The organism is Variovorax sp. MHTC-1 (assembly GCF_003984645.1).
GTDB lineage: Bacteria > Pseudomonadota > Gammaproteobacteria > Burkholderiales > Burkholderiaceae_C > Variovorax.
In genome coordinates, this window is the sequence record NZ_RWKI01000018.1 from 1 (window position 1) to 55,877 (window position 55,877).

At 66.3% G+C, this 55,877-nt stretch carries 53 protein-coding genes and 1 pseudogene (1 of these 54 running past the window's edge); 13 read left to right on the top strand and 41 right to left on the bottom strand.

Annotated elements, in window-relative coordinates:
- Positions 1–236, bottom strand: a 236-nt coding sequence (locus EJI01_RS22330) for a DUF4365 domain-containing protein (protein WP_126839321.1), incomplete at its 3' end; no start/stop codon positions are given.
- 997 nt (positions 237–1,233) lie between these two features.
- Positions 1,234–1,845: an XRE family transcriptional regulator gene (locus EJI01_RS22335; RefSeq protein ID WP_312846078.1), complete on the bottom strand. Its 612-nt coding sequence runs from the start codon at positions 1,843–1,845 to the stop codon at positions 1,234–1,236.
- Between the two features lie 294 nt (positions 1,846–2,139).
- Between EJI01_RS22335 and EJI01_RS22340 the strand changes: the two genes are divergently transcribed.
- A complete protein-coding gene (locus tag EJI01_RS22340; protein WP_126839323.1) occupies positions 2,140–2,403 on the top strand; it encodes a helix-turn-helix domain-containing protein in 264 nt (87 codons plus the stop codon).
- 120 nt (positions 2,404–2,523) lie between these two features.
- Here the strand turns inward: EJI01_RS22340 and EJI01_RS22345 are convergent, their stop codons facing one another.
- The 8 genes from EJI01_RS22345 to EJI01_RS22380 all read right to left on the bottom strand — a co-directional run bounded on the left by EJI01_RS22345 (position 2,524) and on the right by EJI01_RS22380 (position 11,572).
- Positions 2,524–3,144, bottom strand: coding sequence for a hypothetical protein (locus tag EJI01_RS22345; protein WP_126839325.1), 621 nt, complete (start codon positions 3,142–3,144; stop codon positions 2,524–2,526).
- Between the two features lie 130 nt (positions 3,145–3,274).
- Complete coding sequence (locus EJI01_RS22350; RefSeq protein ID WP_126839327.1) at positions 3,275–3,682, bottom strand: chorismate mutase family protein; 408 nt, start codon at positions 3,680–3,682, stop codon at positions 3,275–3,277.
- An 11-nt stretch (positions 3,683–3,693) separates the two neighbouring features.
- Complete coding sequence (locus EJI01_RS22355) at positions 3,694–4,743, bottom strand: Bug family tripartite tricarboxylate transporter substrate binding protein (RefSeq protein WP_126839406.1); 1,050 nt, start codon at positions 4,741–4,743, stop codon at positions 3,694–3,696.
- A 1,007-nt stretch (positions 4,744–5,750) separates the two neighbouring features.
- The gene (locus tag EJI01_RS22360; RefSeq protein ID WP_126839328.1) at positions 5,751–7,640 is read right to left on the bottom strand and encodes a phage integrase family protein; all 1,890 of its coding nucleotides are present in this window, start codon (positions 7,638–7,640) and stop codon (positions 5,751–5,753) included.
- Positions 7,637–7,924, bottom strand: coding sequence for a hypothetical protein (locus tag EJI01_RS22365; RefSeq protein ID WP_126839329.1), 288 nt, complete (start codon positions 7,922–7,924; stop codon positions 7,637–7,639). Before EJI01_RS22365 ends, EJI01_RS22360 begins: the two co-directional genes overlap by 4 nt.
- Positions 7,921–8,361 carry a hypothetical protein gene (locus tag EJI01_RS22370; protein ID WP_185879019.1) on the bottom strand — a complete coding sequence of 147 codons (441 nt, stop codon included), beginning with the start codon at positions 8,359–8,361 and terminating at the stop codon, positions 7,921–7,923. Before EJI01_RS22370 ends, EJI01_RS22365 begins: the two co-directional genes overlap by 4 nt.
- 643 nt (positions 8,362–9,004) lie before the next feature.
- Positions 9,005–10,087, bottom strand: coding sequence for a ParB/RepB/Spo0J family partition protein (locus tag EJI01_RS22375; RefSeq protein WP_126839332.1), 1,083 nt, complete (start codon positions 10,085–10,087; stop codon positions 9,005–9,007).
- Between the two features lie 330 nt (positions 10,088–10,417).
- The gene (locus EJI01_RS22380) at positions 10,418–11,572 is read right to left on the bottom strand and encodes an AAA family ATPase (RefSeq protein WP_260602595.1); all 1,155 of its coding nucleotides are present in this window, start codon (positions 11,570–11,572) and stop codon (positions 10,418–10,420) included.
- A gap of 636 nt (positions 11,573–12,208) precedes the next feature.
- Here EJI01_RS22380 and EJI01_RS22385 point away from each other — a divergent pair.
- The gene (locus EJI01_RS22385) at positions 12,209–13,582 is read left to right on the top strand and encodes a replication initiation protein (RefSeq protein ID WP_126839335.1); all 1,374 of its coding nucleotides are present in this window, start codon (positions 12,209–12,211) and stop codon (positions 13,580–13,582) included.
- 460 nt (positions 13,583–14,042) lie between these two features.
- A complete protein-coding gene (locus EJI01_RS22390) occupies positions 14,043–14,444 on the top strand; it encodes an FHA domain-containing protein (protein ID WP_185879020.1) in 402 nt (133 codons plus the stop codon).
- Between the two features lie 272 nt (positions 14,445–14,716).
- Here EJI01_RS22390 and EJI01_RS22395 read toward each other — a convergent pair whose 3' ends face one another.
- The 3 genes from EJI01_RS22395 to EJI01_RS22405 form a co-directional block, all read right to left on the bottom strand.
- Complete coding sequence (locus EJI01_RS22395; RefSeq protein ID WP_126839337.1) at positions 14,717–14,932, bottom strand: hypothetical protein; 216 nt, start codon at positions 14,930–14,932, stop codon at positions 14,717–14,719.
- A 9-nt stretch (positions 14,933–14,941) separates the two neighbouring features.
- Positions 14,942–15,133 (bottom strand): hypothetical protein, encoded by a 192-nt coding sequence (locus tag EJI01_RS22400; RefSeq protein WP_126839338.1) that lies wholly within the window; start codon positions 15,131–15,133, stop codon positions 14,942–14,944.
- 611 nt (positions 15,134–15,744) lie between these two features.
- The gene (locus tag EJI01_RS22405) at positions 15,745–16,248 is read right to left on the bottom strand and encodes an Lrp/AsnC family transcriptional regulator (protein WP_126839339.1); all 504 of its coding nucleotides are present in this window, start codon (positions 16,246–16,248) and stop codon (positions 15,745–15,747) included.
- A gap of 91 nt (positions 16,249–16,339) precedes the next feature.
- Between EJI01_RS22405 and EJI01_RS22410 the strand changes: the two genes are divergently transcribed.
- The gene (locus EJI01_RS22410; protein ID WP_126839340.1) at positions 16,340–19,933 is read left to right on the top strand and encodes an indolepyruvate ferredoxin oxidoreductase family protein; all 3,594 of its coding nucleotides are present in this window, start codon (positions 16,340–16,342) and stop codon (positions 19,931–19,933) included.
- A gap of 111 nt (positions 19,934–20,044) precedes the next feature.
- On the opposite strand, the gene EJI01_RS22415 is transcribed toward EJI01_RS22410, so the two are convergent.
- Genes EJI01_RS22415 through atzF form a run of 15 tightly spaced genes read right to left on the bottom strand, consistent with a single transcriptional unit; the run spans position 20,045 to position 34,357 of the window.
- Positions 20,045–20,764 carry a GntR family transcriptional regulator gene (locus EJI01_RS22415; protein ID WP_126839341.1) on the bottom strand — a complete coding sequence of 240 codons (720 nt, stop codon included), beginning with the start codon at positions 20,762–20,764 and terminating at the stop codon, positions 20,045–20,047.
- Between the two features lie 10 nt (positions 20,765–20,774).
- Positions 20,775–21,437 carry a cysteine hydrolase family protein gene (locus EJI01_RS22420; RefSeq protein WP_126839407.1) on the bottom strand — a complete coding sequence of 221 codons (663 nt, stop codon included), beginning with the start codon at positions 21,435–21,437 and terminating at the stop codon, positions 20,775–20,777.
- 14 nt (positions 21,438–21,451) lie between these two features.
- Positions 21,452–23,050, bottom strand: a complete 1,599-nt coding sequence (locus tag EJI01_RS22425; RefSeq protein ID WP_126839342.1) for an ABC transporter ATP-binding protein — start codon at positions 23,048–23,050, stop codon at positions 21,452–21,454.
- Positions 23,051–23,058: 8 nt separating this feature from the next.
- Complete coding sequence (locus EJI01_RS22430) at positions 23,059–23,757, bottom strand: cysteine hydrolase family protein (RefSeq protein ID WP_126839343.1); 699 nt, start codon at positions 23,755–23,757, stop codon at positions 23,059–23,061.
- A complete protein-coding gene (locus tag EJI01_RS22435; RefSeq protein ID WP_126839344.1) occupies positions 23,754–24,758 on the bottom strand; it encodes a formamidase in 1,005 nt (334 codons plus the stop codon). The genes EJI01_RS22430 and EJI01_RS22435 overlap by 4 nt, the downstream gene beginning before the upstream one ends.
- Positions 24,759–24,773: 15 nt before the next feature.
- Entirely contained in the window at positions 24,774–25,694 is a 921-nt protein-coding gene (locus tag EJI01_RS22440; protein WP_126839345.1) for an ABC transporter permease, read from the bottom strand.
- Complete coding sequence (locus EJI01_RS22445) at positions 25,691–26,770, bottom strand: ABC transporter permease (protein ID WP_126839346.1); 1,080 nt, start codon at positions 26,768–26,770, stop codon at positions 25,691–25,693. The genes EJI01_RS22440 and EJI01_RS22445 overlap by 4 nt, the downstream gene beginning before the upstream one ends.
- 22 nt (positions 26,771–26,792) lie before the next feature.
- Complete coding sequence (locus EJI01_RS22450; protein ID WP_126839347.1) at positions 26,793–27,908, bottom strand: BMP family ABC transporter substrate-binding protein; 1,116 nt, start codon at positions 27,906–27,908, stop codon at positions 26,793–26,795.
- A 39-nt stretch (positions 27,909–27,947) separates the two neighbouring features.
- On the bottom strand, positions 27,948–28,328 hold the full coding sequence (gene hpxZ / locus EJI01_RS22455; protein ID WP_126839348.1) for an oxalurate catabolism protein HpxZ: 381 nt from the start codon (positions 28,326–28,328) through the stop codon (positions 27,948–27,950).
- A gap of 13 nt (positions 28,329–28,341) precedes the next feature.
- Positions 28,342–29,769 (bottom strand): AtzE family amidohydrolase, encoded by a 1,428-nt coding sequence (locus EJI01_RS22460; protein ID WP_126839349.1) that lies wholly within the window; start codon positions 29,767–29,769, stop codon positions 28,342–28,344.
- Positions 29,766–29,972: a DUF4089 domain-containing protein gene (locus EJI01_RS22465; protein ID WP_126839350.1), complete on the bottom strand. Its 207-nt coding sequence runs from the start codon at positions 29,970–29,972 to the stop codon at positions 29,766–29,768. The genes EJI01_RS22460 and EJI01_RS22465 overlap by 4 nt, the downstream gene beginning before the upstream one ends.
- On the bottom strand, positions 29,969–30,802 hold the full coding sequence (locus tag EJI01_RS22470) for an ABC transporter ATP-binding protein (protein ID WP_185879021.1): 834 nt from the start codon (positions 30,800–30,802) through the stop codon (positions 29,969–29,971). The genes EJI01_RS22465 and EJI01_RS22470 overlap by 4 nt, the downstream gene beginning before the upstream one ends.
- On the bottom strand, positions 30,799–31,620 hold the full coding sequence (locus tag EJI01_RS22475) for an ABC transporter permease (protein WP_126839351.1): 822 nt from the start codon (positions 31,618–31,620) through the stop codon (positions 30,799–30,801). The genes EJI01_RS22470 and EJI01_RS22475 overlap by 4 nt, the downstream gene beginning before the upstream one ends.
- Before the next feature lie 2 nt (positions 31,621–31,622).
- On the bottom strand, positions 31,623–32,624 hold the full coding sequence (locus EJI01_RS22480) for an ABC transporter substrate-binding protein (RefSeq protein WP_126839352.1): 1,002 nt from the start codon (positions 32,622–32,624) through the stop codon (positions 31,623–31,625).
- A complete protein-coding gene (atzF, locus tag EJI01_RS22485; RefSeq protein WP_409513976.1) occupies positions 32,621–34,357 on the bottom strand; it encodes an allophanate hydrolase in 1,737 nt (578 codons plus the stop codon). Before atzF ends, EJI01_RS22480 begins: the two co-directional genes overlap by 4 nt.
- Before the next feature lie 958 nt (positions 34,358–35,315).
- Between atzF and EJI01_RS29710 the strand changes: the two are divergent.
- The 3 genes and pseudogenes from EJI01_RS29710 to EJI01_RS22495 all read left to right on the top strand — a co-directional run.
- A pseudogene (locus EJI01_RS29710) lies at positions 35,316–35,489 on the top strand (JAB domain-containing protein); the annotation flags it as partial.
- A gap of 58 nt (positions 35,490–35,547) precedes the next feature.
- Positions 35,548–35,679: a JAB domain-containing protein gene (locus EJI01_RS29715; protein ID WP_409513977.1), complete on the top strand. Its 132-nt coding sequence runs from the start codon at positions 35,548–35,550 to the stop codon at positions 35,677–35,679.
- A gap of 572 nt (positions 35,680–36,251) precedes the next feature.
- Complete coding sequence (locus tag EJI01_RS22495) at positions 36,252–37,214, top strand: ArdC family protein (protein WP_260602597.1); 963 nt, start codon at positions 36,252–36,254, stop codon at positions 37,212–37,214.
- A gap of 164 nt (positions 37,215–37,378) precedes the next feature.
- Here EJI01_RS22495 and EJI01_RS22500 read toward each other — a convergent pair whose 3' ends face one another.
- Positions 37,379–37,885 carry an H-NS family nucleoid-associated regulatory protein gene (locus tag EJI01_RS22500; protein ID WP_185879022.1) on the bottom strand — a complete coding sequence of 169 codons (507 nt, stop codon included), beginning with the start codon at positions 37,883–37,885 and terminating at the stop codon, positions 37,379–37,381.
- A gap of 257 nt (positions 37,886–38,142) precedes the next feature.
- Here EJI01_RS22500 and EJI01_RS22505 point away from each other — a divergent pair, with 257 nt between their 5' ends.
- Positions 38,143–38,370: a hypothetical protein gene (locus EJI01_RS22505; RefSeq protein WP_126839355.1), complete on the top strand. Its 228-nt coding sequence runs from the start codon at positions 38,143–38,145 to the stop codon at positions 38,368–38,370.
- Positions 38,371–38,661: 291 nt separating this feature from the next.
- Here the strand turns inward: EJI01_RS22505 and EJI01_RS22510 are convergent, their stop codons facing one another.
- Entirely contained in the window at positions 38,662–39,801 is a 1,140-nt protein-coding gene (locus EJI01_RS22510) for a YhcG family protein (protein ID WP_126839356.1), read from the bottom strand.
- 97 nt (positions 39,802–39,898) lie between these two features.
- Between EJI01_RS22510 and EJI01_RS29420 the strand changes: the two genes are divergently transcribed.
- The 5 genes from EJI01_RS29420 to EJI01_RS22530 all read left to right on the top strand — a co-directional run bounded on the left by EJI01_RS29420 (position 39,899) and on the right by EJI01_RS22530 (position 43,850).
- Entirely contained in the window at positions 39,899–40,033 is a 135-nt protein-coding gene (locus tag EJI01_RS29420) for a hypothetical protein (RefSeq protein WP_260602598.1), read from the top strand.
- 274 nt (positions 40,034–40,307) lie between these two features.
- Positions 40,308–40,886: a hypothetical protein gene (locus EJI01_RS29425; RefSeq protein WP_260602600.1), complete on the top strand. Its 579-nt coding sequence runs from the start codon at positions 40,308–40,310 to the stop codon at positions 40,884–40,886.
- Positions 40,887–40,941: 55 nt separating this feature from the next.
- A complete protein-coding gene (locus EJI01_RS22520; RefSeq protein ID WP_260602601.1) occupies positions 40,942–41,955 on the top strand; it encodes a relaxase/mobilization nuclease domain-containing protein in 1,014 nt (337 codons plus the stop codon).
- Positions 41,956–42,182: 227 nt separating this feature from the next.
- Positions 42,183–42,503 (top strand): helix-turn-helix domain-containing protein, encoded by a 321-nt coding sequence (locus EJI01_RS29615; protein WP_126839357.1) that lies wholly within the window; start codon positions 42,183–42,185, stop codon positions 42,501–42,503.
- A 6-nt stretch (positions 42,504–42,509) separates the two neighbouring features.
- A complete protein-coding gene (locus tag EJI01_RS22530) occupies positions 42,510–43,850 on the top strand; it encodes a type II toxin-antitoxin system HipA family toxin (protein WP_126839358.1) in 1,341 nt (446 codons plus the stop codon).
- On the opposite strand, the gene EJI01_RS22535 is transcribed toward EJI01_RS22530, so the two are convergent.
- From EJI01_RS22535 to EJI01_RS22585, 11 genes are all read right to left on the bottom strand, one after another.
- Positions 43,847–44,137, bottom strand: a complete 291-nt coding sequence (locus tag EJI01_RS22535) for a YciI family protein (protein WP_126839359.1) — start codon at positions 44,135–44,137, stop codon at positions 43,847–43,849. The two genes, EJI01_RS22530 and EJI01_RS22535, sit on opposite strands and share 4 nt — an antisense overlap.
- A 210-nt stretch (positions 44,138–44,347) precedes the next feature.
- Positions 44,348–45,058: a TraX family protein gene (locus EJI01_RS22540; protein WP_126839360.1), complete on the bottom strand. Its 711-nt coding sequence runs from the start codon at positions 45,056–45,058 to the stop codon at positions 44,348–44,350.
- 14 nt (positions 45,059–45,072) lie between these two features.
- Positions 45,073–46,173: an LPD7 domain-containing protein gene (locus EJI01_RS22545; RefSeq protein WP_126839361.1), complete on the bottom strand. Its 1,101-nt coding sequence runs from the start codon at positions 46,171–46,173 to the stop codon at positions 45,073–45,075.
- Positions 46,174–46,193: 20 nt separating this feature from the next.
- Positions 46,194–48,131, bottom strand: a complete 1,938-nt coding sequence (locus tag EJI01_RS22550; RefSeq protein WP_126839362.1) for a type IV secretory system conjugative DNA transfer family protein — start codon at positions 48,129–48,131, stop codon at positions 46,194–46,196.
- Positions 48,097–49,218 (bottom strand): P-type DNA transfer ATPase VirB11, encoded by a 1,122-nt coding sequence (gene virB11 / locus EJI01_RS22555; RefSeq protein WP_126839363.1) that lies wholly within the window; start codon positions 49,216–49,218, stop codon positions 48,097–48,099. Before virB11 ends, EJI01_RS22550 begins: the two co-directional genes overlap by 35 nt.
- Complete coding sequence (gene virB10, locus EJI01_RS22560) at positions 49,187–50,533, bottom strand: type IV secretion system protein VirB10 (protein ID WP_126839364.1); 1,347 nt, start codon at positions 50,531–50,533, stop codon at positions 49,187–49,189. The genes virB11 and virB10 overlap by 32 nt, the downstream gene beginning before the upstream one ends.
- Positions 50,530–51,369: a P-type conjugative transfer protein VirB9 gene (gene virB9 / locus EJI01_RS22565; protein WP_126839365.1), complete on the bottom strand. Its 840-nt coding sequence runs from the start codon at positions 51,367–51,369 to the stop codon at positions 50,530–50,532. Before virB9 ends, virB10 begins: the two co-directional genes overlap by 4 nt.
- Positions 51,366–52,088 carry a virB8 family protein gene (locus EJI01_RS22570; protein ID WP_126839366.1) on the bottom strand — a complete coding sequence of 241 codons (723 nt, stop codon included), beginning with the start codon at positions 52,086–52,088 and terminating at the stop codon, positions 51,366–51,368. The genes virB9 and EJI01_RS22570 overlap by 4 nt, the downstream gene beginning before the upstream one ends.
- Positions 52,089–52,234: 146 nt before the next feature.
- Positions 52,235–53,290 (bottom strand): type IV secretion system protein, encoded by a 1,056-nt coding sequence (locus EJI01_RS22575; RefSeq protein ID WP_126839367.1) that lies wholly within the window; start codon positions 53,288–53,290, stop codon positions 52,235–52,237.
- Positions 53,291–53,560: 270 nt separating this feature from the next.
- The gene (locus EJI01_RS22580) at positions 53,561–54,295 is read right to left on the bottom strand and encodes a type IV secretion system protein (protein WP_126839368.1); all 735 of its coding nucleotides are present in this window, start codon (positions 54,293–54,295) and stop codon (positions 53,561–53,563) included.
- Positions 54,288–55,877: the 3' portion of a VirB4 family type IV secretion/conjugal transfer ATPase gene (locus tag EJI01_RS22585; RefSeq protein ID WP_126839369.1), read on the bottom strand. The gene runs 933 nt beyond the window's last position; 1,590 of the gene's 2,523 nt are visible here — the last part of the coding sequence; its start codon lies off the right edge, out of view — the gene reads right to left on this strand; the stop codon is at positions 54,288–54,290. Before EJI01_RS22585 ends, EJI01_RS22580 begins: the two co-directional genes overlap by 8 nt.

Below are 55,877 nucleotides of genomic sequence, written 5' to 3' on the forward strand. Positions count from 1 at the left end.
CCCCCCGCGCTCCTCGTTGGCGATCGAGTGCCTTTGAGCTGAACGCGGAAGATGTCGAGAATCTGTTGGTCGGCCTTCAGCTGTATTTGAAAGTCCAACCCGTAGTCGTCAGTGCCGTCGAGCCCTTTGATGATCCAGCTTCTCGGCCTGCCGCCTCTGAACGCATCTTCTGCGTCCTGACCGATCTCCTGCGCGTCTCCAGTCTGTGGGTTTCCCTCGGTGTCCGATATAGGCATTGTGGTTCGTCCCGGTCGTCCTAACAGCCTCGCGACGACGGCGCCTTTTCGACGCGCACGTTTGGCCTTAACGAACTACGTCAAGGCGGCCCCGCGGGCAACGTCAGCCATCTTAAGCGTTGAGCCGTCCGCCCGGCTTCGCCGACCGGCAGGGTTTGTTCAGGCCCGCTCCGGCGCCACTCAACCCACCCTGTCGTCAGCAGCGTGCGAAACGCTATTCATAGCAGCCATAGCCTTATCACGCGGCCGTTGCATCACCGTTTTCCTGCCGGCAAGGCAATGGCTACGGGAGGACCGGTACTACAGGTCCAGGCCGAGATCTCCACGCAGAGGATGTTTTTGGGTCACCGTTCGGTCATCGATTGCAGGTGCCTTGATCCTGCACAGGGCGCTGCCGTACTCGATCGGCTCGTACCTCATGGTGGCCGATCAGGCAAGTGTTCAGACCTCGAATTTGTCGATCACGTCGCAGACTATGAGGCCGTTGTCGTACTTGAAGTTGGCGCGGAGGACAGTGCTAGTCGCGCGATCAAACATGGCGTGTCGGATAGAGCCGTTTGCCTGCGCCCCACCGTCGTCCATGAACACGCTGACAGCGGCAGGATCGGCTTCCCTGGCGAGAAGTAGCCTGCAGCATGCGCAAGCGACTTCCGCTTCCGGCAAACGCAGTCGCTCATGGCCGAGACGATGAGTGACAGCAGTCTAAAGCGGCGCTCCGAGCGTTCTGCTCAAGTAAACCCAGAACCAGAGGCACCTGTTTTTCCTGAGCGCGGACCGTCTCCTTCGCAAATGGATCGCAACCCAGTTTTCTTTGTCAAAAATGACCACAACTCATTTCTATTGCAAATCTGGGGGTCCTTACAGGGAGAAAATGACCACAACTTTAGGAAACTAAGGAAAAAGCACCCTGGGCGTCGCAACTTACTCCACCGTCACGCTCTTCGCGAGATTCCGCGGATTGTCCACGTTCAGACCCATGGAGTCCTTTCAGAGGTGACTATCCGCGCAGCGTAAACACGACGGACAGGTATGACACCGGCTGAACCTCTACCGCCTCGATCCCATGCAGGGCCGTGGCGTCGAAGAGAAGTGAATCTCCCACCCTGAGTTGGACCACCTTTGTCCCATACCGATAGCTCACTTCGCCCGACAACAGGTACAAGAACTTATGACCCGGGTGCTGGAAAGTGACATAGGGCTCGGCGCCAGGCAGAAGGGTCACAAAGTAGGGTTCGACGAAGAGGTTTCCGGAAAGGATGTGGCCGATCAGTTCGTAGCGGTAGTTCGCAACGGCGCCGACGCGGTCCACCTGCACTCCCCTACCGGCCGGTACATGGGAAAAGTCAGTTCGTCCTGGCTGATCGCCAAAGAACCGCGAGATCGGCACGTTCAGCCCGCGCGCTATGCGGTAAAGGGTATCAACTGAGGGAGACACCAAGCCCCGCTCGATGCGAGACAGCATCGATGCAGAAATGCCGGAAGCGGCTGCGACCTTGCCAGCCGAGACCCCCGCCGCGAGACGCAGGGCGCGTACCTGAGCGCCGACCTCGCATGCAGCAGCGCCGCGCGTTGGTTCGGTTTCGAAAGCAGGACGGCTACGTGACGGCAAGACCGGGAGCTTTGGCGGGCGCGCCGTCGGAAAGGGAGATGCGACCTGTCTAAGACTCATACCAGTGCTCCAGTCCCCGGTCGCAGCGTCGCGACAAAGCAGACGGACCTTGCGGTGCGGCGCCCCGCCCTCCCCCATGGCGCCAAAGCTCAATGACGCCGACTCCTCGGATGAGCTTGTGCTTATGCGACCTAAAGGCGAGCCGGGGTAGGTCAAATAGGGTTGGGGTTTGCATTGGCGATGTTATCTATAGACACGTGTCTTTTGTCAACAGCCACGCCAAAGTCATGCGCAATGCGACCCAGCCGCAACGCGCTCCTTCTTGAAGCTCTTGGCCTCGTGCTCAAGGAGCGGAGGCTTGAACTCGGCCTTACACAGGAAGACGTTGCGGGGGAAGCCGAGATCGATCGCCCATTCGTGACGCTGATCGAGGTTGCGCGCAAGCAGCCCACTGTCAGCGTTTTTTGGAAGCTCGCTGGTGCGTTGCAAATTGCACCGGGCGACTTAGCCTCACGCGTAGATCAGCGTTATTCAAAGATTTCGAAGCGTTCAGGTTGAGCGCCAGGGCCGAACCGTGGCGCTTTTCGCTAGGTCAACCCGATAGCCGGGCCAGGCTCTGGAGCACACGGCTCTTCCCTGACGCCGAGACGGCCTTTCAGAGACCCAGGTCCTTTGGCTTCAACAGTCGCCAGGCTTAGACGACCAACCTGTTCGTTCCCGATACTGCCGAGCGACTGGGCTGTCCTTCCAGACCACGGCCCTCCCTTCGTCGACCGCTTCGCGTCCGTAGACGATCCACGCGTCGCAGATGGTGCCGATGGGCTCGATCACCTCAAAGCGCTCAGCGTGTGCCTCCGCGAAGGACGCGAACACGATGCCCGCGTCGAAGCGTCCTTCGGTCAGGCCGGCCTGAACCGCGAGCACCGTGGGTTCGTGCACAACGGTCGGCCAGGCGGAAAGGTCGGCATAGCTCTGCGTGGCAGGCTGCACGCCCACCTTGCTGGCGCCCTTCCCGCTTCCGATGGAGCGGACCAGTGCCATGGGACGGCTGGGGGAAATGAAGGCGTCGACCACCACCATGGACGTTCGATAGGTGCCCGTGATCTCGGCGGCCGCGGGATGAACGGCGCATTGCAGCAGATAGTCCGCCTCGCCTGCAATCAGCGCGCGAGCTCCGGCGTGGAAGTCGTCGAACAGCACAATGCGCGCGGCTTCCGCGATGCCATGCGCGCCGAGGTACTGCTGGAGAACGAAGTGGTGGTTGCTGCCCTCACGGCCCAGCGTCGAGAAAGTGAGCATGTGCTTCAGCAGTAGAGCATGGCTTCTGGGAGATGATCGACCTTGAACGCTGCCTTTTCGAGATTCTCGGCGCTCGCGCGCTGCTGGCGATGCCTCGACCGGCTCTTGTCCGAATGGAAGATGAGCGGCTTCATGCAGGCTTTGCGGGCACGCCGATGATCTCATCCTCCAGGCGGCAGGTCTCCGTGATGATTAGCTCGTAGAGGGCGCGCAGGAAGATCGGGCTCATGCCGTGCTCGGCTGCGAAGGCTGCCGCACGTTCCTGCACCACCCCGATGCGGTGGGGCTGCATCATCGGGATCGCATGGTCGCGCTTGTGGCGTCCGATCCGGCAGCAGCAGTCAAGCCTCTGCCGCAAGGTTTCGAGCAGCGTCCTGTCCAGGCCGTCGAGCTCGTCGCGCAGCGACTGCAGGGTCTGCTGGGCTTCCTCGCTGCTGCTGGCAGAGCCTGTGCTCCCGCTCTGCGGAGCCGAGATTGCGTCATTGGCCGCGGCGTGGGCTTCCTGGCGCCCACCCGGGCGCGGTTGTTCTGAATTCATGCTGAGTCTCCTTACTCGAGCTTGATGCCCTGGCTCGCGATGATCTGGGTGAGCGCTGCCGTGTCCGCCTTCATCCGCCGGACCAGCGCCTCGCCCGATATGCCGGCTGCCTCGTAGCCATGCTGGAAGAGCTTCTGCCGCACCTCGGGCGAGCGGATGACTTCCGAGAGGACCTGGGTCAGGCGCTGAACGATAGGGGCGGGCAGGCTGGCGGGGGCAGCCGCAGCGGTCCAGATCTCGAGCTCGAAATCCTTGAGTCCTGCTTCCTGCAAGCTCGGGTACTCGGGCACGAGTGTGGAGCGGCGCGCCGAGGTCACGCCGATCGCACGCAGCTTTCCGGCCTTGACCTGTACTTCGGCAAGACCTGGCGGAAGGAGCGCCAGTTGCAGCTGAGCACTGACCAGGCCGGTGATGACCTGCGGATTGCCCTGGTAAGGCACGTGCACAGCACCGATTCCGGTGCGGGCCTTGAGGAGCTCCATGCCGAGGTGGCCGATCGTGCCGATGCCGGGCGTGCCGTAGCTCCAGCTGCTGCCGGCGGCGCGCGCCGCGTCGAGAAAGCCGCGGGCCTGGGCCTTCGAGACCTCCGGCGTCGTGGCGAGCACCAGAGGTGCGGTGCAGATGATGCTGAGCGGCACCAGGTCCTTTTGCGGGTCGTAGGGGGTCGCCGGGTTGAGGACCTTGGCGATGGTCATGTTGCCGTTGATGAGGATGCCGACCGTGTGCTTGTCGGTGGACTTCGCGACGATGTCAGCCGCGATGTTGCCGCTCGCACCCGGATGGTTCTCAACCACCACCGGCTGCCCCAGCGCCCTTGCCATGGGCATGGCCAGGACGCGTGCCACGAAGTCCGGCGACGAACCGCCGCCGAAGCCGACGATCAGGCGCAGCGGTCGCGTCGGCCAGTTCAGGTCCGCGGGATGGGTGCTCGAGGTGCCCGGCTGACTTGGGTGGGTAAGACTCCCACCGGACGATTGCGCGAAGGCGACGCCGGCGCAAGCGAGCGCGCCGAAAATGCACAGTAGGCGCGTGGCAAGTGTTCGAAAAAATAGGAAGGACATGGCAAGAGAAGTTGGGAATCGGAAGCCAAGTCTTTCTTCGACAACGCGCCGAATCAACTCCTGCTTGGTGCGCAAGAAAGCTCCGCACCGGCTCGGCGACTCGCGGACCCGACTCGCGAGGAGCGGGTGCAGCCGGAACCTCGTCGCACTTGCTTGGCGTGCAAGATTGCTGTCGAGCACTGGTGGCGCGCTTGGGCACTGCAGCCGCGTCGCGGCACGCGCGTACGTCGATTTTTGCTGCGTCTTCGTGTCAGCTGCGGGCATCGCGGCGGTCACTGGTTTCAAGCGCGGACATGCGAATGTCGACTTCTGGAACCTGTGCGAAGTGGTCCGTTGGAAGGCGCCTGTCGTGCGCCTGCGGTGCACGCCGTCCAGCTGTTGAAAGACCGATCGCTGCCCGCGGCTGCGACGTTGCGGCGCTATGCAGCGACTGCACTGAAGACACGCACTTGAATGGACAGACGTATCACGAGCCCGGTCGATCAACGGGTTCGCGACCTTTGTGTAACCCGCATATCGAGGCGCTCGGCGTGCGCGATGGTGTCGGTCGATACGGCGCTTGAGTGCAGACCCTCCGCTCGCTCTGGACGACGGACGCCACGGCGACCTCGCGCTCCGCGCATCGCAGAGCCGCCGTCAACGACGCGCGCGAAGAGGCACGGGCAACAATCCGCTGCATCAAGCGGTCAACTGCAGTTGGTGATGTCACGCCGCAGAAAGTCGCAGCGCCGAGAGCTTGGCTGCCCTTCCCGCCCTGCCCTGCCCGGCCCAGCACAACCCCACACCGGGTCGATCCGATTCAGGTGCTTGGCGTCGATCCATTGCTCGGGTGCTGGTTCGCCTGTTCCGACCTGAGCTTCCGGGCGTGCCCGCGCCGGTCCTGCTCATTGCGCTCGACGGTCATGAAACTGCGGATGCTTCGTTGAAGCTCATGCGCGGCACGACCTGACGCGGGCTGGCCACGCGGGCCGGGTGCTCCGCGGCACTCGGCCACCAACACGCCTGGCCTAGCCGGGTCGCTGTCTCGCCAGGTACATCGAGGTCGTGCGCGGCAATGCATGGCCCAGGTTGTTCTGCACCACCTGCAGGGGCACCGGCGCCTGCCCTTCCCTTCCCCGCAAGGCATGCGATCCATGGGAATGGCGCAGCCAGTGCGTGCTGGCCTTCCTGAGGTGCTCGGCGTCGGCCGCATCGATGCCCTGTGCGGCGCGCGCGAGGAACGCCTTGATGGCCTGGTAAAGGCCCGAGGCCGACCAGGCGGCCGGGCGCTCGATTCCTGTTTCAAACCGCGCCAACACGGGGACGCCCCTGTTGCAGGGCGCATCCACTTGTCGATCGAAGCCGTGGCGCGCCAGCTCGTCCCCCAACTCTTCAACCAGCTCGGGGGGCACCGGCACCTGGCGGCGGCCACCATCCTTGCCGGTCACCGAGAGCAGCCAGGCGCTCGCTGTCGAATCATCTGCCGTCGCCGCGTTCTGCCGCTGCAGGTCCTCGCAGCGCACGCTCGTGATTTCGGCCAAGCGCAGCCCGATCGCATACAGCCAGCGCATGGCTCGGCGCAGGCGCCGCCCGGCTTCGGTGTCCACATGGGCGCGCAGCAGCGCATCGATGTGCTCCCATTGCGCGAAGCTCAAGCTGCGGTTCGCGCCGAGCCGGCGCTGCGGGTCCGGGGGCAGTTGCGATTCGGCAAAGGGGTTGCCCGTCACGTAGCCCTGGCTCACCAGGAACGCGAACAGGCTGCGAAGAATGATCAGGGATTGGCGCAGCGCCACCGGCGTCAGCGCGCCCTCCAGCGGTCTCCACATCGGTGACCAGCGCTGGTGATGGCGCGGCCCGCACCAGGCGGCGGGCGGCTCAGCGAGGAAGGCTTGATAGGCGCTCGCGTCTTCGCTGGTGAGCGAGGACAGCGCCTTGCCGCGCTCCAGCACCGCCCAGAGCAGCAGCCGTTCCGCTTCCTTGCGGTACGAGCGCTGGGTGGCCGACAAGGATCCTTGGGCGGCGTCGCCGCCCTTCGAAGCCAGCCACGCGCCGATCGCCTCATGGTCGTTGGCGGCTCTCAGCCGGCAGGCCTCTTGCGGGGCACGGCCGCTTCCTGTGCGGCCGTCGAGGCCGGCAGGCAGCACGAACTTCTCATAGGGCAACAGGGCCGTGGCGGCCGGGACCACCGAGGCCAGGGCGGCCGGGCTCAGCTGTGCGCGCGGCTGCGCCGCGTGCACCCCGACGCGCAATCCCAGCAACTGCTCGTTGGCATGCAGCCAATCCAGGATCCGCGCGGCCTTGCGTTCGCCCACGCCCGGCACATGCGTCCACCAGCGCGCACCGATGCAGTTGATCCGCGCCACCAGCGCGGACAGCGTCGGAAGGCCCGCGCGCTCGAGGCGCTCGGCGAGCGCCGGATGCAGCCAGGCGGCCACGCTGTCGCCGGCACGAGGATCCTGCGCGACCAGGCTCTCGAGCCAGCGCAGCGCCTCGAGCTGGCGCTCGATGACGCGCGCACGCCGGGACGGCTGGCCGTTGCCCGCCCTGCCCCGCCCCGGCCCGCTGCCGCCCTGCGGGTAGGCGGCTTCGTAGGCCTCGACCTGTTCGGCCTCCGAGAAATCCTCCATCCCCTGGGCCTGCGCGAACTCGGCCAGGCTCGGCAGCGCCGAGGCAGCGGTGAAGCGCTCGGGGTCGAGGAGGATCAGGCGCGCGGTGCCGGGCTTGTGTTCGCGGCGCGCGGCCGCCGCAAAAGCGTCGCGGATCCAGGCGATCGTGCGGCGCACGGTGCGCAGGTCGACGTGCTCGCCCTCCAGGCGCAGGTAGCGATCCCAGCTGGCGCGTTCATCGACCCCCTGGGCGAGCGCCCGCATGAAGGCGAAGTGGCCACGGTGCAGCTTGCGCGGGGGCGTCTTTTTCACGAGGAGGGGGTGGGGCCGGATGAGGGGCCGGATGAGGGGCCGCCTGGGGGGCGGGTCTGCCAGAACTTCCACCAGGGGCGCGGTGGGCGCGCCGGCGGCGGCAACTCCAGGGCGCGGCTGGCACGAACGCGCTGGCGCAACTCGACTTCGAGGGCGTGCGCCACGCCAAAGGCCTGCTCGGCGCCGCGCGAGGCGCGTGCGCGCCATTCCACGGCCAGGCGCTCGAGCTCCTGGTCTGCCAATTCGGCCAGTTCCTCGGGAGTCGGGACGCGGTGGCGGCTCATCGCGTCACGCCCCATTCTTCTGCTGCGGCTGGCGGAATGATCGATGGGAGCGCGCGCCGCGCGGCTTGCGCATCGCAGAGCCCATAGATGTGGCCAGCCTGCGCCACGGGCGCATCCAGGGCGCCCGGATCGGCCTGCAGCTGGCGGACCAGATCGCGCAACTCGGCCAGGCGGTCCTCGCTGGGCTCGGGATAGCTCAGGCGCCAGGCAGTCGCAACTTCAAGCACGGCCGCTCGCTGCAGGGATGTCAGGGCCTCCAGCAGTCCAAGCTGCTCCCTGTTGCGCCTTTCCTGGAGCTCGTCGCTGCGGTGGCGCTCCAGCATGACCAGGCCGGTGCCCAGCAGCGCCAGCGCGAGGCCGACGCACCAGGTCTCCCTGGCAAAGGGCCCATTCACCCATGGCCGATCAGCCATCCACCTCCAGATCATCTTGCTCACTCCTGCCCTCATTGCCGAACCTTCCCTCGATGCTATCGGGCGGACGAGGCGCAGACGTCGCGAAATCATCACGCTGGGCGCTCTTTTTCCGGGTCGAAAACAGCGCTGCAGGCTTGTTGATTCGCATAATCATCAATGTTAATTCTAGGTGCTGCGGATGGCAAGTTGAAGAAGCCAGAGTCGGCGTCGGCCCTAACTACTTGATTTCATTGGCTTTTTTCGGGCTGGCGGCGGCCGTATCGGCGCGGGAACCGGCGCTTATGACGCATTGCTGAGCATCTGGTTGTGATCCTCTCCTTAAGTGTGCGCCCCCATTCAGCATTTGAGCCTGGGTCGATCGATATGAGGGGAAGTGGGCGCACACACTCGTATGATGTTGCCGACTTGCCGCGTCGCGAGGCCTTGTGCGTGGGCTGGGGCTGGGCGGGGACCTCGGGATGCCTGGGCCGGTCGACGCCGGACCGGACCGGTCCGGTCCGGTCCGGCGGGATCCGCTCCGCGAGCGTGCGGCGGGCGCGAGGTTGGACCTGGCTGGGGCACCTTGCCGGGAGAGCGAATGGCCTCGCTGCCGGCCGCCCTGCCCTGGCCACTCCGCTCCCGCGCAATTCCCAACGGCACTCACATGACGGGGGCTTGGCTTGCGCTAGCCGAGCAGCCGGACCTTTTGCAGGGTCTCGGCCACCGACTTCAGCAGAGCTTCCGACGGCAGGCCTGAGACGGCTCCGGGCAGCAAGGTGAGCGTGACGGTGCCGTCGGGCGCCCGCAGGCACGAACCCACTGTCTTGCCATCGCTCTGGATCGCCAGCTTCTCCCCCTTCGCTGGCCCGTCCATGCCCAGCAGGCGCGCCACCACGGCCGCCGGCGCGAGCTTCAGGCCACGCACCTTCTCGGCGCGCTTGAGCACGCTGCGGCGATCCTTGTCGAGGGCGGTGTTGAGTTGCTCCGCGTGCCGGTGCTGCACCTCCAGCGGGCTGCGGAAGCACTCGAGCACGGCCGACGGCAGCTGCGCCACCATCAGCGCCTTGCGAACCCAGGTGTGGCTCACGCCGAGCTTCTCGGCCAGTTGGCGCTGGGTCGGGAACAGCTGCTCCTCGAGCGCGCGCTGGTACATCACGCCCTGCTCGTACGGCGACAGATCGGCACGCTCCCGGTTCTCGCGGTCCATGGCCGCGAACAGCTCGGCATCGCCGAGCTCGTCGAGCCAGATGGCCGCCAGGACCGGGATGCCCAGCTCCAGGCAGGCCCGGTGGCGCCGGTGCCCGAAAACCAGCTCGTAGTGCCCCGGCTGATCCGCCGCCGGACGCACCAGGATCGGCTGCACATTGCCGCCTGCCTGTTCGATATCGGCCTTGAGTCCGGCGAACTCCGCGTTCTCGAACGAATCCCGGTGGCGGTTGGCCCAGCGCGAGGCGCTGATCGTTTTTGGGTCCAGCTTGCGCGTCGGCGTTGAGCCATCGTGCTGGCGAAGCCGCTCGCGCAAGGCTGCCAGCTCGCCCTCCACGGCCTGCATCTGGCCACGGAACGCGAGCATCTGGCCGGGGCCCGTGCGCGGGGCGAGCTGGCCGGCCTGGGCCGGTGGAAACCTGGTTTCCACGGCGGCGGCAGCGCCGGGCAGTGCCGGCGGGATGGCCGCCGTCCCGTTCGAAGCCGGTGCCGCTGCGGGAGCCGGCTCGGGGATCGACAGGCCGGCGGTCAAGGCTTCAAGACGTTTGCGGGTACTAGCCATTGGAACCTCCATGGCGGTGGAAACCTGGTTTCCACGCGGGCTGCGTGGCGCGGAACTGGATGCGGGATGTGGGCGCGGGAACCCTTCGCGATTGGCAGCGTGGAACCCCGGTTTCCAGGAGGCGCGCCGGATCTGGGTGGAAACCTGGCGTCCACGCGTGGACGCCAGTTGTGCGTTGCCGACGCACGCGGAGCTTGTCGTTCGTGGGCACGGCCTCGCACAACGGGCGGCCGTTCGAGTTGTGCGGCAGTGACAGGCATGCCGACGGCACGCTGGAAACCAGGTTTCCACGCCGCGTCGGCGCCCTCTCCCTTTGGTCTCCCAGGGCTTTCATTGCACCTGCGCCTTGTCGGACCAGCTGCTCACCACGGACTGCTCGACCAGGTCGACGAAGGCGTCGTAGGCGTCGGCGGCACGCTTGTAGGTCTTGGCGGCGCCTTCATACTTCTGCACGTCGTAGACGGTAGCGAACTCGGCCGCCTTGTTGCTGGTCACGCTGGTCTTCGGGATCTCCACCGGCAGCGTGTACTCGCCGTAGGTGGCCTGGATCCACTGCCTGACCGCAGGCGTGGCCGGATCGCTGGGGTCGACCCGGCTCAGCAGCACGTGCAGGAAGTCGAAGGCCTTGCCGGCCAGCTCGCCGCTTTGCGCATCGAGATTGCCGCCCAGGTCGGCCAGCAGCGACCAGAACTGGGCCGACGACGCGAAGTCCAGGCCCGAGGGCGGCACCGGCACGATGATCCCGTTGGCAGCCCACAGCGCATTGATGGTCACATAGGAGAGCGACGGCGGGGTGTCGATCACGATCACATCGTAGAGATCGCGCACGCTCTCCAGGCCGGCGTTGAGCACGTCCCAGAAGCGCGCCCCCGGCTCCTGCATCTGTCGCGCCGGCAGCGCGAACTCGGCCGAGAAGAGAAAGGGGGCGGCGGCCACCAGATCCAGCCCGTCCCAGTAGGTCGAGCGGATCGCGTAGCGGATGTCGGACTGGCTGCCATCGCACAAGGGGGCGATGGTCATGTCCTCGCTGATCTCCGCTTCGGGCAGCAGGCCGTGCAGGGTGGTGAGCGAGCCCTGCGGGTCGGTGTCGATCGCCAGCACCCGGTGGCCGCGCAGGCTCAGGCCCTGCGCCAGCACCATGGCCGTCGTCGTCTTCGCGACGCCGCCCTTGAAATTGCCCACGGCGATGGTGAACGCCTTCTTGCCGGCAGGGCGCATCTTGTCGGCGCGGTAGGTGCGCGTCCATGTGCGCAGCTCGCTGAGCTCGAAGTTGCGCTTGCCGCCGGCCGGGGTCAGGCGACCGCTGGGCAGATCCTCCTTGGTGATGCGGTAGGCCACGTGCGCCTTGTCGACGCCGCACAAGGCCGCCAGTTGCGCGGTAGAGTAGATCGGCGCCACCTTCCGGGCTTCAGGCGCCAGCAGCCGGCCGCGGATCTGCTCGACCATGGAGCCGGCGCGGGTGGCCAGGGCCGCGATACGCGCCATGTCGATGCGCGCACGGGAAGGGGAGGGGAGTGACGGAGCAAGCGTGGAAACCTGGTTTCCAGCACCGGCGGGAGCGGGCAATGCCATGGAGAAGAGCCTTATTCGACAGAATCCAGCCATTCTATGAGAATCTGTCGAATGAACAAGATACGCCAACAGAAGCGCCAGAGTGAGGGTGCGAACTGTGAGAGCGATTGGGGACCAAGGTGAGGTCCGTTGGGATTACCGCCTTGGCGGGGCATCCGGGCAGCACGGATCCCGGCCGATCCGGGTGGCCAGGGGCCTTAAAGGCACCGGTACCGTTGGCATTCAGCGGGATCCGGTCGCCGCAAAGCCGAAGGCAGTGCTCGGCACCCCTTGTCCACTCACATCAATTCCCAACCGTGCACACGTCGCGCCGCCCCAAATCCCATCCGATCTCACCTTCAATCCCAAAGGTTCTCACAGGAATTCCCAGACCTACTCACAGAAACCCTTCCAAGTGCTTGTCAGCGTTCGGGAATCCGGATCCTCAACTCTTCAATTCTTCCAAGTGTTAGGTTTCAACGTCTCAAGGCACTCTCTGCGGACCTGTGAATTGACCGATTCACAAACTGTCGGCATGATGTGAAACCGTTGATCCCCTGAAAGAAGTCCATGGAAGAGGGCGAAGTTCCGCGACCGCCGCCCAAGCCATCGGCTGTCCCTGACGAGCAGACTGTTGCCAAGGCCAACGAGGCCATCGCGATCCGCCCGAAGCGCGGCCGCCTGACGCTGCTGTCGCGGCGCATCTACAACGCGCTGCTCTACCACTCGCAGCGCCAAGGCGTCGACGAGCCCGTCTACAAGCTCGCGCTCAGCGAGCTGATCGGCGACGCGCGCTTCAACTCCAACAACACCGAGCTGCTGAAGTCCCACCTGCGCGACATGCAAGCGACCACCATCGAATGGTCGACCAGCGGCGCCGGCCTGAAACGCTGGGTGTCCTCGCAGCTGCTGGGCACCGTCACCATCGAGGAGCAGGGCAGGGGACGGCCCTGCACGATCACCTGGCGCTATCCGGAAGAGATTCGCGAGCGGCTGGTCAAGCCGCACCAGTACACCCGCGTGCTGCTGGAGATCAGCGGCCAGATGCGCAGCTACCCGGCGGCCGTGCTCTACGAGATCGGCGCGCGCTATCTCACCTCGCCCAGCCGGCTGTCGATGCGCGAGGACGTGCTGTGGTGGGCGGCAGTGCTCACCGGGCGCAGCGACATCACGGAGGTCGACTACCGCTTCCTGAAGCGCGACGTGATCAGCAAGGCGCTGGCCGAGATCGAGGCGCTGTGCGAGGACTTCAGCCTCGAGCTCATCGAGCACAAGCGGGGCCGGCGCATCGAGGAGATCCAGTTCCGCGTGGCGCCCAAGCTGCAGCAGCGCCTGGGCGCCGCCGACGACCCGAGCCGCAACGTGTTCGACCTGGAGCTGGTCGGCAAGCTGATCGCGCTCGGGCTCAAGCAGGACGAGGCCCAGGACCTCTATGCCACCACCGACGAAGGGCAGCTGCGCGGCACGCTCGAGCATGTGGAGCAGCGGCTTCGCAGCCAGACGCTGCCGGCGCTCAAGTCGCCGGCGGCGTACTTCAAGGACGCGCTGAAGAAGGGCTATGCAGGCGTCAGGGGGGCGGCCGAGCCATCCGCGCCGACGGGTCTGCCTTCGCCGTCCCAGGGACGGCCAGCGGCCGCGCTCGGCGGCGAGGACCGCATGCACCGCATCCGCGAGCTGTGGGAGAACGATCGCATGCAGAAGGCCAAAGCCCTCTATCTGGAAATGCCAGAAGCCATGCAGGCCGAGATGCGGTCGCGCTTCGAGGCCGACCGGCTCGCGCAGATTGCCGCCCCTATCGCTCGGGCCTGGCGACGCGACGGGCCGGCCAGCCGCATCGCGGCCACCACCTTCCATCGATGGCTGGCCCAGATCACGTGGCCCGAGGAACCTTCCGATCGGGTGCTGCTGGATTTTGCGCTGGGGCAGGGCGTGACCGGAATGTGAAGGGGCGGCCCTTGTCCGACTTGTGCGCCCGCAAGTATGTGGGCGCCAGGGGCCTCACCGTCATCGTCGTTCCGCCGGCTCCGCGGCCACCTTCAACGACGTCGGGGCCAACGACGCTCGAGGTCTACCGCGGCGACATGTTGCCGAAGAACAAGTACCCTTGTAAGTAAGCAATCACCATCTTTCTGCAGCTCCCCCATCCCTGGGTCGCGCCACCCGAGGCAACCGTCAGTTGGTGCACCAGTTCGCACTTCGATGTGAGCGCACGCTGCGAATGTAGACAAGAAGCGATTTGATGCGGAGCCGTCATCAAGGCGAGATGATGAGTCTTCAGGCCCAGGTGAGTGAAGGCGGGCAGCAGGCCGGTCACGGACATGGCCCTGGGAAGCGATGGCGTCCGACGGCAAGCCAGGCGCGCGTCCGGCTCGACCCGGCCAGCATGGGCTTCGTAAGATGGCGCATGCCCAAGCTCCTGATCACCTCAGCAGGCAAGACGGGCCAGGTGGACCTCGGGCCGGGGGAGACCACGCTGGGCCGGGGCAAGCACAATGACGTCGTGCTCAATTCCATCTTCGCGAGCCGCAGCCACGCGGTGATCGTCGTCGAGCCGGCGTTCACCATCATCCAGAACCTCGGGAGCCAGAACGGAACCTTCGTGAACGGCGCTCGCGTCCACATGCAAGTGCTCGTCGACGGCGATGTGCTGAGCCTTGGCGGGTGCGAGCTGCGCTTCATCGCCGCGGAGCAGGAATTCAGTGAAGTGGAGGCGCGCCGCCTTTCGTCCGTTCCGAGCTGGATGGAGGATCCGGACGGCAGCGATGAACCGACGGCACCGGATAAACCGTCGCACGACAAGGGCTAGCGAGCGATCAGGTTACGGTTCATGACGCAGGCAACATTGGACTTGGGCGAGGGGCGCCCGCCCGCCACTCTTAATCCTGGCGTAACACTGGTGCCCCATGCTTGGGAGTGACAGTCAGTCGGCGCTGGTAGAGGTTGCTTCGGCGTCCGCCCATGCTGGGCGGTTCCTCGATGCCGGCGACTGTCGCGATTTCACCCAACGCGCCCATAGGACGGATGAGTGCCTTCGGCGACTCTGTGCGCAAGAGCGCTGAGCAGGCTGGCGCGAAGTGCCTACTGCTCGGTCTCGAACTCTTCCCGCGCAACCTCGGCAGGGTCGCGCATGCGGTGATCGGGGTAGAGTTCCGTCGCCCGGTCGGCCAACTGCTCCGGGTCCGCTTTGCCTTCAGCGAGAAGGAGCCATGCGGCTGTAAAGGCGCGCTTCCACACATGGGCGTGCGATAGCGGCCTGTCCGGGGCGAGCGTCGGCCTTTCAGCGAGTGACGGCATCTTGTCTCCTCATCGCGCGATGAATATTGCGACGACAACCGCGACGATCGCAAGCGCGGCGACGGACAGGTTACGCCGCCAGCCAGCAGCGCGCCGCTCATGCTCCTCGAGTCGACGATAGAAAGTCAGCTCCTCGAGCCCAGAGGGGGCGCTGTCGAGTTCCTCGGCGAAGCGGTTGTGGGTATTGAATCGTTTGGCCATCTCTCTGCAAGGGGGTTAGAGGGCGTGCTCCCCATCCCATGAGTGAGTGAGCGACCACTAGAGACGACCACCAGACCCACGGTCCGCACGCGCAGGGCCAGACAAATACCCTGCATGGGCTCAACAACAATCGGCTTCGGACGACAAGACGCCCCGTCCACCGGCGGAAGCTCGTATCCGTGTCTTCTTCATGTAGCAAATTGTAGTTACGTATAGTACTTATTGGTTACTCTTGGCGTGAAGAGCTTCACGTTTGCCTGGGGCGTCTTCTTGGAGACCCGAGGCGCGATGTCACTTTTCCAGGCACACCACGGTGATGTCGATGCGACAACGGTCTGCGACGATGTGCACACCCTTTTCCACAATCTTGTCCACTACAAGTGTGGAGAACTTTTCTCCTAATTTTGACGCATCGGACCTTGCAGCGGCGAAGTTATACACATTTAGTAGTACAGGACGGCAACATCAGGAAGTCCCGCGTCAGGTGGCTAGATGTTGTGCAATAAGTTGTTCCGCCAAGCCGGAAAGCGGGAGGCTTGTACCTCGATGCGCCCGGCTGACCGGCCACTCAGTTCTCTGCTGCGCCGGGCCGCGCTGCAAGCCTGTCGCCGTCAGGCGCGCGAACGCGGGGACGAACCGAAGTCGACCGGCAGGCTCCCCGCGGACTTCACTTCCCGCAGCACGATGGCCGAGCGCACGTGCGTGACGCCGGCCTGTTCGAACAAGGTGGTGTGCAGGAACTTCTCGTAGTGCTTGATGTCCGGCACCAGCACCGTGAGGATGTAGTCGGCCGGGCCGGTGGCCGACACGCAGCGCACGATCTCCGGGCTCGCTTCCACCGCTTTCTCGAAGTCGCGCACCTTCGACTCGTGATGCCGGTCCAGATTCACTTCCGTCACCGCCGCGAGATTGAGGCCGACCTTCTCGCGATCGACCACGACCGTATAGCCCCGGATCACGCCTGTGGCTTCCATTTCCTTGATGCGGCGCCAGCAGGGCGTGGACGACAGGCCGACCTTGTCGGCGATCTGCTGCACCGTCTGCCGCGCGTCGCGCTGCAATTCGAGCAGGATCTGCAACGAGTACGTATCGAGAGGAATGGAATCGTCTTTCATGGGCTGATGTGAGAAGCCAATTCTCAAAGCTAGGGTCGATTCTGGCGTGCAGAGGAGGATATTGCTCCTGCGGGCGAAGAACAATCCTCGGATGAACTCGCCAGCGACTCCTTCTCCCCTCCAGCGCCCTGCCTACCAGGTCTCCGACAGTCTGTGGGCCCGTTCGGGCGCCGTCTTTCTGACCGGCACGCAGGCCCTGGTGCGTGTGCTGCTGATGCAACGCCAGCGCGACGCGGCCCGCGGGCTGGACACCCAGGGTTTCGTCAGCGGCTACCGCGGTTCGCCGCTCGGCATGGTCGACCAGGCGATCTGGAAAGCCGGCCCCGCCTTCAGGGAGGCCGGGATCCGTTTCGTGCCTGCCATCAACGAGGAGCTTGCGGCGACACAGGTGCTCGGCACGCAACGCGTGGAGTCGGATCCCGAGCGCACGGTCGAGGGCGTCTTTGCGATGTGGTACGGCAAGGGCCCGGGCGTGGACCGCGCCGGCGACGCGCTCAAGCACGGCAACGCCTATGGTTCGTCGCCGCATGGCGGCGTGCTGGTGGTGGCGGGCGACGACCACGGCTGCGTCTCCTCGTCCATGCCGCACCAGAGCGACCATGCCTTCGTCGCGTGGAGCATGCCGGTGCTGCAGCCGGCCTGCGTGGCCGAGTACCTGGAGTTCGGGCTGTACGGCTACGCGCTGTCGCGCTTCTCGGGCGCCTGGGTGGGCATGGCAGCACTGTCCGAGGTGGTCGAGAGCGCCGGCACGGTGGACCTCGAGCTGATCGACGCGCGCGTCGCTGCGTGGGCCGATGCCGACGCGGTGCGCGGCGCCACCGGGCATGTCGCGCCGGCGGACGGCTTGCACTATCGCTGGCCCGACCTGCCTTCGCTGCGCATCGAATCGCGGCTGGCCGACAAGTTGCAGGCCGTGGCCGCCTTTGCACGCGTCAACAGCATCGACCGGCACGTGATCGAGAGCCCGCATGCGAAGGTCGGCATCGTGACCTGCGGCAAGGCGCACCATGACCTGATGGAGGTGCTGCGCCGCCTCGAGGTAACACCGGAGAGCCTGGCTCGCGTGGGCGTGCGCCTCTACAAGGTGGGACTGAGCTTTCCGATCGAACAGACGCGCATCCAGGCTTTCGCGAAAGGCCTGGACGAGATCCTGATCGTCGAGGAGAAGGGCGCGATCGTCGAGGGCCAGTTGCGCGACCTGTTCTACAACGCGCCGCCGGGTGCGCGGCCCGCGCTGGTCGGCAAGCACGATCGCAGTGGCCGGCCGCTGGTGTCGGCGCTCGGCGAACTGCGGCCCTCGCGGCTGATCGAACCGGTGGCCCACTGGCTTTCGGCGCACTTCCCTGCCAACGCCGAGCTCGGCGACCACTTCCAGCACGTGCGCGACTTCACGCCGCCTGAGCTGCTGAGCAACGACGGCGACACGGTCAGGCGCCTGCCGTACTTCTGCGCCGGCTGCCCGCACAACACGAGCACGAGGGTTCCCGAAGGTTCGACCGCGCGCGCCGGTATCGGCTGCCACTTCATGGCCAACTGGATGGACCGAAGCACCGCGGGCCTGATCCAGATGGGCGGGGAGGGCGTCGACTGGGTCTCGCACTCGATGTTCACGCGCACGCCGCACGTGTTCCAGAATCTTGGCGACGGCACCTACTACCACTCGGGCTACCTCGCGATCCGACAGGCGGTCGCAGCCAAGGCGACGTTGACCTACAAGATCCTGTTCAACGACGCGGTCGCCATGACCGGCGGCCAGCCGGTCGACGGCGTCATCAGCGTCGATGCCATCGCGCGGCAGGTCGAATCCGAAGGCGTCAGGCAGGTTGTCGTGGTCAGCGACGCGATCGACAAGTACGGCCCGATCAGGAGCCGGTTCCCTGCGGGCACGGAGTTCCACGACCGCGCCGAACTCGATGCGGTGCAGCGCCGGCTGCGCGAGATCCCAGGCGTCACCGTGCTGATCTACGAACAGACCTGCGCGGCCGAGAAGCGTCGCCGTCGCAAGAAAGGCGAGATGGTCGATCCGGCCAGGGGGCTGTTCATCAACGAGGCGGTCTGCGAAGGCTGCGGCGACTGCAGCGTGCAGAGCAATTGCGTGGCGGTGCTGCCGCACGAAACCGGGCTCGGACGAAAGCGCAGGATCGACCAGACGAGCTGCAACAAGGACTACGCTTGCGCGAAGGGCTTCTGCCCCAGCTTCGTGGGCGTGAGCGGGGGTGCGCTGCGCAAGAAGAGCGGCGCGCTGGCCAGCGGCCGCGAGGCCTTCCTGCAGCAGGTGGCCGAACTGCCGCACCCGGCGTCACGCACCTGGGACGCGCCCTACGACCTGCTCGTCACCGGCGTCGGCGGCACGGGGGTGGTGACCGTGGGCGCGGTGATCGCCATGGCTGCGCACCTGGAAGGCAAGTCGGCCAGCGTGCTGGATTTCATGGGCTTTGCACAGAAGGGCGGGGCGGTGCTGAGTTTCGTGCGCCTGGCGGATGTGCCCGAGCGGTTGAACCAGGTCCGCATCGATACCCAGCAGGCCGATGCGATCCTGGCCTGCGACATCGTCGTGGGCGCCTCTCCCGACGCGCTGCAGACCGTGCGCTATGGGCGCACCCGCATCCTGGCGAACACGCACGAGATTCCGGTGGCCGAGTCGCTGCGCAATCCGGACGCCGATCTCAAGGTCGAACTGCTGCTCGAGAAGATGCGTTTCGTGGCGGGCGAAGATCAGGTCGAGACCTTCGATGCGCAGCTGATGGCGCAGGAGTTCCTCGGCGACACGCTCGCGTCGAACATCCTCGCGGCCGGCTACGCATGGCAGCGAGGGTTGATCCCGCTGAGCCTGGAGGCAATGACGCGCGCGATCGAACTCAACGGGGTTGCGGTCGCATCGAACCTCATGGCCTTCTCGCTCGGCCGGCTCGCGGCCGGCGCGCCGCGGGCGATCGAAGGGTTGGGCAACGCCACCGCGCCTGCCGCGCAGGACGAATCGCTGGAGGCGTTGATTGCCCGCGGAAGGATGCACCTCACCGGCTACCAGAACGCAGCCTGGGCGCAGCGCTTCGAGACGCGCGTGCGCAGCATGCAGCGGCGCGAAGCGGCGCTGGCCGGTGGCGACCCGAGCCTGCCGGTGACCCGCAACGCGGCGCGCAGCCTGCTCAAGCTCATGAGCTACAAGGACGAGTACGAGGTCGCACGGCTCTACAGCGACGACAGCTTCCGACAGCAGCTGGCGGAGCAGTTCGAGGGCGACGTGAAGCTGGAGTTCCACATGGCCCCGCCGTTCCTGTCGCGGCCGAAGAACGGGCAGCCGCCGGCGAAGATCCGTCTCGGCGCGTGGATGCTCCCGGCCATGAAGTGGCTGGCGCATGGCAAGCGGCTGCGCGGCACCGTCTTCGACGTGTTCGGCCGCACGGCGGAACGTCGGCTGGAGCGCTCGCTCATCGACCAGTTCGATGCGCGGCTCGATGAACTGATGGCCGGGCTGTCGCCTGACAACCAGAGACTGGCCGCGCAGATCGCCGCCGTGCCGATGACGATCCGGGGTTTTGGCCACGTGAAGCTGGCCAATCTCGCTCTGGCCCGCGGCCGCGAAGCCGAACTGATGCACCGCTTCTCGCCCGCGCGCTACCCGAAGCCGGTGGCGCAAGCCAAGGCCGGGCAGATCCGCGGTATCGCAGTCACTGCGACGCGTTGAGAAGGCGCAGCGGTGGCAGTCCCGAGCGCGCAAGTCGCGTCGATTTCAACCTGGACAGGGATTGCAGGAGCGTCTGGGGTGCGTGATCGCATTCGGCGCCCAAGTGCGGCGCTACCGACGACTGGCGTGGCGAGCCATGTGCACCTGATGCAGCGTGATCTTGCGCGTCTCGGCCTGGCTTGTCTCGATGTGGGCGCGCAGCAGCATCGCGGCCTGGTCGCCGCGATTGGCGCGGATCGCCTTCAGGATCTTGCCGTGCTCTTCGTAGGTCGCGTCGATGCGCGGCTGCTTGGTGAAGTCGAGCCGGCGAATGATGCGGATGCGCTCGGTCACGTCGCGATGCACGCGCGCCATCTCGGCATTGCCCGCGGCCGCGACCAGGGCGCAGTGAAAGGCCTCGTCCCATTGCGCGACCTGCACGCCGTCGGCGCTGCGCTGTGCCGACGGCACCAGCCATATGTCGGCCAGCGCGTCGAGCACGCTGCGATCCACGCGCCGGTCGGCTTCGCAGAGCCGGTGCGCTGCCGTGGTTTCGAGCACCATGCGCAGGTCGTAGAGCTGCTCGAACTGGTCGAAGTCGAAGGGCAGCACGCGCCAGCCGCTCCTGAACAGCACCTCGACGAAGCCTTCCTGCTGCAGCCTGAAGAGCGCCTGGCGCACCGGCGTGCGCGAGACGCCGAGGCGCTCGCTGATCTCGTTCTCGGTGAAGCGGTCGCCCGGCACCAGGCTGAACTCGGCCACGTCGCGCTTGAGCTGCGCGTAGACCTCGTCGGCGCGGGTGCGGAACGCGGCTTTTTCGGGGGCGGAGCGGGTCTTGGCGGAGGTGGGCACGGTCAGAATGTTAGTCGCCCAGGGCGGCGAGCAATGGCGCGCTCGGCGCGGTCCAGCCGACGATGGCACCCTGGGCGCGGATCATCTCGAGCGCCGCCGTCTTGAAGGCGGGGAAGTAGCTCTCGGTGCAGTCTTCCAGCAGCAGGCAGTCGTAGCCGCGGTCATTGGCTTCGCGCATGCTGGTCTGCACGCAGACCTCGGTGGTGACGCCCATGAAGACCAGCTTGCGGATGCTGCGCTGCTGCAGCATGGACTGCAGGCCGGTGGCATAGAAGGCGCCCTTGCCGGGCTTGTCGATCACGATCTCGCCGTCGGCCGGCGCGAGCGCGTCGATGATCTGGTTGCCGGGTTCGCCGGCGACCAGGATGCGACCCATGGGGCCTGAGTCGCCGATCCGAAGCGCGGGGTGGCCGCGGTCGCGCTTGGCGGGCGGGCAGTCGGCGAGATCGGGGCGATGGGCTTCTCTCGTGTGGATGACCAGGCCGCCCTTTTTTCGCCATGCATGGAGAACCGACCGCGTCGCGGGCACGATGGCCTGGAGCAGCGACACATCGTTGCCCAGGGTTTCGCCGAAGCCCCCGGGTTCGACGAAGTCGCGTTGCATGTCGATGATGACGAGGGCCGTCTGGGACAGCTCGAATGTGTAGGGAAACGGATTTGCGTCTATGTGCATCACGGGCGCTGTCGTCATGCGTGATGCCCTCCGCCCATATGTGCCCCCAGGACGTGCCGCTGCGCCGAAGCGGCGGAAGTTTCGAACACGATGCGCCCCTGGCTCATCACGACGATCCGGTCCGCCAGTTCCAGCAGCTCGTCGAGGTCCTCGCTGACGAGCAGCACGCCGCCGCCCTTCTGCCGCACCTGCACGATGCGGCCGTGGATCTCGCGCACGGCGGCGAAATCGAGCCCGAACACGGGATTGGCGGCGATCAGCACGTTGATATCTCCCGCCAGCTCGCGCGCCAGGACGGCACGCTGCACGTTGCCTCCGGAAAGGCTGCGGATCGGCGCGTCCTCGCCCTGCGTCTTCACGCCGTACTCGGCAATCCACTCGCGCGCCCGGCTGCGCCAGGCCGCAAAGTTCAGCACGCCGCCGCGCGCCAGCGGCGGCTGGTCGAAGTCGCGCAACGCCATGTTCTCCGCCACGCTGAGATCGCCGACACAGGCGTTGCGCAGCGGCTCCTCGGGTAGGCTGCGCAGCTTCAGGCGCCGGTTCTCCTCGCGTCGCGCGCCATAGGGCTTGCCCATCACGGTCACGCGGCCCGCGAGCCGCGGGCGCTGGCCGACCAGGGCCTCGACCAGTTCGCGCTGGCCGTTGCCGGAGACGCCGGCCACGCCGAGGATCTCGCCCGCGCGCACGGCCAGGCTCAGGTCGTGCACGGCCAGCGTGCCGCGGTCGCCCTGCGCCTGCAGGCCTTCGACCTGCAAGGCGATGGGCGCATCGGCCGCCGTTTGCTTCATCGCACGCAACGCGCTGCCGGCCGGCACTTCGGCGTCGCTCTCGGGCGGCGGCGCCTCGCCTTCGCCCATCATGGCGGCAGCCAGCCGCCGAGGGTCGGTGTGGTCCACGCGGCAGTGATGCACGGCCTTGCCGCGCCTGAGCACGGTCACGCTGTCGGCAAAGGCCATCACCTCGCGGAACTTGTGCGTGATGATGAGCACGGTACACAGGCCGCTCTTCGCGAACTCGCGCACATGGCCCAGCACCTCGTCGGCCTCCTGCGGCGTCAGCACCGAGGTCGGCTCGTCGAGGATCAGCAAGCGCGGCCGCAGGTAGAGCTGCTTCAGCAGCTCCAGCTTCTGCTTCTCGCCGGCCGCGAGCTCGGAAGGCCGCCGGTCGAGATCGAGGCTGAACGGCGTCGTGGCCAGAAAAGCCTCGAGCTCGGCGCGCTTGCGCCTCCAGTCGATCAGCGCCGGCGTCTTGCCGCCGGCCAGGAGCAGGTTCTCGGCCACCGTCATGCCGGGCGCCAGCGTGAAGTGCTGGTAGACCATGCCGACACCGAGCGCGCGCGCCACCACGGGGTTGGCAATCTCCTGCTCGCGCCCGTCGATCAGGATGCTGCCCTCTTCCGCGCGCTGGTAGCCCGCGACGCACTTGACCAGCGTGCTCTTGCCGGCCCCGTTCTCGCCCAGGAGCGCATGCACGGTGCCGGGCTCGACCCGCATCGTCACGCTGTCCATCGCGGTGAAGCTGCCGAAGCGCTTGGTCAGTCGGTAGATGTCAAGCGCGAGCGCGCCGGTGGCGGCCGGCAACGCGCCGATGGGTTGCGTCGAGACGTCGTCCATGCCTCGCCTCACATCGAAGCCAGCGCATCGAGCAGCGCGCCCGACTGCGCATGCGCGCCGAACACCCCGCCCTGCATCGTGATCATCTTCAGGGCCGCGAGATGGTTGCCGTGGTCGGTCGCCGCCGTGCAGTCGGACAGCAGCAGGCATTCGAAGCCGCGGTCGTTGGCGTCGCGCATCGTCGTGTGCACGCACACGTCGGTCGTGATGCCGGCGAGGATCAGGTTCTCGATGCCGCGCGTGCGCAGCACCAGCTCGAGATCGGTGGCGTAGAACGAACCCTTGCCGGGCTTGTCGATCACCACCTCGCCCGCCACCGGCGCGAGCGCGGGAATGATCTCCCAGCCCGGCTCGCCGCGCACCAGGATGCGGCCGCAGGGGCCATCGTCGCCGATGCCCACGCCGCCGGCGCCGATCTGCCGCGAGCGCCAGCGCTTGTTGGCCGGCAGGTCGGCCAGGTCGGGGCGGTGGCCCTCGCGCGTGTGGATGACGTGGAAGCCGAGCGTGCGCAGCCGGGCCAGCGTGCGCGCGATCGGCTCGATCGGCGCCTGCACCAGCGTCAGGTCGTAGCCCATCACGTCGACGTAGCCGCCCTTGCCGCAGAAGTCGGTCTGCATGTCGATCACGATCAAGGCGGTGTTGCCGGGCCGAAGCGCGCCGTTGTAGGGCCAGCGGTAGGGCTCGGCCGAGACGTAGCGTTCGCTCATGAGACCTCCGATCCCTTGTAGCTGCGCACCGGCGGCGGAAAGCCGAAGTCGCTGCCGTCCTTCACCTTCACCTCGTCGCTCCACGGCAGCCTGTAGCGGCCGGCCGCCATGTCCCGCATGTAGGTGTAGGGGCAGTCCTGCGCGCCGCCCTTCACCGCGACGTAGCCGCGGTGGTAGAGCTGGTAGATGTTGTTCTCCACGCCCCAGCCGGTGCGCGCCTCGCGCACCAGGTCGGGCCGCAGTTCGGCGGTGACGATCTCGTCGGGCCGCGCGCCGCCCTCGACCAGGACCGTGCCGTCGAAGTTGCAGAACATGCCCTCGCCCATCGAGTCGAAAGTGCCGTCGCTGCCGCACATGCACACGCTCGCGGTGCAGGCGAGGTTGCAGAAGGCGTTGGCCTGGTTGGTGATGCGCCAGGCGTGGCGGATCGGCGCCGTGTAGCCGGCCGTGCGGATGATGATCTCGGCGCCCTTGTACGCGGCCTCGCGCGCCATCTCGGGCAGCATGCCGTCGTGGCAGATGATCAGGGCCAGCTTGCTGCCGTTGGGCCCGTCGCACACCGGCACGCCGATGTTGCCGGGCTCCCAGGGCTCGACCGGCACCCACGGATGCATCTTGCGGTAGTAGAGCCGCAAGCCGCCCTGGTCGTCGATGATCAGGCCGCTGTTGTAGGGATTGCCGCCGGGGTTGGCTTCCATGATCGAGAAGCAGCCCCAGATCCGGTTGTCCATGCAGGCCTTCTTGAAGGCAGCCACCTCGGGCCCGTCCAGCGTGCACATGATCTCGGGCGCGGTGTCCATCGAGAGACCGTGCAGCGCGTATTCCGGGAACACGACCAGGTCCATCGTGCCCTGGTTGCGCCGTGCCTTCGCCACCAGCGCGCAGATGCGCTGCGTCTGGGCCGCCAGATCGGCCTTCGTCTTCACGACCGGCAGCTGCAGCTGCACCAGCCCGACGACCACGCCGTGCTCCGATTTGTTGAGACCACCCAGACCACTCATCGCGTGACTCCTTTCTCAGCGGGTCGATGAAAGCTCGCCGGGACTGCCGGCGGCGACGCTGCCCGGCTTGCAGGTCAGCACCAGGATGACGAGCGTGAGCACGTAGGGCACCGTGTTGAAGAGGTGGTAGCCCCAGCCCACGCCGATCGATTGCAACGCCGGCCCGATCGCGCCCGCGCCGCCGAAGAGCAGCGCCGCGCCGATGCAGCGCAGCGGACTCCAGCGCGCGAAGATGACCAGCGCCACCGCGATCAGCCCCTGCCCGCTCGAGATGCCCTCGTTCCAGCTGCCCGGATAGAAGAGCGTGAGCGAGGCGCCGCCCAGCCCGGCGATGAAGCCGCCCGCGGTAGTGGCCGCGATGCGCAGCCGCGCGACCGAGTAGCCGAGCGCGCGCGTCGCGTTGGCCGAATCGCCGGCCATGCGCACCAGCAGGCCGATGCGCGTGTGGGCAAAGGCCCACCAGAGCAGCAGCGCGATCGCGATGCCCACCGGCACCAGCGCATTGACCTGCAGCGCCGAGCGCACCACCGGGTTGTCGCTCCAGTCGCCGAGCGGGATCGCCGGCAGCTGCGGCGCCTGCGGCTGGATCAGCGGCTTGCCGAGATAGAACGCGAGGCCTGTGCCGAGCAGCATCAGCGCGATGCCGGTCGCGACGTCGTTCACGCGATCCAGCGAGCAGAGCAAGCCATGCAGCAGCGCCAGCAGCGCGCCGGCCGCGGCGCCGACCAGGACGCCGAGCCAGGCCGAGCCGGTGAGCCAGGCGCCGCCGAAGGAAGCCATGGCCGACAGCACCAGCACGCCTTCGAGGCCGAGGTTGATGCGGCCCGATTTCTCGGTCAGGCATTCGCCGAGGCTCACGAAGAGAAAAGGCGCGCCGACGCGCAAGGCGCCGCCGACGATGCCGGCCACGAGCGCGATCCACTGGTCGGCCGTCATACGGCTCCCTTCTGCATCCGCGGCTGCGTCACCCGCGGCGCCCGGCTCTTCAGCAGGGCTTTCCAGTCCACCATGCGCAGCCCTTCGCTCGCCAGGATCAGCACGAAGGCCATGCCTTGCAGCACCAGCACCGACGCATCTGGCAAGCCGAGCCGCCGCTGCAGCAGGCTGCCGGCCGCACCGAAGCCGCCGAACAGGATCGCCACCGGGATCACGGCCACCGGGTTGTGGCGTGCGATGAAGGACACCAGGATGCCGGCGTAGCCGTAGCCCGCGATCAGGGAGGCGTTGGCGTTGGTGTGCGCCGCTGCGACTTCGACCGCGCCGGCCAGGCCGGCACAGGCGCCGCCGAGGCCGCAGGCAGCCAGGATCAGCCGGCTCGCGGGCAAGCCGACCAGCTGCGCCGCGCGCGGATTGCCGCCCACCACGCGCACCGCGAAGCCCGAGACCGTGGCGCGCAGCCACAGCCCCGAGGCCAGGCAGGCCGCGATGCCGATCGCGAGCCCCCAATGCACGTCCGAGCCGCCGATGCCGCCGATCGCCAGCCCTTCCGCGAGCGAGCGCGTGGCCGGCTTGTTGAGGCTGGCCGGATCGCGTAGCGCGCCCTCGACCAGGTGCTTGAAAAGTCCGATCGCGACGTAGGCCAGCAGCAGGCTGCTGATGGTCTCGTTGATGCCGCGGTACTGGCGCAGCCAGCCGGCGAGCGCGATCCACAGCGCACCGGCCAGCGCGCCGGCGATGCAAAGGGCCACGGTGCCGGCGATGTTGGCCGGCAGCGGCAGCACATAGGGCAAGGCCGCGCATGCAAGGCCGCCGAGCACCACCGCGCCCTCGCCGCCGATGACGACCAGTCCGGCGCGCGCGGGGATCGCGACGCACAAGGCGGTGAGCATCAGCGGCGCGGCGCGTTGCAAGGTGTTCTGCCACGAGAACCAGTCGCCGAAGGCGCCCTTGAAGAGCGTGACCCAGGCCTCCAGCGGGCTCACGCCGGCGAACCAGACGAAGACGCCGAACAAGAGCAGCGCCGCCGCAATGGCGAATACGGGCAAGGCGGCTTCCTTCAGTGCGCTGTGCATGATCGGCCTGAGAGTTATCGGGTCAGCCGAGGGAGCCGACGACGCCTTCCACGAGATAGTTCATCTTCTCGAGCTCGAGGTCCGTCTGCTTGAGCGCCTTGCCGGCCGGAATCACGACCCCACCCCTGTTGTCCTTCAACCCGCCCTGAAAGATGTCGAAGCTGCCCGCCATCATCTTGGCCTTGATCTCGTCGGCGTTCTTCTTCGCTGCGTCGCTCACCATCGGGCCGTAGGCCGACATCTTCACGTAGCCCTCCTTCAATCCGCCGCGCAGGAAGTTGGGATGCGGCTTGCCGCTCTGCGCCGCCTCAACCGCGGTCTTGTAGGCCGTGAGCCAGTTCCATTCGGCGCCGGTCAGGTAGGCGTTGGGCGCCAGCCTGGCCTGGCTCGCGTGGTAGCCGCAGACCATCTTGCCGCGCTTGGCGGCGGTCTCGACCACCACCTTGGGGCCGTCGACGTGCATCGTGAAGACGTCGCAGCCCTGGTCGGCGAGGCTGTTGGTGGCCTCCGCCTCCTTGACGGCCATCGACCAGTCGCCGGTGAAGATCACACTGCAGGTGATGCCGGGCTTGACCGAGCGCGCGCCCATCGTGAAGGCGTTGATGTTGCGCAGCACCTGCGGAATGGGCTTGGCCGCGACGAAGGCGATCTTGTTGCTCTTGGTCATGTGGCCGGCGATCACGCCGTTCAGGTACTGGCACTCGTCGATGTAGCCGAAGAAGCTGCCGACGTTCTTCGGATGCTTGCCCTCCGACCACAGGCCGCCGCAGTGCGAGAAGCGCACGTCGGGGTTCTTCGGCGCCACGGCCAGGATGTGCGGATCGAAGTAGCCGAAGGAGGTGGGGAACAGCAGCTTCGCGCCGTCCTGCGCGATCATGCCCGTCATGGTCTTCTGCACGGCCGCGGTCTCGGGCACGTTCTCTTCTTCCACCAGCTTGATGCCGGGCATCTTCCTGAGCTCGGCCGCGGCCTGCGCATGCGCCTGGTTGTAGCCGTAGTCGTCGCGCGGGCCGACGTAGATCACGCCGACGGTCAACGGCTTCTGCGCGTTCGCCAGCGCGCTCCAGCCGCCCAGCGTGGTGGCGGAGGCGAGTGCGGCTAGGGACTTGAGGGAATCGCGGCGGTTGAACTGGCTCATGGTTGCTCCTGGAGGGTGGTTGGGACTGGGAAGGATCGATCAGGCAAGCAGGCTCACGTGCGCGGCCACCACGCGCCAGCCTTGATTGGTGCGCATCCAGGTCTGGCTCTGGCGCCCGGTGTTCGCGCCGCCTTCGCGGCGGAACTCGATGTTGGCGGTGGCGAAGTCGCGGCCATAGCTGGTGATCACGGTGCGCAGCAGCTCGCGTGCCAGGCCCTGCGCCGGCCGTGCGGCGCGGAAGGCCTTGATGTCGTCGTAGCCGTAGAGGTTTTCGGTCGCGCCGTAGCGCAGCGTGTGCGGGCTGTCCCAGAACAGCTCGTCGAGCACCTCGACCTTGTTGTGAACCAGCGCGTCCTCGTAGCGGGCGAACGCGGCCACCACTTCGGCCAGCACGTCGGGAAGGTTGATCGCGGGCGTCATCGTTGGTCGTTCCTCATGCGAGAGAGGCGACGGGCGCCTGCGCCACGCCGGCAGATTCGAGCGCGGCGGCCACGCGCAGCACCAGGTCCTCGCGCCAGGGCGCCGCGATCACCTGCACGCCGATCGGCAGGCTCGGATGCGCGCCCCACACAGGCACGGCGCACACCGGCAGGCCGATGCACGAGATGGGCTGGGTCAGCACGCCCATGTTGGGCCGCACCTGCACGCGCTGGCCGTTGAGCTCGAACCATTCGGCGCCGATGGGCGTGGCCGCGCAGGGCGTGGCCGCGGCGAGCAGGATGTCGAAGCGCTCGAAGACCCGTGCCGCCTGCTCGGCATAGAGGCGCCGCACGCGCTGCGCGCGCGCCACCCAGGCGGCCGGCAGCAGCGCGCCGGCCAGGAAGCGGTCGCGCGAGAGCGGCTCGAAGTCCTGCGCACGCGTACGCAAATCGGGCAGGTGCAGTGCCGCGCCTTCCGAGTTGGTGATCAGGAAGGCGGCGGCCCGCCCGGCCTCGACCATCGGCAGCTCGACGGTGCGGCTTGCGCCCAGCGCCTGGGCCACGGCGTCGACGGCGGCGAGCGCCTCGGGCTGCGCGCGCTGCCGGAACCAGCCGCCCAGCACACCGACGCGCAGGCCCTGCACGCCGCGCGACAGCAGGTTGACGACCGGCTCGCCGGCGCGCTGGGCGCAGCCGGGGTCGCGCGGGGGCAGGCGTTCCGGCCCCTGCATGGCGTCGTAGGCCAGCGCCAGGTCGCGCACCGAGCGCGCGAAGGGCCCGAGGTGGTCGAGGCTGGAGACGAAGGGATAGCTGCCGGTGCGCGGCAGGCGGCCGAAGGTGGGCTTGAGCCCGAACACGCCGTTGAGCGAAGCGGGCACGCGGATCGATCCATTGGTGTCGGAGCCGAGCGCGAGCGCCACCTGCCCCGCAGCGACGGCGGCACCGGAGCCGCCCGAGGAGCCGCCGGCGGTGCGGTCGAGATCGTGCGGGTTGTGGCTCGCGCCGACGTGGCTGTTCTCGGTCGTGAAGCCGTAGGCGTACTCGTCCATGTTGAGCGCGCCGACCAGCACCGCGCCGGCGCTCTCGAGCCGGCGCACCAGCGTCGCATCGCCGCGCGCCGGTTCGCGCTCGCGCTCGATCTTCGAGCCGGCCAGCGTGGGCAGGCCGGCGATGTCGAACAGGTTCTTGACCGCGAAGGGCACACCGAGCAGCGGCAGCTCGCGCGTTCGCACGCCATGCGTGGAGGCCAGCGAAGCATCGACCTGCCCCGCGCGGCGCAGCGCGCGCTCGCGAAGCACCTCGGTGAAGGCATTGACGCGGCCGTCGGTTGCGGCGATGCGATCCAGGCTGGCCTGCGCGAGCGCGACCGCGCTCACCGCGCCCGATCGCACCGCCTGCGCCATCGCGGCGGCATCCTGCTGCAGCAGGGCAGCGGGGGTCATGCGCCGGGCTCCGGCGGCACGACCGCCGAAAAGTGGAGCGCGGGTTCGTCGCGTTCGTTCAGCGGCACCGCATCCACCACCGCGGCGAGCTCGGCCGCCAGCGCGAAGTAGCGCAGCACGCCGGCGCGGTGGTCGGGCCGCAGCTTCAGATCGAGCGCGGCCGAGGCGGCATCGACGTAGGCTTCGATCTGCCGTGGCGTCATCTCCTTACCTCCCGCTGGAAGATCTCGAGGCTCAGCTTCTTGGTGCCGATGAAGCTCGGCGCGCTCAGCGTCTCGAGCGTGCGCGGGCGCGCATCGGTGTAGTCGAGGATCTCGGCCACCCGGGTCGGCCGCTTGGTCAGCAGCAGCACCTGGTCGGCCAGGTACACCGCCTCCTCCAGGTCGTGCGAGACCAGCAGCATCGTGGTGCCGGTCTGCATGAAGACTTCCTGCAGCTTCTCGCGGATGAAGAGCGTCATCTCGAAGTCGAGCGCGGAGAAAGGCTCGTCGAGGAACAGCACCTCGGGGTTCGACGCCAGCGCACGCATGATCGAGGCCGTCTGCTGCTGGCCGCCCGAGAGCTCGTACGGATAGCGATGCAGGTCGAACTTGACGTCGAAGGAAGCGACCAGCTCCGCCATGCGCCGGTCGACCTCGGCCTTGGAGCGCCCTTCGAGCTTGAGCGGGTAGGCGATGTTGTCGATGGTGCGCATCCATGGGAACATCGCTTCGCGATAGTTCTGGAACACGTAGCCGATCTTGGTGTCTTTCAGCGACTTGCCGTCGAACAGGATCTCGCCCGAGTCGATCGGGCTCAGCCCCGCGATCATGTTGATCAAGGTCGACTTGCCGCAGCCGTTGGGGCCGAAGACCGAGACGATCCTGTTCTTCGGAATGTCGAGATCGAAGTTCTCGTACAGCGGCCAGCCTGCGAAGTACTTGGTGAGGCCGCGGATGGTGATGTGGGTGCCGGCCGGGCCGGGCGCGAAGACGGGCTTCGGCACCTCGGCGTATACGGGGCCGTTGATCACGGCGTCGGTGGCGGCTCTCATCTTCCGCTCCAGTGCACGATCCGGCGTTCTGCGACCAGGAAGAGGATGTTGAGCGCGTATCCCAACGCGCCGGCCGCGAGGATCGCCGCATACATGCTCTTGACGTTGAGCACCTGCTGCGCATCGATGATGCGGTGGCCCAGGCCGTTGTCGGAGCCGATGAACATCTCGGCCACGATCACGATCACCAGCGCCATCGAGACCGCCGAGCGCAGGCCGACGAAGGAAGGCTGCAGGCTCTCCCACACCAGCACGTCCTTGAAGATCTGCCAGCGCGAGGCGCCCATCACGCGCGCCGCCATCACGCGCTGCTTGCGCGCATTGATCACGCCGTAGGCGCTGTTGAAGACCACGATCAGGAGCGCGCCGAAGGCCGCGATCGCAACCTTGTTGACGTCCGACACGCCGAAGATCAGCAGGAACAGCGGGATCAGCGCCGATGACGGCGTGGAGCGGAAGAAGTCGATCAGGAACTCGACGCTGCGATACGCCTTTTCGTTGCTACCGAGCAGCACGCCCAGCGGCACGCCGATGGCCGCCGCGATCAGGAAGGCCTGCAGCGTGCGCCAGACCGTGACCGCGAAGTCCAGCAGCAGCGGTCCGCCGGCCAGGCCGGTGACCAGCGCCGCGATGGTGTCGGCCGGCGTCGGCAGCAGGATCGGCTTGATGAAGCCGAGCCGCACCACCAGGTCCCAGAGGATGAACAGCACGATGGGGCCGATGGCGGCCAGCCACGCACTCCATGACGATTTCTTCGGCGCCGACGAGGCGGCACCGGCAGCGGCCCAGGGCGAGGCACTGGTGTTCGTCGCGGCCATGTTCAGCCCTTGTAGAGCAGGCCTTCCACCGGCACCTTCTTCTCGAAGATGCCCTTCTCGGTGAACAGGTCGTAGAACTTCTGGAAGTAGGCGACGTCGCTCGGCTTGAACTCGTTGTAGAGCATGTACGAAGCCAGCGGCACCTCGGCCGTGAGCGCGCCCTCGATCGCGGTGTAGCCCTTCATGTGCTGCCGCGCATCGTCGGGCCTGGTGCGCACCAGCTCGACGCCGCGCGCATAGGCGGCAATGAATTTCTTCGTCGCTTCGGGATTCTTCCTGATGAACTCGGTGGTCAGGCTGGCGGCGCCGCCGTGCCACGGCGCCATCGGGTCGCCGAGGATGTATTTCGCGACCACGCCGGCCTCGATCACGCGCGTGGTGCCGTTCATGCGGCCGACCGTGCCGGTGGGCTCGAGCGTGTAGCAGGCGTCGACCTGGCCCGCTACGAGCGCCGCCACGTGCTGGCCGATCGGCAGCTCGGAGACCGTCGCGCCGGTGGCGCCCGCGCGCTCCAGCATGGTCTTGCACAAGGTCATGTTCTGGATGCCGGGGCCGGACGCGACCTTCTTGCCCTTGAGCTCGGCCAGGGTCTGGATCGGACTGTCCTTGGCGACGATGAACTCGTCGAGCACGAACCTGGCGTTGCTCGGGTTGGTGCAGAAGATCTTGAAGAGGCCGGGCTGCGCGATCTCGCCGATCGCGAGGTTGGCCGAGCCGGTGCCGTTGGAGCTGCCGTCGCAGCGGCCCGAGAGCATCGCTTCCATCACCTGCTGCGCGCCGGCGAACTTGAGCGGCTCGACCTCCAGGCCGGCTTCCTTGAAGTAGCCGCGATCGATGGCCGCGAAGAAGGGCAGACCCGCCGCCACCGGCCAGTAGCCGATGCGGGTCTTCGGCGTGGCCTGGGCGAGGACGACCGAAGGCGCGGCGAGCGCGGCGATGCCGGCGGCACCGGCTTGCAGCACGCGTCGCCGCGTTTGCGAGGGAATCGGTCGGCTGATGCTCATGGAACACTCCTTGTCCTTGCGTTGCGGGATTCGATGTAGCGGCGCCAGCCGCCCAGATGCGTGATGTCCTCGGCCCCCTGCAGCGCCAGCCCTTCGCAGAGAAAGCCCTGCACGCTGCTGCCGTCGGCGAGCGCGAGGGTGCCGATGCCCAGCGGCGCCGGAATCAGCGACACGAAGGAGCCGTAGTGCGCGAGCGGCATCTCCCAGACCTCGACCGCGATCTCTGCACCTTCCGTGCCGGCCACGCGCACCAATCCGGGCTTGGGCGGCACGGTGCCGGGCAGGGCGTAGAGGCGGTAGTGCGGCGCGGTCGCGGTCTGCGCCACGAGGCTGGCGCCGCGCTCGGTCAGCTGGCCGTTCAGCGGCATGCCCGAGAGATGGGCGCCGACGACCGCGAGCTTGACCGTCGCCTCGGCCGCGATCAGCGGCAGCGGCTCGGGCGCGGGCAGCGGTGCGCCCGTCGCACCCTGCGTGAGGCCAGTGGCGTGGTGGAAGCGCTGGCCCAGCTCGGCCAGCTGGAAGTCGCTGCCGGCGCGGCCGATCAGCGTGATGCCGAAGGGCAGGCCGTCCTCGCGCAGGCTGCCCGGCACCGCGATCGCCGCGTAGTCGAGCAGGTTCACGAAGTTGGTGTATTCGCCCAGGTTGCGATTCAACGCGAGCGGCGCGGCCTGCATCGCATCGATCGTGTAGTGCGCGGGCGCGGTGGGCACCAGCAACACATCGATGTCGCGCCACATCGCGGCCGCGCGCTGGCCGAGTGCGTGCAGCCTGGTGCGCGCATCGACGAAGTCGGCCGCGCTGTAGCGTCGGCCCGCAGCCAGGATGCCGCGCACCGGCTCGATCACTTCGCTTTCATGCGCGTCGAAGAAGGCGCGCACGGCGGCATAGCGCTCGGCAACCAGCGCGCTGTCGTAGAGCAGCGCGGCGGCTTCGGCCAGCGGCGCGTAGTCGATCGCCACCGGTGTGCCGCCCAGGACCCGCATCTGCGCGATGGCGCGCTCGAAAGCCGCCGCCGACAGCGCATCGCCGAAGAAGCGCGGCGCCTGCGGCACGCCGAAACGGAAGCGCGCGGCCAAGGGTTCGGTCGCGAGCTTCAGCTTGCGCGAATAGGGGTCTTCGGCATCGAAACCCATCGCTGCCTGCAGCACGCGCGCGGCCAGGCCCACGGTACGCGCGAAGATCGAGACGCAATCGACGTTCTGCGCGGCCGGCACCACACCGCGCGCGCTGATCAGCCCGCGCGAGGGCTTGATGCCGACGATGTTGTTGAGCCCGGCGGGCACCCGCCCCGAGCCCGCGGTGTCGGTGCCCAGGGCGAAGTCGACCTGGCCGGTGGCGACCACGTAGGCCGAGCCGGAGCTCGAGCCGCCCGACACATGGCGCGGATCGAAGCTGTTGGGCACGGCGCCGTACGGCGACCGTGTGCCGTTCAGGCCGCAGGCGAACTGGTCGAGATTGGTCTTGCCGGCCAAGCTTGCACCGGCATCGAGCAGCCGCTGCACCACATGAGCGTGGGCGGCCGGCATGTAGGCGAAGGCCGGGCAGGCCGCCGTGGTCGGCACGCCGGCGGCGTCGATGTTGTCCTTGGCGGCGAAGCTGAGGCCGGCGAGCGGCCCGGCGGCCGCGCCGGCCAGCGCCGGGTCCAGCCGCGCGATCCACGCCTGCGCGGCCCATCCGTTCACTTGCTTCTGCGACCCGCCAGCGCGAAGCGCGGCTTTTTCATGCACCATCATCAAGCATCCTGTCTTGTGTACAAGATGAGATGCAAGGGGCATGCCAGCGGCGCTATCCGCCATCGCGCTTTGTGCTGGCGCGGAGTCTGTGAATATTCAAGCCCTCGCGGAGGCCATAAAGAGGGGGATGAATGGGCCAGTCGGATTGGGATGAGCTGGTGCTCCTGCATCAGCAGCTGGAACAGTTTGCGAACGAGGTCAGAGCGATGTGGGTTCGCCTGGCGGACCGAACTGAACTCGGCACGGACGAAGCAGCCTTGTTGGGTGCGATGCGTGAGGCGGAGGTCTGCGCCAGCGCAGCATTCCGGCACCGGCGTCAGTGCACTGGCGTCATGGCGATTGCGCGCTCGCCTAGGTAGCCCAGCCGATTCGCATCCGGCAGGCTGGGGTCCGTGAGAGGGCCGCGCGTGCCCCTGGCTGAATGTCGAAGGCGCCCCCATTTCACCGGAAGCCTGGCGCTGCCTGCCTAGGGCAGGACGTTCCCTTGCAGGCGTCGCTCGTCGCTCATCCCCTGCGGGGACTGCTGCGCAGCCTTCCAGGCAACTCAGCGGGGGAAGGGTGAGGTCTGGGGGAGGGGGCTTGCCTGTGAGCGCTGACGCTACCCCACCGTTCTCGCGTTCAAGGCCCTGCGCGCGCTCGCGCGTGCTCGGCGCGTGCCGCGCGCCTGCGGCGGCCTTGAGCGCTGCGCTGCGGCGGGGTCCAGGGGGCACGCAGGCAATCCCGCCTGCGCCACCTCAGGAGTTGCGCCATGTCATCCGACGCCCTTCACTACACCACGGTCCAGCAACGCATCGTCGACGCCTTGCGTGTCTTCCTCGGCGATCAGGCCACGGCGCTCTACGACGCCCACGGCCGCTCGCTGCAGCAGCTGGTCCACTTCGCTCGCGACTCCTCGCTGCCCGGATGCCGGTGCCTGGCGAGCGGGCTGTCGCTGGCACAGGAGCTTCTCGCGGAAACCATGACCCATGCGCCGGTGTTCGAGTCGCCGGGCGCGGTGTCCGACTTCCTGAAGCTGCACTTCGCCGGACAGCCCTTCGAAAGCTTCGTGGTGCTGTTCCTGGATGCGCGTCACCAGCTGATCGCGATGGAAGACGTTTTCAGGGGCACGCTGACGCAGACGAGCGTCTATCCGCGCGAGATCCTCAAGCGCGCACTGCATCACAACGCGGCCGCGGTGATCCTGGCGCATTTTGTGGCGCGCCGACGAAGTGCTCACCAAGGCGCTCACGGGGGCCCTGGCCCTGGTCGACGTGCGCGTGCTCGACCATCTGGTGATCGCGGGCAGCCAGTCGCTGTCGTTCGCCGCCCGCGGCCTGCTCTAGCGCGGGGCTCCGGCCCCTTTTTCTTGGCGCGCCGTGGTGCGCTCTCCGAGCGAGGGCTTTCATCGGCCGGGCAGCGCGGCCGCGGATCCGCGGGGTGCCCGAGGGCCAGCCCGGGATCGATCTTGCCTCGATGCGGATCGGATTGCGCCATGACGTGATCGGCGTCAACCACGTCTGACCCCTGCCTGGGCTGACGCTCTGGGCCCGCGGGACGTCGTGCGTGTCCAGCTTGCGGCATGCCGCGGCGTGCGATCCGCTTGCGAAGCCGCCTCTTGATCGACGCATAGCTCGCACGGTCCGCTGTCCAGGGCCTCGGGGCCTTGCCACCGTCCTCGCCCGGTCCTCGCTGCGCTCGGCTGCGGCCTCCGGGCGGTCCCTGGACATCGGGCCTTCGGGCTCGCTCTTCATGCGTCGAGGCGGCTCCGAAAGCAGATCTTCAACCACCGCGGCGCACACCGCAGAAAGGCCCAGCCATGCATGCACGATCATCCATCCATCCATGCGATCCGGACACCCGGGCAGCCACGGGCGTTCCCCCCGTACCCCCCGAGGGCTCACCCCAAGCAGCCTCGGTGAACAGCCAGGCATCCACGTCGAGGGGCGCGGGCCGCATGGACGTGCGCCAGGTCATCACCGATCGCATCATCGCCATGCTCGAGAAGGGCCATCCGGTGTTTCGCGAACGCTGGACGCGGGCCGCTTCGCGCGGCGCACCGCGCAACGGCAAGACCGGCGCCACCTACCGCGGTGCCAATGTCCTGGTGCTCTGGGAGGAGGCAATCGCGCAGGGCTACGGCACCAACGTGTGGATGACGTACAAGCAGGCGAGGTCGCTGGGTGCGCAGGTGCGCCGCGGCGAGCGTGCGGTGATGTGTGCGCATTTCGAGCGCGCGGTCTCCCGCTGCGGGCAATCCGGCACGAACGACTCGGACGATTCCAGCGACGACCGGCAGGAGGTGGGCCAGGCACGCACGAGGCTGCTGTGCAGGCCGTTCTGGGTGTTCAACATCGCGCAGATCGACGGGCTGCCATCCGAGGTGTTCGAGCTTTGCACCGGACCGGCCGCGTTCCCGGCAGGGCCTGTGGAGGGTGCGCTTCGCCTCATCGGCGGTTGCAATCCGACCATCCGCCATGGTTTCGAACGGGCGATGTACCTGCCGGCGCTTGATGAAATCCGCCTGCCCTTGCCCGCGCGCTTCACCAGCGGCGAAGCGTACTGCGCGACGTCGCTGCACGAGCTGGTCCACTGGACGGGCCATCCGAGCCGGTTGAACCGAGCGTTCGGAAAGCGCTTTGGCGACCACGCCTATGCGTTCGAGGAACTGGTGGCCGAGCTCGGCTCGGCGTTCGTGCTAGGCCACTGCGGCCTGGTCGACGCCACCATCGAAGGGCACGCGGCCTACCTGGACAGCTGGGTGCAGGTGCTGCGCAACGACCGCAGCGCGATCTTCACCGCAGCCCGGCATGCGGGCGAGGCCTTCGAGTTCATCCTCGGCAAGCAGATGCGGCTGCCGGAGGAACTGGCCTGCGGGTGATGGGGTGAGGGCGAAGCGGGAGGGCCAAGCAGAAGGGGGGAGGGCCGGCTGCCCGAGTCCTTGCACCATCTCGCCCGCGCCGCACCAGTTCCTATCGAATGCGGCCAGGCGCCGGCATGGCGTTGCCGGCGCCACCATTGCGTCTCTGTGTCTGAGAAGCAGCCTCAGGCAGCCAGCTGCTCGACTGGCTGGCCCGCTGCGATGGCTTCCTTGAGCCAGCGCGGACGCGGGCCCATGCCGCTCCATGTATTGCCAGCCTGGTCGCGAAAGCGGACCTGGGTCTTGCGCTTGCCGGCGCCATTGCTCTTGCTCTTGCTCTTGCGGGCGATCTTGGCTTGCGGCGTGGTGCCGGTGGAGAAATCATCGAGCGTCTTGCCCGCGGCCAGCGCGTCGCGCAGCCACTGTGGCCGCGGTCCACGGCCACCCCAGGAATGACCCATTCCGTCCGAGTACTTCTCGGTGGACGACGCGGCCGATTTCATGCTTGCGACTGCCTTGCGGTCTGCCGTCGACGCCGCGCCGAAGCCCAGTTGTTCGGCCGTCAGTCCGTAGTGCGCAATGGCGACCCTGATGCGGTTCACCACTCCACCGACTTCTTGTGCTTTCAGCTGGTCGGCCTTCTTCTGAAGGGCTTCGATCTGCTTTTGCAGTTGCTTGTAACTCTGTGCCATTGCTTTTTCTCGGTGGAGTGATGAAACCGGGACTTTAGTCTTGCTTGGCCCCAATGCGAATTTGGCACATTCTATTCAAGCAGCATGTCAGACAGATTCGGGTCAGACTTTCATTGCAATGGCGGCGATTGCGTGATGCGAGGGGAGTGCGTTGCCTCAGGCCCCTGGCCGCTGAAGGGGTACGAGTCCCTCACGAATCTCACGTGTCGCGATCGGCTTAGCATCAGGGCGTCGGCGCGACGGCCGTTCACCATCTGATGGCCAACGGACTGTCGATCGGGATGGTCGTCGCAAATGAAAACATGAAGATGCTCGCGCTGGTGGACAAGCTCGGCGCGCGACATTCATTCATCCCGGCGCACACGCGCACCGTGGCGTTGCCGCCGTGGCAACGGGATGCAGGCGCGGATGGGCCCTTGCCATTTGGTCAAGTCTTCCCGCGTGGTCCAGCGGTGCTGCGGGGCGCGAAGCGGGCACTCCTGTGACTTCGGCAGGTCCATTCGGCCGCCGCGCATCGCTCACGGCAGGCGTCGAGCAACCGGCGCCGCCAGATGGCCCAGCACCGTGGCATGAGAGTTCACACTTACGATGATCTGGTCGCGTCATCGGCGGGCGGATGTCGGGTCTTGCTGCGGAGGCAAAGACGTTTGAAGAGTGTCTAGCTCTTCGACTTGCCAGCGCAGCCCGTGACCTCGTTGTCGCGACATCATTCATCGTGGGCCCGAATGCTCAGTGATCCAGATGGCTCTGGAGCGCGCCTGCGTCGCGCTTGCGGCTCAGTCCAATCGGGGGTAAATGGCCCGCACGACTTCCTGAAGCTGGCGCGCGGAGGGCAGCTTTCCCTTCATCTCGGCCGGCAGCCTGCCCTGGAGGTGGTACTCAGCGACGCCGATCGGGTTCGACTTGCTTTTCAGTGCGAACTCCACTTCGAGGTTGTCCTTCTCTGCGCACAGGATGATCCCGATGGATGGCGCATCGTCCGGCGCGCGCTCCTTCTCGTTGAGGAGGTTGAGATAGAAATCCATCTTGCCGGCGAACTCCGGCTCGAAGGGCCCGATCTTCAATTCGATCGCCACCAGCGCCTTGAGGAAGCGGTGATAGAAGAGCAGGTCGATGAAATACTCCTTGCGCCCGAGCGTGAGCCGGTACTGGCGGCCGACGAAACAGAAGCCGTAGCCCAGCTCGAGGATAAAGTCGCGCAGCTTGTCGATCAGGTGGTCCTCCAGCTCGCGCTCCTTGATTTCGCGCCGGATGCCAAGGAATTCCAGGTTGTAGCTGCTCTTGAGCGCCTCCTCGGCCTGCTCGGCAAAATGCTCGGGCAGTGCCAGCGCGAAGTTGTGCACCTTGCCTTCGGCCAACGATCGCTCGTACGCCTGCGCCTTGATCTGGTTGAGCAGCACGTTGCGGCTCCAGCCGAACCGCGCGGTGGCCTTCAGGTAGAAGAGCCGCTGCCCGGGGTCGTCGAGCTTGGACAGCAGGTTGACATGGTGGCCCCAGGGCACCGCCTCCACCATTTCTCGCACAGCTTGTGCGAGTTGACGATGGTCGTCGGCCGTCAGCGCCTTGCGACCTTGGGTGCGCTTGGCATCGCGCTCCCTTTCTCGCACAAGCTGTGCGAGAAACTCCGGCGCGGCGTAGGTCTCGTGAAACTGACGCATTCGCCAGAGGCTCGCCGCTGAGAAGCCCGTGGTTCCGGGGAAGGACGCCTTGAGATCGCGCGCCAGCCGATCGACCACCGCGTCGCCCCATCCCCGGTGTGCCTGCTGTTCGCGGATGGCTTGCCCGATGTCCCAGTACAGGGCTACCAATTCACGATTGACGGCGCGCGCGGCGGACAGCCGCGCACCGTCGATGCGGCGTTTCAGATCTTCGACGAAGCGCGCGTAGTCGAACAGGGCGGGAGCGGTGGTGGACACCCGGGAAATGTAGTGCCTCGTGGTCGTCCGGTGCGCAGAAGCGAGGTGCCGGGAGCTTCGGCGCCCTTGCGGGCTGCCGGCACATGAAGCGCTCGCGTTGCTGCGCGAGGACGCGATGGTAATCGCCGGCAACTTCGCGCGCGGCTTGGAGCTGAGTCATGAGGACCGGCAGCGCCTGCTGGCCCGGGCGGCCCGAAGTGAACGGCTGCAACGTCTGGCTGCCGCTCCGTGATCTCTGAAGCCGGCACCGATCCTGCCGGCCTTTTTTGCCCCGAGCGATCGGTCGCGTGTTCGGCGTGCCGAACGTCCGACTCGCTGATGGTGGGTCCGCCTGAAGCGTTCGGCATGCCTAACAAACTGGCGAGGGTTCGATGCTAGAGCAGCGGTTGATTGGTGACTGTGCTGTGGGGCACACAGTTGTTGGGCATGCCGAACGCGGAGTCCTTGTTTCGCGTTGAGGGCAGGATAGACTGCCGTCAGACATCGTTAACAGTCATGGCGTTGCAATGACCAAGAACTCTCGATCGAGCGTGATTGGAACCAGAGTGTCGTCCGATACCAGGGCGCGGTTTGCCGCGCTGGCCGCGCGCCATCAACTCAGCGAGTCGGGACTGCTCGCCAAACTGATCGACGAAGTGCTGAAGGCCAACAGGCCGGCGGCTCGCGAATCGGGCGAGCAACGATTAGAGCGTGATCCAACCGTTGGCGGTGTTGCAGAGGATCGCATCACGCTGCGGCTGCGCAACGGTGATCGAACGTTGGCCGCAAAGCGGGCCGGTACTCGTGGAATGAAGACCGGCAGCTACCTGACCATGCTGATCCACAACCACGTTCGTGGCTCGGCGGTGCTGCCGCCGAGCGAGCTGGACCAGATCAGGGCGACCGGAGCGCAACTGGCTGCTCTCGCGCGCCAGCTTCGAAGGTTCGGCATGCCGAACACTTTGGCGGACCCGGTGACATCGGAACTGCGTGATGCGATCGCGCTGACCCGGCGGGAGATCGAGGCGGCACGCGAAGTCACGGCCGCCGTCGTGCGCCGGAACCTGATCAGCTGGGAGACCAGCAGCGAGATGGACAATGCCTAAGCAGACGGTGAGACTGGGACGAAGCAGTCGCGGGCTTGCCGGCGAAGCGCGCGATATGGCACTGGACATCGTGAGCTACGGGCGTCGAGGACCAAGTGGCACGTTTCGCTTTGGAGCCGACCAGATCGCACAGATACAGCGCACGGTGGGCCGTACGCCCGAGGTGATGGTGAAGGTCTCCGGCGGCGGGCGGGATGTCGGTGGAGTGGACGCGCACCTGCGCTACATCGGCCGGCACGGCAAGCTGCCCATCGAAACCGATGAGGGGCTGACGCTGCGCGGCCGAGGTGCCGCCAGGGAGATCACGGCCGACTGGCAGCTGGACCTTTGCAGAAGCCACTACAAGCCCAGGCCGGCCGAGGGCCAGAAGGACACCCGTGCGAAGCTCGTCCACAACATCGTCCTGTCGATGCCGGCCGGCACGCCCGCTGAGAAGGTGCTGGCTGCGGCGCGCGTGTTCGCGCGCGAGAACTTCGCGCTGCAGTACCGCTACGCCATGGTGCTCCACACGGACCAGCCGCATCCGCACGTGCACCTGGTGGTCAAGTGCGAGCACGAGTTCGAGCCCGGAAAGCGCCTCTACATCCGCAAGGACACGTTGCGGCAATGGCGAGAGCAGTTCGCCGTGCTGATGCGCGTACAGGGAGTGGCCGCCAATGCGACGCCGCGGCAGGTGCGCGGCCAGATCCGGCGACCGCACCGCGATGCGATCCATCATCGCCTGCGCGCACTACGTGCGTTCGGGCAGTTGCCGACCAGCGAACGGGCCAAGTATCAGCCGCCAACTACCTCGACCTTCCTGCGCGCCAAGCTGGACAGCGTGCTCCAGATCCTCCGGTCGGGGCAAGGTGCCCTGGATGCTGGCCAGGAGGCAATGCAGGGCACCCGGCGGGAGGTAGAGGCGGATTGGCGCGCAACGGCGGATACGCTTCGAAGGCAGGGCGAAGGTGATTTGGCCGCACATGTGGATCGCTTCGTCGCGCGTCTGCCGGCCGTGCGGACTGATGCGCAGCGAATGGCGGACCGCTGGAGAGAGCGGGCCAGAAGCCAAAGCGCTGGAGAGCGTTGACGCCAAGTCGTTCCGGATGGAATCGGGCACCCTTGGATTCCTGGCTTTGCAGGACGATTCCGAGATTGGAGCATGCCACTCACCACAAGATCGTTCGTCGCCTGCTTCCAGAGTTCCAGTCGTGCACCCGTTTGATGGGTAGTCAGCGGATAGCTGTGTGATTGGTATTTTGACAAATACCCATTGTGTCGCTAAGATGAGGATTACCAATCAAATAGGTAACCCAGATGCGGCAAGTGCTTTCAGTCCCTTCACAGCTGGGGCCCCTCATCAAATCTGCGCGCAAAGATGCCGGGCTCTCTCAGGAGAAGCTCGCCAAGCGTCTTGGCATCAGCCAAAGCCGGATGTCTCACATGGAGCTTAACCCGGGCTCGGTGAGCCTAGAGCAGCTGCTGGCCATTTTCGGCGTGCTGGGCCTGGAGGTCATGGTCGGCACTCGGCCGTCGGTCGCGAGCGCATCGACGTCGCAGACATCGGAGCCAGCTCGCCAGCATGCAACTGGGCGCGCTGGCCATGTGCCCGACACCAAGAAGACCTCCGAATGGTGACCACGAATGGGCCGCAAATCTCACTCGCAGGCATTGTCCATCTGGGCCAACGGCGAGCGCGTCGGGACCTGGCGCGTTCCCGGGCGCGGGGCGAATGAACTGCACTACGACGACGCCTGGTTGGAGTCGGCAGCGGGCCGTCCACTGTCCCTGTCGCTGCCGCTCATCCAAGGTATGCCGCACAAGGGCGCCGTGGTCCAAAACTACTTCGACAACCTTCTGCCGGACAGCCTGCCTATCCGAGAGCGGCTCGCACAGCGATTCAAGACACAGTCGACGGAAGCCTTCAGTCTCTTGCAGGTCATCGGTCGGGATTGCGTGGGAGCCGTCCAGTTGCTAGGCGAGGACGATGCTCCCGCCAATGTCGAGTGCATCGAGGGCGATCCAATGAGCGAGGACGATGTCGAGAATCTGCTGCGGCAGACGGTAGACCCCCGTGGATTCGGTGCCCGGCTGGCGCCTGACGACGCATTGCGTATCTCGCTCGCCGGCGCACAGGAAAAAACGGCTCTTCTGTGGTTAGACGGGCAGTGGCTGCGTCCACATGGCGCGACACCCACCACTCACATCCTGAAGCTGCCCCTGGGCTTGGTCGGGCACCGCAGGGCCGACTTCACGACGTCCGTCGAGAACGAGTGGCTCTGCTTGAACATCCTCCAGGAGTACGGAATACCCGTGCCCCCGACTGCAGTCCTGCGTTTCGGGGCCCAGAAAGTGCTGGCCGTCGAGCGATTTGACCGTCGGATGCATTCATCAGGAAAGTGGCTGTTGCGCCTGCCGCAGGAGGACTTCTGCCAGGTTCTGGGGAAACCCTCGCACATGAAGTACGAGTCCGACGGGGGCCCGGGAATGGTCGACCTGGCAAGGGTGCTGCAGAAATCGGTTCAGGCGGAGGAGGACCTCGGCACGCTCATCACCGTTCAACTGCTTTTCTGGATGATGGGCGCCCCCGACGGCCACGCGAAGAACTTCAGCATCGGGCTGCTCCCAGCGGGGCGATACAGGCTCACGCCAATCTATGACGTGATGTCCATCTGGCCCGTGGAGGGCAACGGCCCGAATCAATTCTCCAAGCATGATGCCAGGCTGGCCATGGCCGTATCGGGGAAGAACAAGCACTACCACTTCAAGACCATTCAACGCCGGCACTTCAACGCGATGGCGCAGAAGTGCCACTACGGCCCGAATGCGGAGGGGCTGATTCAGCGCGTGCTGGACGCGACGCCCGGCGTCATCCAACGCATTGGCGCGCGGCTACCCAAGGGCTTTCCGCCGGCAGTGTCCGACCGCATCCTCCAAGGCCTGGCTGACTCGGCAACGGCGCTGTCCGCGATGCCGCCGGACTAGATCTCCTTCAAGATCTCTGCGCCCGGCGCCGTCATGCTCGGTTTGAACTCAACAACTTCCACCCGAGCGCAGCCTGTTTGCACGAAAGGGTCATCTTTCAAGATGGCCTCGAGCTCCATGCGGTCGCCCGAACGCGCGAGTATTACGCCGCCCTTGCGGGGAACCTGTCTGCCCGATGCGATGAACAGGCCGCTCGCATAGTGCGTCTTCAGCCAACTGACGTGATCCGACATGAGCGCATCCAGCTCCTCAAGTGGGCGGATGTAGGTGAGGGTCACAACGAACATGGAACGGGTCCTCCGGCGGCGTGGGGGTACCTGGCTCTGCCAGGCTTTCTCGATTCTGCGTCGCCTTGGAGCGCGACACGCCCCATCCGCCGCCTGGGCCTGTCATGCCGATGGACTTCGAGGTCCAAGGAAGCTCGAGCCGGTGTCTGCGAATGCACCTGCAGACGGGCAGGCAGGCCCCGAAGCGGGCAGCCTTCTCCCGTTCAAGAGTCATACGAAGCGCTGCGCCAACCAGATCAGTGCCAGATGCGCGGGGTAAAACGCATAGAAAAGGCGCTTGTGACGACCTAGCGGAATATTGATTCTGGAGAGGCCCCATATGAGTGGCAGAGCAGCCAGGGACGCGAAGTTCCGGTTCACGATCCAGAGAGAGCAAAGAGCCAGTACCCACAGCGCAAGGCGACCACCTGTCGGACTTCGACAGAAGAACCATGCACCCAGACAACTGAGCGCGCCGAACCACCAGAACTCCACCAGGGCGCCAAAGCCGATGAAGGCGAAAACGGCTGCAGTCACGCGCCACCATCCACCGCGTTCCATGAGCCAAACCATGCCCGTGGCGAGCAGAAGCATGAACATGATGTTCAGCGGCCAGGCCCCCACCAAGCCTGCGAATATCGGTGTCGCCAGTAGGCCAAAGCCCAGCAACCGACGCATGACTCTCAGGTGAATATCCGCGGCAAGCGCATCCGGTCGAGCCAGGTTGTACATCAGGACGAAGCCGAAGATCGGCATCGCCATGCGGCCGAGGATGAACAGGACCGTGTGCGCTTCGCCCAGCAAGTACTTGTTGATATGGTCCAGCGCCATCAGGACCATGGCGATCCATTTCAGCGCCTCGAGTGTTCCGTCCGCAACAACGAACCTTTCGATGCGGAACGCCGGCGACGCCTTGGCCTTAGCGGAGAGGGGCGTTTCCATGTTCTCAGGGCGGTTCAGGCACGCGTGGGGAGTGGGTCTTCGATCCTCGGGACGGTCCGACCGCGATGTCGGGCATGCTGTTGCCCCGCCGGGATCTTGATGCGCTCGCCGTGCGCAATGGCATCGCCGAGTCTGTTGCGGATGGCCTGAACGAGCCGAGCCTGATCGTCCGTGCGCGATGAGAGTCGACGGGCGAACTGCTCGGCCAGCTTCAGCGCAACGACCGCGCCAGCCAGCTCGGGGTACCGGGAGAGCATTGCACCGGCAGCCATCTGTCCTGTGCGCACGATGTCCGCCTTGCGTTGCAGTGACGCGAGGTACTGCACCTTCTCCACGGTCCAGGCCATGCGCGAGGTTGAGATCCTCTTCTCGCCCAACAGCTCGCCCGCCTCATTCCGGTCCGGCACGCGAACCGTGACGGGCCGTGCGCCGCGCTGGCCGAGCACCACCTCGTCGCCGACCTGCGCTCCTGAGCGCGATTCGGCGATCGCTCGCTCCAGGTCCGCGCCCCACAGCGTACGCTCCCCAACCCTTGTCCGGACTCGCACGTAGTAGGACATGCTTTGCATCGGATCGAACCGGTAGGGGCAGGCGGCATGGGCCAGCAGGACACCCGTGATCGGAGGACGCACGCCGTCGCGCGCGACTTTTCTGCCCTTGGCCGGCAGCAGGCCCGACGTTGGAGGCCGAGGCGGATGCTCCGCCGGTCGAAGCGCTGCTGCCTGGCTGCGATCGGAGGCGCGCTGGAGCTGTTGGAGCTCCTGCACGTGCGGCTGATAGCCGTGCACCCCAATACCCTGAAGGGTGGCTTCATGCCACAGCTGCTTGCGGAACGCCCGGGTGCCCGCCACTTGCACGGCCCGCCAGCCACGCGACCGCATGATGGCCACAATGCTGTGCACCACCTCGAGATTGTGTGTACGCACCTCGAGACGGGTCCCGGTATCGACGAAGGCCAGGCTGCGGTCTGGAAAGAAGTACAGGTTGTCGACGCGCAGGAAGCGCTGCGTGACCGCGTCGGGCACGATTCGATTCGCCGGATCGCCCACCTCCGGGTGAAGTTGCGACACCGTATCGTCTGAAGGAGTATCAAAGGCGCTGGTTGCCTTGCCCATGCTTGTCTCCGTGCATCCGGTCAATCGAGCAGCCTCGAGATGAAGATATCGGCCAGTGCCTTGATCTCGTCGTCCGTCATCTCGCCCTTGGGTATCTCGACATCATCGAAATCCAGCGAGAAATCAGCGAAATTGAGCTCGTCGAGGCGGGTTGGATCGATCGCCACCTCGTGTATTTCTCTCGAAGCGACGCGGCCCTTGGAAGCATCGGCGGGTCTCGGGGCACCTTCGGTCGCTCCGGCGCGGGCAACGGGTGCAGTGGCGGTTGAGGGCAGGCGGGTGCCCCGGGGGATGTCGAGCTTCGGAACGTCCGGCGGCGGGAATTCACGCCGCGCAAAGTGCCTGTCTCGGAAGTAGTAGACACGCTCGGCCAGAATGGGGCGCAGGCCCTCGTAGAACACGATCATGCGGCTCGCGTCCAGTTCCTTGACCTCCTGCGGCAGCAAGAGCCTTCGCGGCTGCTCGCTGATGTTCACGGTCGGCGATCTTCCCGCCCCGCCCCAGATCGGGCGGCTGACGTTCTTCTGCCTGACGGTGTACGTTCCCAGCTCGCGCGAGATCGCTTCGGCGTCCTCGAACTCCTTGGGCGGAAAGACGATGCGCGCCGCCAGCATCTTGCGGATCGACCTGGCACCTTCGACCCCGTATTTCTCGATGAGCTGCGAGTTCGACTGCACGATGACCACCGTGCGCACGTTGTAGCCGGGCAGGAAGGCGGTCGACTCGGCGATCACGGGGATGCGACCCAGCGCAGGAAACTCGTCGAGCATCAGCAGCAGCTGATGACGCAGCGCGGGATTGTTCTCCGGCAGCTCTCGGGTCTGCAGGCCGATCGCCTGCTGGAAGAAGAGGTTCAGCAGCGGCTGCAGCCGCGCGATGTTGTCCGGATTGATCTGCACGTAGATCGAGATCCGTCGCTTGCGCAGCTCTCGCAGATCGAAGTCGTTTGCCGAGGTGGCCGCGTCGATCATCGGGTTGAGCCAGAGGTCCAGGCGACTGGTGAAGGTCTTGCGGATGCTCGAGGCGGTGGTGGGCGCCAGGTCGATCACGTCGTAGAGGCTCTGTACCGTCTGTTGCGACAGGGGGTAGCCGGCGCGTTCGCAGGCGTCGATCACGCGCTTCCAATGCTTCTGAAAACCCTCGTCGTCGCTGGCCATGCCCTGGCGCAGCACCTCGCCGAGCGTGCGCGTGGCGCCCTCTGTCTCGAACAGATAGAGGGCGATGCCAAGGAACAGCGAGCGTGCCGAAGAGGTCCAGAACGGGTCGCCCGCGTGAGGGTCGGGGAACAGCATGGTGCCGATGCGCTGCAAGTCGTCGATGCAGCGATAGGGAATGCTCGACACATAGCCGAGCGGATTCCACCGTGCCGATTGTTCGCGCTGCGACAGCGGATCGAAGAGATGCACCTCGTGACCGTGAGCTTGGCGATAGCCGGCGGTGCGAAGAAAATTTTCTCCCTTGACGTCGCTGACGATGGTCGAGCCGGGCCAGTTCAGAAGATTGGGGATGACCAGGCCCACGCCCTTGCCGCTGCGTGGCGGGGCCTCGAGCTCGACGCCCTGCTGGCCGGGCAGGACCAGATACCGGCGGCCGAAACGGCCGAGGATGATGCCGCTTTCGCCGAGCAAGCCGGCGCGCCTGATCTCGTGCCGGCGTGCAAAGCGAGCCTCGCCATGCAGCGCCCGGCGCCCGGGCAGCATGGCGAATCCGGTCAAGCCGATCACCAGGCTCTCGGCCCCGACGAGTGCCACGAGCAAGGTGCGGCGGATGTCCGGACGATCGCCGTGCGCTTGCCAGTATCGGTAGGTCGTGAGCGGGGTAGCGTCATGCGGCGGCAGCTTCAAGGCCATCAGGAAGAAGTAGCCGGCGAGATACAGGCCGACCACGGCTGCGAGCAGCAGTGCGACCGTGATCTTGAGTGGGCTAAGCGAGCCCGTTGCGCTTGGTCCGAGGGTCATACCAGATCTCCCGCACCGTTCGGCGCTGCCGGTCGCGTGCGCACTGCACCACCACGTCCACGCTCAGCTGGGCCAGTTCGACCCCCTCGCGTGTGCTCATGCCCTGGCCCGCGTCGCTGCGCTTCATCAACTGCGCCAGCGCAATGAACGCCATCCCCGCGCTGTCCGCGTGCACGCTCGTGATGGAGCCGGGGTGGCCGGTGTTCACCGACACCAGGTAGTCGTAGACCTCGTCGCCGGTCCGCAGCTCGGACACGAAAATGCGGTCGGGCCGCTGGCGTTTGGCGCTCGCCAGCAACTGCCCCGGTGTGACCGAAGCCTGTCCCTGAGCACCCTGCGAGTAGAAGAGCCGGACGTGGTTTGGCTGGTTTCGAAGAGACAGCTCCTTCACGTCCTCGATCGTCACGAGCCGCTCGTCCGCAGGGACCTCCAGGATCAGCGCCTTGCTGATGGTCGTCTTGCCGGACCCGGTGGCGCCCGACAGGAGGATGTTCTTGCGCAACTGCACAGCGCGGCGCAAAAAGCGGACGAACTGCCGCTCGGCCAGCAAGCCCGTGAGCTCGCGATCCACCGCCGACAGGGCCTCGAGGTCTGCCGGCCTGCAACATGCCGGTGGCACGCTGTGCGTCGCCTCGAAGATTCCGAGCACTTCGAGTTCGCCCAGCGTCCAGAGCAGGTTCGACGGTCTGCGGATGGTGATCGAGACCGTCCGCTCCTCGGTGGCGGGTGGCAGCACGATCTGGATGCGTTCGCCGCCAGGCAGGGTCGCGGAAAGCAGCGGCTCGTTGGCCGAGATGCGCTGGCGCGTGTGGTTTGCCACCAGCTTCGCGATCGACTGACACCAGTCGAAGGAAGCGAACGGAAGGGCCTCCTGCGTCCAGCGTGATTGCCGCTCGACGAAGGCTGCGCCCGGCTGGTTGATGCAGATCTCCGTGACCTCCGGGTCAGCCAGGATGGGGGCCAGTGGACCGAGGAACAGGGCGAGCGACGAGGGTTCGCCGCGCAGTCGCGAGTCCGGCCGCCCGGTGCCGCTCGCCTCGCCATGCGGTAGCAAATCACCGAGGGGGCGGGTCGCTTCGGAGTGCATAGACGGTCCTGAAGTCCACATCGCGCGCCACGAGGATCTGGATGCGCTCGCCCTGGTTCTTGATGACTGTCGGCGGGATGGAGATGGTGCTGCGCAGCACCTCGGTCATGACATCGCGGCCGCCTTGCGGGCCGAACACGACATCCCCACCGCTTCCCACGTTGGTGCCGCTGCGCTGGTGCGCCGCGATCGCCTGCACCGTGCCGTCGATGACGGAGATCAGGATGGCGGCGCCGAAGCGTTGCCAGAAGTGCATGTCTACAAAACCGGGCAACCCGTTGCGTCCCAGTTCGTCAGTGCCGGGGGACGCCAGCTGAACCACGACGCCGGTGGGTGTGCGCGCCTCGTTCCAGACGACGAAAACGCGCCCTTGGCCCTGGCGCGGTTCGCCGCGCTGCTCGCCAACGTACTTGGTGCCGCGCTCGAGGAGCACGACGCGCCCGTCCGCGCCATAGACGTCGCTCGCGCCGATGCACGTCGTCATGCCCTCGTAGGTCGAATCGATCGCCGTCTCGAGCGTGCAGTCGATGAAGGCGCCCTTCGGCAAGAGCATGCGTCGCGTGGGCAGCGACTGGGCAGCGACGGCGGCAGTCAGTGTCGGCTTCAGGTTGGCCGCCAACGCGCGTGCGGGCGACGCGCGGCTTGCCTCGCCGGGCATCTGCAGCGAGCCGATCAGCTGCGACATGCTGGGAATGACGCCAGGCGGCGAATATGGCTGGGTGGTATCGCCGGCGGGCGCAGCCGCTCCTGCCGGCTGGGCGGTCTGCGCGCGGCGCAGCACGGGCATGCCGAGCTGACGCTCCAGCGCCAGCTGCTCAGGTGTCTTCGGCGGGGGACCGGCATTGGGATTGACTGCCGATGGGGGCGGAGGTGGCAGGTTGACGCTCGCAGACACCGGCGTCGCGGCCAGCGCCGGCCCTGACGGCGGCTCGATGCGACCGAGCGGCGGCACCTTCATCTCGCCGGCGACGCGGGCGGCCGTCGCCTTCCTTGCGGCATCCTCTGCAGCGCGGGTCTTGGCGTACTGCGTGGTGTAGTACCAGAACAGAAAGCCCGCGCCGAGCAGCACTACGAGGGCAAGGGCGAGCGAACTGCTGACGCGCGACTGGATGGTGCGCTCGCGATTGACCGAGGGAATTGTCCGCTCACCCTGCACTGCGCTGGCGCCTGCGTCAGTGACGCTGGGATCGGCCTTCGGCTGCGCTTCCTGCGTCGAGGACAGGATCTCGCCGGTGTCGCGATCCACCGAGTAGGCGTCGTTCTGCTCCGGCAGGTCTGGCGCGCGGCGGCCGCGCACGTTGTCTTGCCAGATCATGGGCCGTCCTCCGAACTGTCGGCTGTTGTGCGCCGAACGCCGGGGACGTTGGTGTTCGAGCCCGTCCGCGCGCCGCCACCAGCAAACGATTGATTGACGACACAGCCGACCAGCTTGCCGCGGCGGAGAACAAAACGCCGGGCGACGCGGTGGATCACCACCTCGTCCTCTTCGACATTGAAGTTGAGCAACGATTCGGTGCCATCGTCGTTCTGCACAAACATCGCCGGAAATTCCGAGCGCGCCTGGAAGCGCAGCCGCGTCTGGACCCCGTCGTCGTAGGCACTCATCGGTCGAAGCGCCTCGCTGCCGCAGAACCAGTAGTTGCTGTTGCGGGGTCGAGCGGCCGACGCCTGTCGCATACGGGCCTCGGTCTCGCGGCGCTCCCGCTCTACCGCAGCGCGCCGCGCGTCTTCTTCCGGATAGGTGAAGCGAATGGAATACACCATGCGCTTGGCTGCAGCGCCGGTCGGCGCCTTCGCGGACACGGCGTAGTCGAAGTGGTAGGCGCGGCGGTTGGTGAGCACGGTTAGATTCGTGGCCGCGTGCGCCTCCCTCGGCTTGATGAAGAAGTGGTTGCGCTCCGCGCCGACGTCGAAGGCCCCGTTGTCGCCGGAGCCGAGATTGACGAACTCCTCGCCCTCTGCCCACTGGAGATGGATCTGGTAGCCGACGTAGCCCTGCAACGTCACGACGTCGTCCGGGTTGTAGGCAACGACGCGAACACGAGCGTCCACGGAACCGACAGGCGGCACCGTTGCTGCCAGTGCGTGCTCGGGCAAACATGGTGTTGCCAGGCATGCGCCCATCATGAGCGCGCGCGCGAGTTCGTTCATCGCCCTTCAGCCTTGCCGATTGGAGGGTCGCCTGTCGCGACCTCTGGTTCACGCCGGTACTCGACGACGCGAAAGCCGAGGGGATTGAGAGACCGGGTCTTGTCGTCCTTGGAAGGCGAGGTATAGGCGAACTCGATCGTCGATACCCAATGGCTGACCCGCTCTTCGCCGGTGCCGCCCACCCGGGTATAGCGGCTGAAGCGAACCTGCGCCAGCTTGTCCTTGCCGCTTTCGAGCCTGAGGAAAGTCACGGAACGGACCTGAACGCGCACGGAAGTGCCGTCCTTGAAGACATTCAGCGGGGATAACGGGTTGCTGGTGTTCCAGAGCGCGGCCCACTCCTGGTTGAGGCGAGGCGAGTTTTCCGCGGCCACCAACTCGTAGTCAGCTTCGGCGGTGCCGTAGAAGTAGCGTTCACGGGCGATCACGTAGGTCGACAGGAGGTTGCGCGTGACCACCTGCTCGATGTCGGTCGTGCCTTCGTAGGTGGGCACAACGTCAACGATGCCGCTGCTGCTGTCGACGCGGATGACGACAGGGACAGGCTGCTTCAGCGGCGTAAGGCCAGCGACGGCTGCGACGGACAGAATGGCAATGACGCAGGCCGTGGCTGCAACCGACCAGGCGATCTGCGAGGACCGCAGCGCACGGCGAGTGCGATCCATCTCCCAGCTTTGGGCCTCGAGCAAGTATCGATCAATGGTTGGGTCGTGAATCATGACCTGCCCCCGTCGTTGCTGCCGGCACGTTGATGGGACTCAAGGCTCCCTCGCATTCGGGCGGCATGGGTGGTCGCGTGCCGCAGCCCAACACCACAGCGAATGCAGCAAGCGCGAGGATGTGCTTCATGAGGAACCGTTCGTGCCTACCGAAGCGAATTCGGGTTTCGCATGACGTGCTCGCGCGGTATGACGGTGCCACCGCGGTATGGGCCGGCGAGTCGGCTCAAGGTGTTGGCGATTCCCATGCCTGCGCGATTGCCGGCCAGACGCCGCAGGGAATCCCATTTGCCGCCTGGCTGTCCGCGGATGCCTTCGAAAAGACCGCGACTGAACTCATAGGCAGACCGCCTGGTTCCTCCCATCCCCCAGCGAATTGCTCCGCTGACGGCGCCATAGGTGCTCAGCCCAACCCCGCTGGCCAGACCGGCTGCTATGGGCATAACCTGCCGCATTACGAGGAACACGAGTGCCGAGACCATGCACACGCGTGTGCTCTCCGCAATGGTGATGCCGCTCCCTGACGCGGCTGCACTCGCGGCGTAGGCCTTGAGTACAGACAGTAGCAAGGCGGCACAAAAAAGCGCCAGGATGCCGATCAATGCATAGTTCGCGAGCTGAGCCACCCAGGCTTCAAAGAATCGCCTTGTCGCGTCGAAGAACAGCATGGCGATGAAAAGCGGCCCCAGCGCAAGGAGGATCGCCAGCGCGATCTTGGCGAGCGCGAGCATGAATGCTGTAACCACTACAGTCAGTCCGACGAGCAGGTAGACAAGAAAGCCGGCTGCGTAGTAGGCAAAGTCGCTGTCGAGAATGCTTCCTTTGTTCAGCAAATGTTCCGCAACTGCAGTCCCGTCTAACCATACTTGATCTACTACGCTAACGACGTTCGGCGCTCCGATCACCGCGGCGGCGAGTTGATCCGGTGCGGTGTAGAACGTACTTGCAATCACATCGTTGTACGCCCAGAGTCGAAGGGCGACCCCGAGGATCAGGACGACAAGGAGGATTCGTCGAATTCCTTCCCAGATTGGCTCCTGGATGCGACCTGCAAGGCTCAGGAAACCCCACATCATCACGTAGATGGTTGCAAGAGTGACAACGGCGGGCTCGAGCGCGGACGCGACACGCGCGGTGTTCGTGCTGACATAGTCAGCGACCTGCATGTTGATCCAAGCAAAGAACTGCGTGAAGAGTCCCATGCGACTCACCGTCAGTTTGAGGTGTCGTTTGTGAGCGGAACGGGGCTGAGAGTCCTGGTGCTCCCGACACTCTCGAGTTTCCGACGGAGCATCTCATCATCTCGATCTGATGGCAGCGCCGGGGTTGCAGCACCCGCTGGTCGAGGAACGCTGGGGACTACGACAGTGTGATGCTGCGCATAGTAGTAAGCCCCGCCACCCGCAGTGACGATGGCAACAACAAGCAGAGACCAAGCAAGCTTTGACATCGGTGCCTCGCTGTCTCGGGTCCTAGTAGGTCACGACAGAGAGCGCGCTTGCCGATCCAATATCGGCAGCTGAACGCTCCCGGATTCGTTGTCGGCGAGCTATCTCCTCGGCTTGCGCGATCTGGTAGAGGCTCTGCAGCTTCGTCTGTTCGTTCGTGAGCATGGCCTGCTCGGATTGGATGCGGGCCTGAAGATCCTGGATCGCCTTCAGGTCCTGGGCGCTGCCGATCCTGTGGATGAGCTGCTGGAGCGCGGCGAACCGCTGGCTGGTGTTCTGGTAAGCGCTTCGCGTCGTGCCGTTGAACAGTGCGGATGCCTGACGTCCTTGTTCCACCATCTGCCGCATCTCCGGGCTCAGCGATTCCATCTGCGAGCTCGACAGGATGCTGTTGGCCTTCATGATTGCCTGCACCTGTTCGGCGACTCCTGTGTAGCCTGCTGACGTGCCGCTCGCCGTGTTCATCAGTTCACCGTAGCTCGGAGGAAGGTAGTTGCGCGCCTGGGTCGAGGTCGGCAGGAGCTGCTCCATGGCTCGGCTCCCGGTCATGGAGTCGTAGGTCCGCGCCAGCTGGTCCCTTGACTGCTGGAGCTGCTCGTACTGTTTCTGCATTCCCGAGAGCTGCTGCTGCCACGCCACGAGCTGCTGCATCAGGCTGGCAATGGCGGCAAAGTCGATCACCGGAATGCCTGCGCGGGTCTGCAGCGGCGCGAGAGTGACGGCGCCGGCAATCAGAAGGCCAGCTATTTGCTTACGCATGGAACATCTCCTTGGGGCTGTGGAGTTCCGTCAGGTGGGGAGTGGCTTCTCCATTCGCCAGTGCCGTACGGAAGTGCGGCAACCAACGCTCAGGCTGATCGCCGTGCCGCTCGATGAGCCTGCGCATCAGGCGGACGTTGCCGGTGCGCCCCGAGATCACGTGCAGGGCGTCGTCGAAGCCCTGGAGGTCCAGCTGCGCAACCACACTGACATGGTTCTGCTTGATGAGGAACTGACGGGAACCCGGCTCGAGCTCCTGCTTGATCAGGGCGAACTCCCTGTCGGTGAGATTGAAGCCTTCGGTGTACTCCCGGTAGTCGGCTTCGGGATTGGGGAACAGGATCTTGGTCGGCGTCTGCTCGACGATCGCGCGCGCGATATCCGAATCGAGGACATGGCTCGTGCTCTGGGTGAAGGTCGCGATGTTGGCGTTCTTCTTGCGCCAGGTCTCCAGGCCGTTCCTCGCGAACGCGGCGAACGCCGGATCGCTCAGGAGCTTGGCGAACTCGTCCATCCAGCAGACGAGGGGACGACCGTCGACCATGCGATTGACCAGATGGAACAGGTACATGGTGAGCGGCGCCCGAACCACCTCGTTGTCCAGGAAGTCCGTGACGTCGAATCCAACGAGCGAGTGGTGCGCCAGAAGCGGGGCCACGTCGTCGCGGTCGTTGTCGAAAACCCAGGCGTAGCCGCCCTGCTCGGCGGTGCACCACTTGCGCAGCCGCGCGTGCATGCCTTCGGGGTCCGTGACGTCGAGGAAGGAGGCCAGCCGGGAGAGCCTGCGGAACGCCGGGTCGAGCCGCAAGGTGCCGCGCAGCGCCTGGTCGAGGTCCTCCTCCTGCCTCACGCTCAGGACTTCGGCCGGGGCGCGCAGCACCAGCCGCCGTAGCCAGTGCCGCATGAACTCGACGTTGTCGGCGACCGCGGCGTCGAGCTGCAGCGGGTTGCATCCGGTCGCCACGCCGTTCTTCAGCGGCAGGTACCGGCCGCCAAGTGCGCGAACCAGGATGTGCAGGCCCTCGTCCTTGTCGAAGATGACCTGCGTCGCATCCAGGCGGTTGCAGATCGCCACCATGCAGAAGCCCAGCAACGTGGTCTTGCCGGTGCCCACCGGGCCCACGCCCGTGAGGTGACCGACATCCCTCCGGCTGCCGCCGTCGGCCCGCCTCGGGTCGCTGGCATGCAGCGAGAAATAGTAGGGAGAGCCTGCGCGCGTGACGAACATCGCCAGCGCTTTACCCCAGAAGTTGCCCGTGGCCCGGCCAGTGGGAAAGTTGTGGAAGGGCGACATGGCCGCGAAATTGCGGCTGGTGATGGGCGCCTTGCGCGTGCGATAGGCAAAGTTGCCCGGCAGCTGAGCCCAGAACGCGGCTTCGAGCGCGAGGTCCTCGCGCGCCACCACCATGCCGGTGTCGCCCAGGAGGTAGCGGGCACGCGCAATGTTGTCGTTGAGCTGCTTCAGGCGAGGGCGGCGCTGCGCCTCGCCGACACCGTCCAAGGCGTCGGCCAGCACATGCAGCGTGAAATGATGGTCGCCCACCACGAACCGGTTGCTTGCGAGGTCGTCGAGCGCGTCATC

Bases quoted from the DNA above. Each gene is read 5' to 3' on its own strand.
- EJI01_RS22340 (WP_126839323.1), top strand. From the start codon at position 2,140: ATGCGACCCAGCCGCAACGCGCTCCTTCTTGAAGCTCTTGGCCTCGTG.
- EJI01_RS22345 (WP_126839325.1), bottom strand. From the start codon at position 3,144: ATGCTCACTTTCTCGACGCTGGGCCGTGAGGGCAGCAACCACCACTTC.
- EJI01_RS22350 (WP_126839327.1), bottom strand. From the start codon at position 3,682: ATGAATTCAGAACAACCGCGCCCGGGTGGGCGCCAGGAAGCCCACGCC.
- EJI01_RS22355 (WP_126839406.1), bottom strand. From the start codon at position 4,743: ATGTCCTTCCTATTTTTTCGAACACTTGCCACGCGCCTACTGTGCATT.
- EJI01_RS22365 (WP_126839329.1), bottom strand. From the start codon at position 7,924: ATGAGCCGCCACCGCGTCCCGACTCCCGAGGAACTGGCCGAATTGGCA.
- EJI01_RS22375 (WP_126839332.1), bottom strand. From the start codon at position 10,087: ATGGCTAGTACCCGCAAACGTCTTGAAGCCTTGACCGCCGGCCTGTCG.
- EJI01_RS22380 (WP_260602595.1), bottom strand. From the start codon at position 11,572: ATGGCGCGTATCGCGGCCCTGGCCACCCGCGCCGGCTCCATGGTCGAG.
- EJI01_RS22385 (WP_126839335.1), top strand. From the start codon at position 12,209: ATGGAAGAGGGCGAAGTTCCGCGACCGCCGCCCAAGCCATCGGCTGTC.
- EJI01_RS22390 (WP_185879020.1), top strand. From the start codon at position 14,043: ATGCCCAAGCTCCTGATCACCTCAGCAGGCAAGACGGGCCAGGTGGAC.
- EJI01_RS22395 (WP_126839337.1), bottom strand. From the start codon at position 14,932: ATGCCGTCACTCGCTGAAAGGCCGACGCTCGCCCCGGACAGGCCGCTA.
- EJI01_RS22400 (WP_126839338.1), bottom strand. From the start codon at position 15,133: ATGGCCAAACGATTCAATACCCACAACCGCTTCGCCGAGGAACTCGAC.
- EJI01_RS22405 (WP_126839339.1), bottom strand. From the start codon at position 16,248: ATGAAAGACGATTCCATTCCTCTCGATACGTACTCGTTGCAGATCCTG.
- EJI01_RS22410 (WP_126839340.1), top strand. From the start codon at position 16,340: ATGAACTCGCCAGCGACTCCTTCTCCCCTCCAGCGCCCTGCCTACCAG.
- EJI01_RS22420 (WP_126839407.1), bottom strand. From the start codon at position 21,437: ATGCACATAGACGCAAATCCGTTTCCCTACACATTCGAGCTGTCCCAG.
- EJI01_RS22425 (WP_126839342.1), bottom strand. From the start codon at position 23,050: ATGGACGACGTCTCGACGCAACCCATCGGCGCGTTGCCGGCCGCCACC.
- EJI01_RS22430 (WP_126839343.1), bottom strand. From the start codon at position 23,757: ATGAGCGAACGCTACGTCTCGGCCGAGCCCTACCGCTGGCCCTACAAC.
- EJI01_RS22435 (WP_126839344.1), bottom strand. From the start codon at position 24,758: ATGAGTGGTCTGGGTGGTCTCAACAAATCGGAGCACGGCGTGGTCGTC.
- EJI01_RS22440 (WP_126839345.1), bottom strand. From the start codon at position 25,694: ATGACGGCCGACCAGTGGATCGCGCTCGTGGCCGGCATCGTCGGCGGC.
- EJI01_RS22445 (WP_126839346.1), bottom strand. From the start codon at position 26,770: ATGCACAGCGCACTGAAGGAAGCCGCCTTGCCCGTATTCGCCATTGCG.
- EJI01_RS22450 (WP_126839347.1), bottom strand. From the start codon at position 27,908: ATGAGCCAGTTCAACCGCCGCGATTCCCTCAAGTCCCTAGCCGCACTC.
- hpxZ (WP_126839348.1), bottom strand. From the start codon at position 28,328: ATGACGCCCGCGATCAACCTTCCCGACGTGCTGGCCGAAGTGGTGGCC.
- EJI01_RS22460 (WP_126839349.1), bottom strand. From the start codon at position 29,769: ATGACCCCCGCTGCCCTGCTGCAGCAGGATGCCGCCGCGATGGCGCAG.
- EJI01_RS22465 (WP_126839350.1), bottom strand. From the start codon at position 29,972: ATGACGCCACGGCAGATCGAAGCCTACGTCGATGCCGCCTCGGCCGCG.
- EJI01_RS22470 (WP_185879021.1), bottom strand. From the start codon at position 30,802: ATGAGAGCCGCCACCGACGCCGTGATCAACGGCCCCGTATACGCCGAG.
- EJI01_RS22475 (WP_126839351.1), bottom strand. From the start codon at position 31,620: ATGGCCGCGACGAACACCAGTGCCTCGCCCTGGGCCGCTGCCGGTGCC.
- EJI01_RS22480 (WP_126839352.1), bottom strand. From the start codon at position 32,624: ATGAGCATCAGCCGACCGATTCCCTCGCAAACGCGGCGACGCGTGCTG.
- atzF (WP_409513976.1), bottom strand. From the start codon at position 34,357: ATGATGGTGCATGAAAAAGCCGCGCTTCGCGCTGGCGGGTCGCAGAAG.
- EJI01_RS22500 (WP_185879022.1), bottom strand. From the start codon at position 37,885: ATGGCACAGAGTTACAAGCAACTGCAAAAGCAGATCGAAGCCCTTCAG.
- EJI01_RS22505 (WP_126839355.1), top strand. From the start codon at position 38,143: ATGGCCAACGGACTGTCGATCGGGATGGTCGTCGCAAATGAAAACATG.
- EJI01_RS29425 (WP_260602600.1), top strand. From the start codon at position 40,308: ATGACCAAGAACTCTCGATCGAGCGTGATTGGAACCAGAGTGTCGTCC.
- EJI01_RS22520 (WP_260602601.1), top strand. From the start codon at position 40,942: ATGGCACTGGACATCGTGAGCTACGGGCGTCGAGGACCAAGTGGCACG.
- EJI01_RS29615 (WP_126839357.1), top strand. From the start codon at position 42,183: ATGCGGCAAGTGCTTTCAGTCCCTTCACAGCTGGGGCCCCTCATCAAA.
- EJI01_RS22530 (WP_126839358.1), top strand. From the start codon at position 42,510: ATGGGCCGCAAATCTCACTCGCAGGCATTGTCCATCTGGGCCAACGGC.
- EJI01_RS22535 (WP_126839359.1), bottom strand. From the start codon at position 44,137: ATGTTCGTTGTGACCCTCACCTACATCCGCCCACTTGAGGAGCTGGAT.
- EJI01_RS22540 (WP_126839360.1), bottom strand. From the start codon at position 45,058: ATGGAAACGCCCCTCTCCGCTAAGGCCAAGGCGTCGCCGGCGTTCCGC.
- EJI01_RS22545 (WP_126839361.1), bottom strand. From the start codon at position 46,173: ATGGGCAAGGCAACCAGCGCCTTTGATACTCCTTCAGACGATACGGTG.
- EJI01_RS22550 (WP_126839362.1), bottom strand. From the start codon at position 48,131: ATGACCCTCGGACCAAGCGCAACGGGCTCGCTTAGCCCACTCAAGATC.
- virB11 (WP_126839363.1), bottom strand. From the start codon at position 49,218: ATGCACTCCGAAGCGACCCGCCCCCTCGGTGATTTGCTACCGCATGGC.
- virB10 (WP_126839364.1), bottom strand. From the start codon at position 50,533: ATGATCTGGCAAGACAACGTGCGCGGCCGCCGCGCGCCAGACCTGCCG.
- virB9 (WP_126839365.1), bottom strand. From the start codon at position 51,369: ATGAACGAACTCGCGCGCGCGCTCATGATGGGCGCATGCCTGGCAACA.
- EJI01_RS22570 (WP_126839366.1), bottom strand. From the start codon at position 52,088: ATGATTCACGACCCAACCATTGATCGATACTTGCTCGAGGCCCAAAGC.
- EJI01_RS22575 (WP_126839367.1), bottom strand. From the start codon at position 53,290: ATGGGACTCTTCACGCAGTTCTTTGCTTGGATCAACATGCAGGTCGCT.
- EJI01_RS22580 (WP_126839368.1), bottom strand. From the start codon at position 54,295: ATGCGTAAGCAAATAGCTGGCCTTCTGATTGCCGGCGCCGTCACTCTC.